The organism is Streptomyces sp. NBC_00885, assembly GCF_045207475.1.
Taxonomy (GTDB): Bacteria; Actinomycetota; Actinomycetes; order Streptomycetales; family Streptomycetaceae; genus Streptomyces.
In genome coordinates, this window is record NZ_CP108796.1 from 8,650,266 (window position 1) to 8,705,870 (window position 55,605).

Below are 55,605 nucleotides of genomic sequence, written 5' to 3' on the forward strand. Positions count from 1 at the left end.
GGCTCTTTCGGCCATAGGGCGTTTCCCGTTTGAAGGTCGCGTTGAACGACTCGGCCAGCGCGTTGTCCGCCGAACTACCCACCGCGCTCATGGACTGGCGGACGCTGGCCTTCACACAGGCTGCGGCGAACGCAGCGGAGGTGTGCTGGGCGCAGTGGTCGGGGTGGATGATCGCGCCGGTGAGGCTGCCCCGGGTCCGCTCGGCCGCCGCCAGGGCATCGACGACCAGCTCGGCCCGCAATTGGTCGGCGAGCGCCCAGCCGGCCAGACGCCGCGAGGTGATGTCGATGGCCGTAGCCAGGTAGAGGAACGTCCTGTTCGCGAGCGGAAGACACGTGATGTCGCCGACGTGCTTCGTGTTCACCGCCTCGGCAGTGAAGTCGCGTCCGATCAGGTCGAGAGCCTTCCCCGCGGCCGGGCCCAGGATAGTCTCACGCGTTCGCTGACCTCGCGGAGTCGGCCGTGGCCCTGGGGACTCCGGACGTCCTGTCGGATTCCTGGTGCACCTTGCGTATCTTCGCGGTGAGCTTGGCGTCGGCGGCCTGCCGGGTAGCCCGGGTCGGAGCGGTCTTGCCCCAGTAGCAAGAGCTGGAGCGGGCGATGCCCAGGACCTGGCACAACCGCTTGACACCGAAGCGGCGCTGGTGGTCAGCGACGAACTGGAAGCGGTTCACGAACGCGTCTCACCCGGCGGAATACTCGGTGGCGGAGGGGGAACGCCGACGCGTCCGGCCAATCGGCAGCCGCCGTGTCGGCCTCGGCAGCCTCCGTGGTGGCGGAGACAGCCTCCGTGGCGGCGGAGGTTGGACAGCCACTGCCCTACTGGCCGGTTCACCGCGAGGGCGGCCGTGCAGCGCATCGAGTGAGGCCGCCTCACACCGTTTCAGCCGAGGTGTCAGTCATCATGGTTCATGGTGAAGACGAAGCTTTCCGAGTTGTAGTAATCGGGCAGGTGCGCGAGGTAAGAGCCTTTGCGGGGCGGACTCTCGTTCGGCCAGTCCTCCGGGCCCAGCAGGTGCAAGGAGTAGTCACTCGATGCCACGGGAGGTACGAACTGCAGGCGGAACGCGCCTGAGTCTGCCACGGGGCTGGTCGTCCACAGCTGTACGGTGTAGTGGGGTGAAGAGTGATCACCGCAATCGCTCAGGACGACCCGCACAACGTTTCCGCCGCCGTCCGTACCGTCGAGGCACTTGCTGCTGCCCGAGTTGCGAAGTTGGTACGCGCCGGATGCGTCCTTGACCGTCTCCCAACGCTGCAGCTCCGTTGTCCGGCACTCCTCGAGGCGCAGCCAGGCCCCTGCGGCGCGGCTCTGCGCGCCGACGCACAGTCCGGTCCTTCTGTTGACGAGTTGGAAGCCGACGGGAAGGTCGTCCGGTGAGCGGGACGGGGCCGGGGAACGTTTCGCCGGGGCGGAGGTTATGACAACGGGAGCAGGGGGCTCCGTGGTGCCAGCGGGTGCGGATATGGGGGGCGTGAGGGTGACGCGGTCCTGGGGCGGACGGGTGGTGCTGGACGGGCCGTCCGTCACTGTGCTGGCGGCGACGACGGCCGCCAGCACGATGACGGACGCCGCGACGACGAAGGCGGCACGGGACTGCAGGACCCTCACGCCCCGGCTGCGGGGGTGCAGCCCAGGAGATGGGGAGCCTGGGCCAGCAGCAGCGGTCATATCGGGCGCCGCCGGCCTCGGTTCCTCCGGGCCGGTGTCGGCGGTGCCGGTGCGGGGAGTGACTTGGTTCTCTGCCGCGTTCAGGAGAAGGCCGGTGAGGACTGCGTGGCTTCCGCTGCGAAGGATGGCGAGGTCAGCCCGGATGCCTGAGCAGCTCCGGCAGGCTGCGGTGTGGCGGTCGAGGACGCTCGACTGGTCGGAGACACCGCCCTGGACCGTGTCATCCATGACGGCCATCAGATGCCGGCAGGTCCGGCTCGGAGCCTGTGCGGTATAGGCACGCAGGTAGGCCTCGCACAGCTGGGTTCGGGCCGACCGGACGAAGGCGGCGTCCCGGCCAGGTTGCTCCGCGTGGAGGGGCCCGGATGGTCCGGAGACTTCGGCCAGTTCGGGGCACAGGGCCTGTTGCGATGCTGGGGACAATGTACGGAAGGCGCTCAGGACCAGGGGGTCGTCGTTGGCAGCGGTCGGGATCACGATGCTCCTTGTCCAAGTACGCACGAAAGCCGCGTTGTTCGGAGAGGGAGGCAATGAACCGGCTTGCCGAGGCGGGCCCGGACGAAGCCATCCCCACGAGGGGGGACCGCAGTCCGGGAACACGGACGGTATCTCTCCTGGGCCTCTACAGTGCAGGCGAGTGAGGCATGTGGCGTCAAGTGCGGAATTTTGTACCGGGGTTGGCCCGCGCCCCCTCTTCGACTCTTTGATCCGGTTCGGTGCAAGGGCCCCCGGGAGGCTGTCCCTCCGCCCATGCGGTCGTGCGGTCGTGGGGATGCACTGGGCAGCCGGAATTCGCGGGCGAGTCTACGGCCGCCGCGCAGCGGCTGGGCCGGGCTGCACGCTTGCGCAGTGCAGCCCGGCCCAGCCTCAGCTCCCTGGCTTCCGCAGTGGGCCAGGCTCTAGCAGGCGCCGAGGTCCTGCCAGACGCCCCATTCGCCGGTGGTGCCGGGCTCTTGGCCCTGGGTCCACCACTTGGCCTTCCAAGTGTGGCCGTTGCGGGAGACCTGCTTGTCGGCGGTGTACGTGGCGGCCTGGTCCCAAGCGGCGGCCGAGCAGCCAGCCGGCGGCGGAGTCGCCCGCGGCGGGGCCTTAAGCACCTCGGACGCAATCAGCGAGGCCGTGTCGGCCAGCGAGGGCGTGGTGGCCTGTGAGGGTGTGGTGGCCTGTGAGGGTGTGTCGGCCAGCGAGGCCGTGGCGGCCTGCGTGTCGCCGCAGTGGGCCTTGGCCTCGTCAGGGGTCATCGGCCGGGTGCGCTGGGTCACGCTGCCCGCGTCCCCCTTGGGCTCGGTTGCCGTGAAGGGCAGGTACCAGTAGTAGTGGTCGTAGTACCGCTTCCCGAAGTGGAGCTCGTATCGGCCCGAGACCTCCAGCAGGGTCGGCTGGCGGTTGATCCAACCGACCCTGCCCGCAGGCACGTTGATGGCGGTGGTCTGCGACTCCGTGTGCGCCTTTGCCCAGCTGTGCGAATACGATACCTGGAGAGAAGCCTTGAAGACTTCGGCGAAACCGCCGTCGATGCCCATGGAGACACCGATCGTGTTGGTCTCGGTGTCGGTGTCCGACCAGCTGACATTCATCGTCTGCGGACCATCCGTGCAGTTGAAGACACTCGTTCCGACCTGGTGACTCTCGCCCTTGACCTCCTTCGGCGGGCCATCAGGGTGGAACCAGCACCAGTCGCTGCCGTCCTCGCACTCCTCCAGCAGCTCACGCGGGGACGGGACGTCTTCTGCCTGTGCGGCGGGCGCGAGCAGGATCCCGCATATGGGGACGAGAGCCGCCGCGAGGATCGCGGTGCGGATTGATGTATGCATGAAGCCTGTTCTCCTCTTGGGTCGATCAGGTTCGATCCGGGCGCTGAGGTGTGATGCGGACCGGATCACCGGTAGGCGATGGAGCTGGTGCGGTCGTTCATGTACGAGCCGATGTCGGGCGTGTTGGTCCGGTACGCGCCGTCGCGGTCACCGCCGAAGTTGTCGTCGGAGTAGAGCTCGATCCAGCAGTTCGCCCATGGCTGCAGCGAGGTGATGATGTCGTTCCAGTCCGGCGGCATGGTGGGCGTCCAGTGATCCTGGGCATTGTTGTTCCTGCACGGCCTGTCGGCCTCGATGGTCAGGGTGCGGCCGCCGTAGTCCTTGTGCTCGAAGAACGTGCCTATGATGACGTTGCCGTTCGCGCCGCCGCCGCCGGCGGCGGCGTCTTCCATGAGTCGTGACGTCTCCGCACGGAGCTCCTGCAGCGAGCCTCCGGAGGCTCCCTCCAGGTGGTCCGGCGCGTCGGTGATCCGGCCGCCCGATGCCGCGGCGAAAGCGGCCGTGAACCCGTCATAGCAAGTCTGGCGGCCCGTATCGAGGTCCAGTACGCAGTGTTCGAGTGTTGATTGATCCGCCGAGGCGGGCGGCGCGGATGCCAGGCCGCCCAGCGCTGCGGCCGCGGCTGCCGCGGCGGCCAGGGCACGCCGCGGGAGTTTACTGATCATGAGCAGACTCTCCTCTGTGGGGGGTGCGCTTGCTGTTGCATCAAGCGCTTCCTGAGCAGCCCACCGTGGTGGCGAGCGACCGGGAGAAGCCTGCAACGATCAGGGGGCTCCGGTCTTTGTCGTCCGCCCCCAGATGACCGCGCCAAATTCGTCGCCGATCCCTAGAAGCCGTTGCTCAACTGAACGTGGTCGTTTGATTGTTGCTGGTCAGGCATGGTTCCGATTGGGGTGAGGAAGGGTTTCGGCGTCCTGTTTCTGCTGGTCGTCGAGGAGTGCGTGGTGGCGTCGGTGCTGGGATTGCTGGAGGCGCGGGAGGCGGATGCCCGTGAGCGGGTCGAGGATCTGCGGGAGGCGGCGGCCCGGGAAGCGGTGCCTGTGCCCGCCCCGGTGCCGGGAGGAATCGTGCTGCCCTGGCGGGAAGGACCGCCCGCGACGACTCTCGCGCCGGACTACCAGCGGATCCTGAGCGTGCTTCAGGACCGGCCGGAGCCGGTGCGGGCCAAGGACATCGCGGTGGCGCTGGGGCTCGGGACGAGGGCGGCGAAGGTCGAAGGGGGTGCGGTCGAAGGCGAAGCGCTTGGCGGAGCGCGGGTGGATCGTCCAGGTGGCCTCGGGGATGTGCACCCAGTCGATGAGGCCGCCGGTGTAGCCGCCGTCGGCCCAGACCAGAGTGATGTCGCGGTGCACGGCCCGCAGACGCTCGAGCACAGGTGCGGCCGCATCGCGGTCGGGGACGTTCGCGGCGGTCACAGCCACCAGCAGGAGCAGGCCGAGCGTGTCGGTCACGAGGTGCCTTTGCGGCCCGGCACTTTCTTCCCGCCGTCGTAGCCGCGTGAGGCAGCCCGCACCGACTGCGCGTCGATAATTCCCGCTGTGGGCTGGGCCTCACGCCCCGCGCGCATCCGCACCCGGTCGCGCAGCCGGTCGTGGAACTTGGTGATCAGCCCGTGTTCGCGCCAGCGGCGGAAGTAGGCATAGACCCGGTCCCAGGCGGGGACGTCCGCAGGCATCGCCCGCCAGGAGATACCGCGCGCGACCAGCTAACGGATCGCGTCCAGCATCTGGCGGTGGCAGTAGCCCTCGGGCTGCCCGCCCCGCCCCTCCAGCCAGGCCCGCACCCGCAACAACGGCCGTACCACCGCCCACTCCGCGTCCGACATGTCCGAGGGATAGCGGCACACCCGATCGGGATGATCGGCCGCGTTGCCGTACACGTGCGCGAGACAATCGCACGACGTGGCCCAGGAGTTGAAATCAGCGGGGCGCGAGCGCGTACAACAACGACAACAGGGCCTCCGCGTACTCGGACGGGATCGCACCCCCGAGCTACACCGCGAGATCACCCGACCAGGAACCCTGTTTGAGGGGCCCTGCGCTTCTCGGACAGCGGTGTTGAGGGTTCTCTTTATGCCGCCGTCTGCAACTCCTCGTACTCGGCGTGGACTTCTGCGGGAGTCTTGTAGCCGAGGCCGGAGTGGAGGCGTTTTCGATTGTAGAACATCTCGATGTAGCGGACGATCGCCCGGTGGGCATGTGCGCGTGTTGGGAACGTAGTTCGGTGCACGAGTTCGTTCTTGAGGGCGCCGAAAAATGATTCAGCCATCGCATTGTCCCAACAAACACCGGTGCGGCCGACCGACGCTCGCAGGCCCAACGAGCGGAGCTTGCAACGAAGTTCCCGAGACGTGTATTGACTGCCGCGATCGGAATGAAATACGCAGCCTTCGGCGAGGTCGATGTTCCGGACTGCCATATCGAGTGCATCCGATATGAGAGAGGTCTTCATATGGTCGGCCATCGCCCAGCCGACCACAGCTTTGGTGTGGCAGTCGATGACGGTCGCGAGATACAGGAACCCGGCCCAGGTGTGAACATAGGTGATATCGCTGACCAGTTTGCGCCCGGGAGCGTCAGCGGTGAAGTCACGGGCCAGCAGGTCGGGCGTGGCCGGCGCCGCATCATCGGCGATCGTGGTCGCCCGCCAGGGCCGCGGCTGGCATGGCACCAGGCCGAGCTCGCGCATCAGCGCGCGGACCAGCTCCGCTCCGGCCTGCACGTTCATCCGCTGGAGCGCGGCGTGGACACGCCGGTAGCCGTAGGTCTCCTGAGAGTCAGAGAAGACCTTGAGGATGACGGCCCTCAGTTCCGCACGGCGCTTCGCGGTGGCCGACAATGGCCTGGACCTCCAGTGGTAGAAGCCCGACGTGGATACTCCCGCCCAGGTGCACATCTGCTGCACGGGAAAGTTGTCAGCCTCGCCGTCGATGAACTCGTACTTCTCCGTCACCGGTATTCCTGGGCGAAGAAGGCCGCCGCTTTTCCCAGGAACTCGGTCTTCATACGGAGTTCCCGGTTCTCGCGTTCCAGTTCGCGCAGGCGGGCGCGTTCGCTGATGTTCAGGGGAGGCTCCTCCCCGGCGTGCTCTTGCCGGTACCGGCTGACCCAGGTGCCCAGCGTTCCCTCGTTCACTTGTATCTCTCGGGCGACCTCGGCGATCGGGCGGGACTCCACGACCACCATCTTGACCGCCTCGTCCCGAAACTCAGGACTGAACTTCCTACGCTTCTGTGCCACGTGCTCTCTCCGCCGTTCTGGACTTCGATCCTATGGGGACCGCTGTCCGAGAACTTCGGGGCGCCTCAGTTCGACCTGCCCGTTCCAAGATTGGTTGAGCAACGGCTTCTCAGCCTGGCGGGCATAGCTGGGCCGGTTTTGTGGGTCGATGTCAATGCTCAACTGGTTCGGCCTCGTCAGTAGACTGGTATGCCCGCATGTTCTGTGTCGCGTATTCCGCAGTGGCGACGCCTGGCGCTCACATTGAGTGACGCGTTTGGGCGTCTTTGGCGGGCATCTGTGGACCACAGTCCCACGCCGGAGCTTTTCGCCGGGGACATGCTGCTGCACACGGATAGGTTTCCCACCAACGTCCTGATCGCCCAGGACCGGGCCGTACTGGTCGACTGGGCGTGGACGTCGTACGGCGCGGGATGGATCGACCCTGCCCTATGGGCGGTGTGGCTCATCAGGGAGGGTCACACGCCCCGTAAGGCGGAGCGATGGGCCTCCCAGGTGCCCGCGTGGGCCACGGCGACAAAGGAGGGCCTGGACGCATTCACGGCGGCCACCGTCAGCGTCCGGGAGGAGATCACCGCTGACGATCCGGAGCCGTGGATGACCGGGATGCTGACCGCCGCAAAGGCATGGAACGAGTACCGGCGCATGGTCTGACTGGCAGTCTGGTCTTCGGCACACCCCGACCGAGAGGAACCCATGAAACTGAAACAACTCGCCGCCACAGCAGGAGCAGCCCTGCTGACCGCGCTGGCACTGCCGGCAGACGCCCACGCCGCCGCCATTGCCTGCGGAGGCGCCGTCTCGACCCAGAACATCGGCGCACAGGGCTGTATCTCCGCCGAACGGTGGAAGGACGGCCACGTCTTCATGCGGAACATCACCGCCCACGCCGTCATCACCAACTCCCGCGCCCACGCCTCCTACGTCGACTACGAAGCGTATTTCCGGATCCGCGAAGGCGGCCACTGGGTCAAGCTCGGCAACGGCCGCACGATCGTCCAGCGCAGGTCCACGATCGGCCCGTTCGAGATCGGCAACACCGACCGCGTCTGCGGCCCCGTCAACGCCACCGCCGAAATCCGGGTGCATGTGAGGCCGGCCGGCGGGGCGTGGAGCAACTGGAGCGGAGCCGTGACGAAGCAGTGCCAGACGTGAGCTAGGTACGACGACGCCCCCGCCTCCCGGAGTTGGAGGACGGAGGCGTCCGTATTTTTCGAGTACTGGGCTGTACTCGTGAAAGCCCAGAGCATCTGGGTGCACGGCCTTGGGACTGGTGGGCTCGCAGGTTGAGGTGTCGCGTATGCTCCGGCAGTTTCCGTCTTGGTCACCGTGGGGTGTCGGCATTGCCTGCTGATCACTCTGCGCCGTCGTGACCGGGCTCGTAGGGCGGGATCGTCCAGCGCATCGTTGTCCGGCCTGTGGGGCCAGGCTGAAGAGTCACGGGATAGACCTGTCCGAAGCGGCGTTCGCCGCGATGTCTCATCGAGTGGTCGCCGCTGTCCCAGTTGATCCCCAGAACTGGGCAGCCAGCGACCTCGATGGCGCCGATCCGAAGCGGGTGGGTCCAACTGTCGGCGACGGCACCGGGGGTCTCGACGAGCTCGACGGAGATCCTGCGCATCTCGTGCACGGGAAGGTAGCGCACCCACGGGAAGGACGCCCACAGCACGTCCATGACGAGCGTGCGGCCTCCGGGCTGGCGCATCAGCTCGACGAACACCCGGCTCGTGGCCTTCGCCGCGGTGCTGTCCTGCTGCCCGCGCCGCGGTGGTCAGCGTCCCGGCGCAGCACCATCCGCCGCGCTCCAGCGAGGCGCGCAAGGGCGCGCTTAAGTTCAAGACTTAGGGGGTCACTTCCGGCGGGGCACGGTGAAGTAGTCGTAAGCGGAGGAGGCCGACGAGTTACCGAGGTTGAAGGCCAGGACGGTGCCGTACCGGGCCCGCGCGGCCGCCACGCTCATCGAGGTCTCCGGGACGGCCGAGCAGCGCTGGTAGATCTCGCTGGACCCAGCCGGGGGCACGGGGCGGGCTCCTCGACTCGGACGGAAGCACCAGGTTCGGCCGGTCCCAGTCGATCCGCAGCCTTGGGGCTTCGAGCGTCGGCGCCGACATCAGTCTGCCGTCCGGGGACCGGCCGCGGAGGCTCGAGGTGGACCGCTGCCGTCGCCCACGGCCTGCGGGTCGGCAAGCGCGCGGCCGCCTCTAGGGTGTGCATCGCGAAGGTCACCGATCGGCCCGGAGGTGCCATGCCCCTGCAGATGAAGCTGACCGCGATAACACTCGACTGCGCTGATCCACTGGCTCTGGCAGCGTTCTATCAACAGGCCACCGGCCTCGAACGCCACCCGAAATCAGACGCTGACTTCGCCGGTCTCAGCCGTGAGGACGGACTGTTCATCGGCTTTCAACGGGTCGACGACTACCGGGCTCCGCGCTGGCCTGACCAAAACTCTTCCCAGCAGTTCCACCTCGACTTCGCGGTCGAGGACCTGGACGAGGCCGAGGCCCGGCTGCTGGAACTGGGCGCGAGCAAGCCGGATCACCAGCCGGGTGAGGACAGGTGGCGGGTCTTAACCGATCCGGCTGGGCATCCCTTCTGCCTGGTCAGAGGCTGATTGTTCTGATGCCGCGAGGCATCGCCGATCACGTTGGCGGAGCCCCACATGCCACAGTTGGCAGGAGCGGCATTGGCCCCTCATTACCTCCGTGGTAATCGACCGCTCCCCCCTCCCACGGAAGGATCAAGCACATCGACGGGAACCCCCGCCGGGATCCGGCCGTAGCCGTGAGGAGAGCGCCATGTCCGTCAAGTCCTTTGCTACCACGGCGAGTTCATCCACCACCACAGGTTCCGGCGCCGATTCCACCCGTGCCGTCGTGCAGGAGTTCCTTGCCGCCCGGGTTGCCGGGGACATCGCGCGGCTCGTCGCGCTCTTCGCCGACGAGGTCGACTGGCTGCTCGCCGAGAACCCCGCCGTCCCGTGGATCCGCCCGCGGTCCACCGCCACCGAATGCGCCGCCCAGCTCACGGAGTTGATGGAGCACACTGTTCCCGAGGACGCGCGCGCCTCCGTCGCCAACTTCCTCGTCGACGGCACCGACGCCGTCCTGATGGGGCACGTGTCAGGGACCGTACGCGCGACGGGCAAGTCCTTCGAGGGCCCGTTCGCGCTGCACCTCACCGTCGAAGACGGCCGGATCACCCGGCACCACCTGTACGAGAACAGCCTGTCGATCGCCGAAGCCTGCGCCACGTGAAGGCGTGCGCCGCGGTCCCGCAGTTTCGCGACTGCAGGGAACACCTCGCCGCCGTGGGCGAAGATGAGCAGCCGGTAGGCCTCGACTTGGGCTCGAAGACGATGCCTCCGGTCAGCGCCCCGGGCGCGGTCTGCCGCTCGGGACTTGCGCCACCCATGGGCACGAGTGGTGGGCTGATCGTCACGTTCCCGCACTACACGCCCCGGCCGTCGCGGAAGCGAGGGTCAACCCTGCATGGCCGCCTCGTCACGCGCTGCAGGGCTCCTGCCGGCCTGCTTCTTGGCTGCGGCCTGTGTGGCTGCCCCGGCCGCCGTCGTCTTCTTCGAGGCCCGCCTCGTCGGGCCCGGGATGCCGTGGGCGGTGTCGTCCTGGTCGTTCTCACCGCGGGATACGCGGCCCCTGACCACACGCTTGTTCAGTCGGCCCATGAGGTCGACACCGGGGGCGTGCGGGGCCTCGTGTTCGGCGGCCGACGCGGCCTGCAGCACCCCCCATGACCGGTCAGGGCGCGACACTGGGTTCAGAGACAGCTGCCGGACTGAGGAGGTAGACCGATGGCCACAATGCACGAGGGTTCGGAGGCCGTGCCGGTCGTACGCCGTCGGCGCGATTCGATCGACTGCGTTGTCTGGGAGCCGAGCGAGCGCTGGGTGCGGGCGACCAAGGGCCAGGACACGGTCGTGGACAGCCGCCGCGCGGTTCTTGTGTGGGAGCCCGGGCGTCCCGTACCCCTTTACGCCTTCCCGGCAGCAGACGTCCGGATGGATCTGCTGCGAAGGACCGAGCGGCCCGCCAACCCGCGGCGTCATGCGGGAGCGACGGTCTTCTACGATCTCGTGCTCGCGGATCACACCGTTCGTGCGGCGGCCTGGACCTATCCCGGTGAGGAGCTGGCCGGCTACGTCAGCTTCGAATGGTTCGGCCACGAGGTACTCGACCACTGGTACGAAGAGGACGAGGAGATCTTCGTGCACCCGCGTGACCCGCACAGCCGGGTGGACACGCTGCCCAGTACCCGGCACATCCAGGTCGAGATCGAAGGCACCGTTGTCGCGGATACGCGTACGCCGGTTCTGTTGTTCGAGACGCATCTGCCGGTCCGCTATTACCTCCCGCGGGAGGACGTCCGCCTTGATCTGTTCACCCCGACCAGCACACGAACCCGTTGCCCGTACAAGGGCATGGCGACCGAGTACTGGTCATGGGCGAACGGCGCCGACGTAGTTCCCGACGTCGCCTGGAGCTATCCCGATCCGCTGCCCTCCGTGCGGATCATCAAGGACCTCGTGGCCTTCTACAACGAATCCGTAGACATCGTCGTCGACGGAGAGCGGCAGCAGCGTCCGGTCACCTACTTCAGCAAGCCTTAGCGGTAGAGGGCCGGGAACTGGGACAAGGCGCTGGCCTTCCTGGAAGCGCTGTGTGCGCGGGGTGAGGCGGCCGGGCACGCTGGACGCTGCACACTTCGCCCCTCCCCACTGTGCAGCCCGCTCTGGTCCCGTCCGCTGAAGGAGCAGGCAACTCACGGCCTCAGGCATTCTCTCTGCGGGTCAAAGAAGACGAGTCCGGGCTCGCGTGCTAATGCCCGGGCGTGAGATTCCAGGGGGGCCAGATCGTGTGCGGAGGTGCTGGTCGGCTGCGGTGCCGGCGGGATTCGAACCCGCGGACGGGGAGGGGCAGGCCCGCCCGGTCCTCGTCAGTCGGCGTGAGAGGGGCCTCGCTCACGCCGATCGCAATAGGCCGCTCTGCCACGGCTCCGCAACCTGCGGGAACTGCGCAGTCCCGCTCCGGTCAGGGTAGAGACAGCGCCCTGTACAGGGCGAGCGCTCTTACCTGGAGCGTGAATGAGTCCGCACGGGCGGCGGGGTGACGCGGCATCAAGCCCGCGAACCTGCCCGCGAAGGGCCTCGACCATTCCGCCGTCGCTCAGTCCCGGGCCAGCCACTTGTCTTGACCCTTCGCCGGGAACGGCAGGCTCTGAGCTTGTTCGGGGTGGTGATGCTTGCGGACACTTCAGAGTGGCTGACCGGGCCACTGACGGTGCCAAGCGCCAGTGGCCGCCATCGGCTCACTCAGTCACGGCTCAGGAACGGGCGGCCTTGACCTTGTCCACGTCGAAGATCTGGTCGGCTGGCGGGGCGGTGACTGCGACCGGCTTGTTGAAGTCGGAGAAGGTCAGCGTGCCGGGCTCATCGCCGCCCTCGGTGACGGCTTTGAGGAAGTACGGTTGCCCCACGGTGGCGACGTAGAACGTGTGTGTCTCCGCACCGTCCTTCCGGGTGAGAGTGAGGGCTTTCTGACCGTTGACTTCAGTGGTCGGGCCCTTGGTCACTCCAGAAAGGTCGTCTTCGCCCATCTTCTTGAAGAGTGCGTCGACGTCACACGCCTCGGCCATGCGCTTGGCTTTGCCGGCCGGGATCTTCATCCAACGGCCCTTGAACATTTCCGCCATGGCGGTGGACTGCTGGGCCGAGGTGCCTTTCTGTTTGGCTATCCCCTTCCAGAACGCCTCGTCACCCTTCATGTAGGTGACCTTGTCCAAGACGCGCAGCTCGCTCTGGCCGGAGCCGGTGTAGCTCATCTTGCCGGTGCAGTCGGCCGCCTTGCTGAGCGCGAACTCCAGAGACAGGTTCTTGCCGTCGTCCTTACCCTCTCCCGCGACCTTGAGCGAGTCGGCAGCCTTGGTGGCGGCGAACGCCTTGTCGGCGATCTGGTCGGCGGTGAGGCCCTCAAACGGGTCCACTGGGGCTTTCGGCGACGGCGACGAGCTCGCCGCCTTGTCTGCGATGCCCTCACTCTGTCCGCCGCCACAGGCGGTCAGGCCGACCGTGGCGGTCACACACAGCGCTGCTGCGGCCAGAAACTTGCGGTTGGTCACCGTTTGTCACTTCCTTGATCTCTAGTGTCAACCACTGGACTCACAAGCCGCCTTGCTCGATGTACCGCTGAAGGGTGTCTTGCGCCACATGACGATGGGGAGTCACTCGACGACGGGTCCTGCACCACCTCCACCAGGCGGACGTAGCCTCGCCCACGACACCCCGCTCTGGCGTGCCATCTCCACCGCCCCCCTTGACACAGCGGATGGCGGGGCCTTGCGGGGCGCCGGCCGCGTGCTGGTGGGCACGGAACCTAGGCGTGCATGTCGCCCCCGCGCTGCACGCGGCTACGTTCAAGAGGGTTCGCCGACGAGGTCCGCCAACTCGCCAGCGGACTCGGAGGTCAGACGGTAGAACCCCTGGAGACTGACGGAGCGCTCGAGACGGCCATCCACCACGTACTTCAGACCGCGGGTCTGGCCTCGGCGGTTGCGCCACGTAAGCCTCGCCAGAAGATCACCGGGTATCGGCATGTCGAAGCGTACGGGCGTCGCGTCCACGTGCACTGCCGTTGCGCCGCAGCCACCGGCGCCGAGCATCGACCAGTCGCCGTGCCCGGGAAACGCCGGGTCCTGCCACGTCTCGGGGGCAGTGCCGCAGCAGTCGCGCCGCTCCATATCGATCACCCGCATCCGGCTCACCACGAACACGACACACCGGTTGACGTGCAGCGCGTACACCTCATCCCCAACGCGGGCGCCCGACCAGGCGGGCAGGGAGGAATGGACGCCGCTGAAGGCGACCGGTGGCCGCTCGCCCACGCGGCCCGTCGTGAGCAGGGCGCGGCGGGTGTCATGGGTCCACAAGACGGTGAAGGCATCAGACATGCCGTGATCCTATGAACGAGGACTGACAACCTTCCGCGGGACAACGCTCGATGCCGCATGACGCCGGACTGTCGGCCGGCATCCACCTCGTCACCACGGAGGAAAAGGCTCCATGACTGGGGGAGCTGGCCTTATGGAGGCCCGGAAGCACGTTGGCTGTCACGAGTGAGGCACCGTACTTGTCAGCACCGGCCATTCGGATGAGAGAACACCATGATTTCGGAGTACCAGCAGCGACTGCGTGACAAGTTCCTGTCCGTCTCGGAGACTCCGCCGCCAGCCCCCTGGCGCACAGTCCTGGACCGGCGAACTCCCATAGGCGGCCTGCTCGGCATCGGTTTCGCCGTCGCTCCCGACAACGGTCGCGACCTCGTCATGGTGGTCTCCGTTGATGGGCATGGCCTCTTCGACGCGGACACCGGGGAGAAGATAGCCCGCGACCGCGACCCTGATCCCGAGGACAGCACCCCGGACGCCGTGCCCGATCTCACCTGCCCCGGACTCGGACCCGTCACTGGGACCCGAGTGCGCATCGCCGGGCTCTTCGGAGGCGGCCTCCACACCACCACCCTCGACGGCTGGAGTGTGGAGGACGTCAGCCCCGAGTGGCCCCACCATCGTGTTCTGCTCTCTACGGATGGAGGAATGCCTCACAGCGGACCGCACGGTGAAGGCTGGTGGCACATCTTCGACTCCAACTACTCCGAGCTGCGGGCCGCCGGCTTCTCACCGTCGGGGCGCACCCTCGCCGTCGCCACCAGCAGCGACCTCACACTCTGGACCCGCCCGGCTGCCGATGCAGGCCCGAGGGGCGAGGTCAGGCAGTATCGATGAGGCGTTGCTGGACTGGCTCTGTTCACCAGCTTCGGCCGACTCGAAGAGCGCTGGCTAAAGCCGCTCCCTCGCGCCCCTTCCCAGCGTCGGCGTTGGCGATGAGACCTGTCTTGCTCGGCAGGCGGCAGTTCTACTGCAGGTGGTGCGGACGATGCCTGTCAGCCGATCCGCCCCGGCCTTGTCGGCGCGCTATTTCAGCCTGCGCAGCTCCCGGCTGAGCCCCAGCGTAGGAAGTCTTTGCCTCCTTCACCACCGATGACGGCTACCGCGTACTGCGCGTAGCGCCACTCTTTGCGGGCGTGGGACTCGGTGAGGACTGCTTGGCAGGCTACGTCGGAGGCGGTCTTTGCCCACTTTTCCCGGGTTGGCTGGTCCCATTCGGGCTTTGTGGCCCACACGTACATCACGGCCGCGTCGGGGGCGAAACCGACGGACATGTTGTGGTGGTCAAGCCAGTTGGGGTCGTTGCGGATGCGGGAGTTGCCCTGCCACGCGGAGATGATGCCGCTGGCCGTTTCTCCGGCCACACGGATCTCGTCGTTGTCCGTGCTGGGGATCTGCGCTTGCTCAAGGCCGGACTCGGTCGGCTGCCACCAGGAGTCCTGTCCCACACCGGGTGAGCTGTGGTCCTGGATGGACGCGGTGCAGGCGGTGTTGGTGCGGAAGTTGTCCTCCCACACGATGCCGGGGCCGCCCTTGCGGGCCGTGTCCACCACTACGTACTTACTGTAGGGGGAGTGGGGGTAGGAACGGTCGAGGTCCTGCAAACCCAGGCAGACCGTCTCGGCGACTTCCTGCACCGCTACCGAGGGCAGTGCCTGGCCGCTTGTCGCGATGTACACCTCCCCTCTGGGTTCATGGAATGTGATGGTGCGGTCCATGTCTGGGTAGGCGACGGGGTCGAGCCAAGCCCCTGTTCCCATCGCTCCGGGGGCGTCGTTCTCGGCGGGGGTCCGGGCTGGCCGGGATTCTTTCCACGTGGCGAGGGACGCTTCTCCTGAATCGGCCTTCCGTGCACCGTCTTTGCCGTCGCTCCGGACGGCGCCGGGCGTGCCGCTCGCCATGTCCGCAGCCGGGCTGGGCCGGGAAACGGAAGCGGCTGGCGGGTTGCGCTTCTTGGGGGCGCTGTCTGTCTGGGAGAGGAGACCGCCGACGAGCGCCCCGCCCAGGGCAGCGGCGCCGATGAGCACGGCCACGGTGCGTCCCTTGCGTCGCCTGGCGGATACTTGCCAAGACGGGTCATCCAGGGTGGGCATGTCCCACGCGGCGGCGACGAGATCGCCAACCATGGTCGGCTCCAGCCCGGCACCCTCCTCGACAGGTATGACCTGTGTGGCCTGGGAGGCGAGGAGTAGCGAGCACTCCTCAGCGGCGGAGATGGCGCTGATCCGCTCCTCGGGATCCTTCGCCAGGGCCTTCTTCGCGATCTCCTGCAGGTCTGCCGGAACGCCGTCGAGGTCTGGGTCACCGGACATGACGCGGTAGGCGACCACGTCGGGGGCGCCGGTCCCGAACAGGAGCCGTCCGGTGGCCGCGTAGGCGAGGAGGGCACCCCAGACGAACATGTCCCCGGCTGGTCCTGCGGCGCCGGTGCGGTAGTGCTCGGGGCTGATCCAGCCCGGTGTGCCGGTCATGACGCCGGTGCGGGTCACGCTGGTGCCGTCGGCGGCGTGGGCGATACCGAAGTCCAGTACGCGGGGTCCAGCCGGGGTGAGGATGACGTTCTGCGGTTTCACGTCCCGGTGCACGACACCTGCCTGGTGGATCGCGGCCAAGGCATGCGCGGTACCGGCCGCGAAGGCATACAGCATGCCGCCGGTGAGTGGACCGTGTTCGGACAGGTGCTGGTTCAGGGTCGGGCCTGGGGCGTACTCGGTCGCCAGCCATGGGTCGGCGGCCTCGGGGTCGGCGGCCAGTAGCGGTATCAGGCAAGGGCCTTGTACCCGGGCGGAGAGCTGTACCTCGCGGCGGAACCGGGCCCTGAAGTCAGGATCTTCGGCCTGAGCGGCATGGATGACCTTGACCGCGACCCGCGCCCCCGCCGGATCGAGACCGGCATGGACAGTGCCCATACCGCCCGCACCGAGACGGCCGATAATCCGGTAGGGGCCGACCCTGGACGGGTCACCGGGACGGGCAGGCAAAACCCGACCGCCCGAGTCGACAGCGCTCACAGGGTCGCCTTTCGTCCAGTCACACTCCTCCGCGCCGGTGTCGTCGGCAGTCATCAGTCCGCCTCGGCGACAGCGTGGATCCGCGCGATCTCGGCCTGGTGCGCGGCTTCGGCGGCGGCGTCCACGTGGTTCATACGGTTCCAGCGGTTTGTGTCGTAGCCGTCGCGGTAGTCCCACCAGCTCGCGGTGCTCCGCAGCCGGTTCCACTCGCGCAAGATGGTCAGCCGCTGCTCCTGGCTGCACTCGTCTTGCTTGAGGAGCGCGAGCAGGATCCCGGCAGAGTCGCAGACCAGAATCTCAAGGGAACGCAGCGCGCAGAACGTGTCCCCGGTCTCGCCGGCCGCGTCCTGGACTGGCCGGAGCTGGGCATAGATGAATGCTTCCAGCGCGAGGACGTCGTCGCGGGTGATGTCGCCTGCGTAGTGCATGGCGCGCTCCGGCTCGGCGCTCATCGAGCAGGCTCCCTATCGGTTCGCCGGGGCAGTGCCGACGGTTCTTCATGTCCGGTTTATCGCCTCGGATATGGCATCTTATCCGAGGAGATCGGCGCCACAGGATGCTGTCCGAGTGTCGGGTCGCATGGCAGATTTCAGTAGCGCACGATTCACTTCAGTGTGTCTTCCAGCGCCACGCCGAGGATTTCAGTGATGCCCCTCCGAGGAGCGCGGTCCGCGCAACTAACGGGTCGCGCTCGATCGTCCTCCAGGCATGACGCACCCGAGCCTCACACCGTCCCCGGCTCCGCCTAGATGGCCGCACTGCGGCCACGGCTCCAGTCCTGAAGATCCGATTGGCTGCTGCGGCATCCGCATCGCGGGCCACACTGCATGCTTCGCCCACCTGACCGACACCGACCGCGACACCTACCTGGCCGGCCTGACCTTCGGCGCCGACATCGACCACCGCGGCACCCCGTTCACCGAATCGCGATGGTTGGCCGACCGCAGAGACCAGCTACCCGCGGAGGTCAGGCGTTCCACCACTCGTCAGTGCCGTAGCCGACCTCGAAATGCCACCAACCGTCCTCCTGCCCTGGAGTCAGGAGTGCCTTGATCCCGGCGAAATTCCTGCCGGGCGGCACGGTGAGGGCCACCATGGGGAAGTCATCGCTGAAGACCTCGCCCCCGAGTCCGAATACCGCGAGGCGCTGATGCACCGCCTGGGTGCTGGGTCCCAGGGGGCCAGTAGGGACGGGCACGACGCGAATCGTGCAGTTGCCAGAGGAACTGATCCGCTCGACAGCCCAGTGAAGGCCGTCGGAGTCAATCCGGAACCGCACGACGTCGCCCTTGGCTACTCCGCCCTGAAGGAAGGGGCATTCTGCACGCAGGCCGTGTCGACGCCGAGCCTCGTCGCCCACAGGCCCTCAGTGTCCTGCGGGAACCATCCTTCCCGAGGAACGAAACGGAACCAGATCTTGACCTTCTCGACCGCGCTCTCCACGCCGTCATCCCGCGCCAACCGCCCCCAGTGCTTTGCACCGGGCCTGAGCTGCTCGATCCGTCTTCGACAGCACGAGCTATGTAGTCGTCAAAAGCTGTCCACGGCCGCGCGGTGTTCGGAGGCTCACCCCAGGGGATTTGACGGCATAGCAACGTGAGGTGTCTGGCCAGGAACCCGCCACATGCGGTGGCTGCCGGAGGACGCCCCTTCGGGGCCGTCACGCGGCCCCGCGAGCGGGAGACTGACCTTGACTGTGCACATCGACCCCGTCGGCGGCGCCCTCATGGTGGTGGCGTGCGTCGTGGGGTACTTCGTCTACAAGCACACTCGCCAAGGGCCGCTCGGCAAGGGCGACATTGTCGGGGCAATCGTCTGCAGCACCGCGGTACTGGCGGCGCTGGTGCTCATCCTCGGGGGCGACCACTCCGAGGCCAGCTGCCCGAACCGGGGCGGAGCGGAGTCCCCTCAACGTCGTTGAGTCCCGCTTCCAGCGCTGGTCACCAGGGCGCCGGCCCCTCCGCGTCGCCCTAAGCGGCACACCTGTGCGTCGGTCTTCTCGCAGTCCGCTGAGCCACGTTGGCCCGGACCGCGTGCCGCTGCTGATCCTCGCCGCGAACCGTGTCACCGGCTCCCCCTTGCCGCTTACGGTCTGAGCCAACGGTAGAAGGGGCAGGTCCTGAACATCCACGAATTCCGTTAAGCGTTTCTGAACGGCTCGACTGTTCGGCAACGAGCCGCATCTGTACTGCTGCTGACGTGCGGCGTCGGGGGTTTTACGAGGTCGTACGGATCACTAGGCATTCAGGGAGCAATGCCGGTCTTCTTGAGCCATGGCTGACATCGACACCACCTCGCAGATTCCCGAGCCCGAACTGCCCCGCCCCGCTGACGAACCGGCGCCGGCCTCTGATGGCGACCGGCACCGGGTGCTCGACCTCGTTGTCCTGGTCGCCCTGCTGGGGCTGTGCGCGGGGGTGTACCTCGCGGTCGGGGATGCTGGCTTCCCCGTGTTCGTGCCGCGCGAGGGACTGCGGCCTCTGCGCGCTTCGGACTCGGCGGGCTGAACGACGACGGCGCGGGCCGTCCGATACGGGATGCGGCCGCGGGGGGGGGCTACTTGGATTCGACTCGTCCTACCGGGTCGGGGCCCGTTGTCATTGCCTCGCAGGCGGTCTGCCATGTGGGGGCGCCGGGGTGGAGCTGGGTGTGGAGGTAGGCCGCGGTGAGTCGGGCGAGGGCGGCGGCTCGCTCGGGGTTCTCGTCGGTGGTCTCGGCGGCGTCGTATCCGGCGATCCCGCCGAGTCCGTGCTCCGCGTCGAACAGGGTGAGCAGGGTCTTGGGGCCGGGGGCGAGGGTGTATGGGTCGGCGTGCCAGTCCGGCCCCATGTCCGTGAAGTGCCGGGAGTCGTCCTTGTCACCGGCGACGACCAGCGCGGGTGCGGTCATGGTGGAGAAGTCGACGGCCCCGATGATCGGCCACTGCTCAGCCATGGGCCCGTTGAGGACGTCGCCGCCCCTGCCGGGCGCGGCGAGCAGTACGCCCGTCTTGATCCGGGGCTCGACGAGGTGCACCACGTTCCCGGTGTCGGGGTCGGTGAGCCCGGCGCCGAGCAGCAGGGCTGCGGTGAAGCCGCCGAGCGAGTGTCCGGCGAGGGCGACCTTGGTGTGGTCGATCCGCCCGGCGAGCTGCGGCACGGCGTTCTCGATCACGTGGAGCCGGTCGAGGATGTGTGTCATGTCCTCGGCGCGGGAGCGCCAGAAGTCGGGTGCGCCTGGGGCGTCGGCGACCAGGTGGCTCAGTGTCCTGGAGGTGAGGTGGGTGGGCTGGACGACGACGAATCCGTGCGCCGCCCAGACGTTGGCGAGCGGCGCGTAGCCGTTGAGCGAGGAGAGGTTGTTCGAGGGGCCATGGCCGTGGGAGAGGAGGATGACGGGGAGGCTGGTTCCGGTCGCGGGTGCGGAGACGCGCACCTGGAGGTCCACGGGACGTCCCGGCACGGACAGGACTACGGGGCTGAAGGACAGGACCGGGACAGGTGCGCCCAAGGCGTCGGCGCTGGTGGCGGTGGATGTGCTCACGTTGTGGGTTCCCTTTCGGTGGCGCCTGCCGCCTGCCGGTCTCGTGCGACCGGCGGGCGGTCAAGGCGGTCAGGAGCGTCCCGTTTCGGCTACCCTGAAACGGAACACTGCTCCATTTACTATCCGGAGCAGCGTTCCGTTTTGTCAAGCGGTATCGAAGGAGAACGTGATGCCCACCGAGCGCCCCGCCGGGGAGCCGCCGTCCCGAAGCAAGCGGGCCGACGCCCAGCGCAACCGCCAGGCGGTGCTCACCGCCGCCGCGGAGGTCTTCGTCACCTCCGGCGTCGACGCACCCATCCGCCAGATCGCGGCCCAGGCAGGTGTCGGGATGGCCACGATCTACCGCCACTTCCCGACCCGGGCGGATCTCGTCACCGCCGTCTACCGCCACCAGATCGAGGCATGCGCCGAGGCCGGCCCGAATCTGCTGGCCAGTGCCGGCTCACCGCTCGACGCGCTGCGCCAGTGGATCGACCTCTTCGTCGACTTCCTGGTCACCAAGCACGGACTCGCCGACGCCCTGCAGTCCGACAGCGACCGCTTCGCCGCGCTGCACGCCTACTTCCTCGACCGCCTGCTGCCCGTCTGCGCCCAACTGCTCGACGCCGCGGTCGAGGCCGGTGACATCAGGCCCGGCACGCAGCCCTACGAGCTGATGCGTGGCATCGGCAACCTCTGCATCGGACGCGACAACGACCCCCGATACGACCCCCGACGCCTGATCGCTCTCCTCCTCCAGGGACTCCAGCGACCGTAGACGTCCTGATACCGACGAGCGACATCGCGACATGGCCCTTTTGCGACTTCCACGCAATCTGAGCGGCCGCCTCTCGACCCGCCGGAGACACCGGCAAGCAACAGTGCCCCTGAGCTGGTGCTGTCAACTTCTCATCAACATCGAACACGGCATCATCAGGACGCTGCTCAACGTCGTGAACATCCGCTGTCGTAACTCGGGTTCTGGCTCAACCTCCGTGCAGCGGCCATACTCCGTCACGCTCCTGTGTCACTGAGGATTGATCCTTGTCAGCGGAGTTTGATCACCGCAAGTTCGTGCCACAGGAGGTTGGTTGAGCGATACGGGTGCGGAGACGTGCACTCCTCAAACCGAGAGCGCCGGTTCCTGCCAGTCCGGGGCATGCGCGCACGCAGCGGCCAACTCGTCCATAGAGTCCAGAGACACGTGCATCCGTCGCGCACCAGCTCATGACTTGGTCGGCCAGGCCGTGTTCGACGGTGATGCGGTCGGACGAGTGCCAGTGGCCGCCGAGTGGGCGTGGACGTCGGGCAATGCGATAGCTCGTCCTCCATTTCCTCATCGCTGGCGCAGGTCCCGATTCTCCAGTACTCGAACTCGGCAACGAACCCAGGGCTGTTCAGCGTCCCAGGTTGCGTTCAGTCGGCGAGAAGTGCGGACAACTGCGGTGAGTACGTCGAGTGCAGTACGAGGGCGGCACCGCCCACCACGGCGGCGTCCGTGCCGAGGGGGGACGCCTTGACCTCGACGACCCGGATGCTGCGGGACAGTGGTCTGGTTGCCAGCGCTGAGGCGACGACGTTGACGTACCGCGACTCCACGTGCTGGATGCCGTGACCGCCGAGAACGATGAGATCCACGTCGAGGAAGTTGACGATGCTGACGGCGACCGAGGCGACGCGTTCCGCGGCCTCGTCGATGACAGCGGCGGCGACAGGGTCGCCGGCCGCGGCGGCGAGCCGGATCGCGGCATGGTCGACCGAAGCCGGATCTCGGTCGAACGCTTGCGACAGCTCACTCTCGTCTCGATGCCGGTCGGCAAGTCGGCGATGCACCTCGGCCACGATCGCCGGGGGATTGACGAGCCGCTCCAGGCAGCCGCGGTTGCCGCAGTAACATTCCGGCCCGTCGGGCAGCACGGACGAGTGGCCGAATTCTCCGGCGTTCAGCGAACCGCCCCTGAATACCTGGTGGTTGAGGATCAAGCCACCACCGATGCCGGTGCCGAAGAAGAAGTACGCGAAGTTCGCCACGCCCTTGCCTGCGCCGGACCAGCGTTCGCCGACTGCGGCGGCGGTGGCGTCGTTGTCCAGCGTCACCGGCAGTCCGGTGGCATCGCTCAGCATGCTTTGCATGGGCACCCGGGTCCAGTGCGCGAGCTGAGGCGGAGTGACGATCATGCCGAGCTCCTGGTCGATCGGTCCGGGGGTGGCGAGGCCCAGGCCGAGTACCTTGTCGCGCGGGACGTCCGCTTCGCCCAGCACTTCGGCGACCAGCTCCGCCATGGCCGTCACCACATGGGCCGGGTCGATGCCGGGCGGGGTGGGGCGCTTCTTGACGACCAGGGGGCGTCCGCGCAGGTCGACCACGGAGCAGGTCAGTTCGATCGGGTCGAAGTGCAGTCCGACCGCACTGCCCGCCTCTGCGTTGAGCCGCAGCGTGGTGCGGGGCTTTCCGCCGCTGGCGATCCGGCTGGCCCCGTCCTCCCGGACGATGCCCTCGTCCAGCAGGCGGCGCACGATGCCGGAGACCGTCTGGGGGGTGAGTCCGGTCTGCTGGGCGATCTCAACCCGGCTGATGCCGTCGGTCAGCTGGATCTGGTCCAGGACCACCGCTCGGTTGTACCGCCCCACTTTGGGGAGGTTCGTTCCTGCCTGCCGCACGTACTGGTCCTCTCTGGTTTTCCCCGGATACATACTGCCAGGCCGTTGACTTAGTAAAACAAATGGATTTAGTGTCCCGGCACGCAGTCGTAGCACCCCGGACACGGGGCACCGCGCAGTGCCATCGGAGGCAAGCTGATGTCCACGAAACCCCGCATCCCTGAACGCTCGGCCCCGAGTGCTCGGCGTGGCCTGAGCAGTGCGGAGGCCTGCCCATGACCGAGGCCCCGAACCTGCTGGAGATGCGGTCGATCACCAAGACCTTCCCCGGCGTCAAAGCGCTCGCCGATGTCAACCTGGTCGTCCGCGAGGGCGAGATCCACGCGATCTGCGGGGAGAACGGTGCCGGCAAGTCCACCCTCATGAAGGTGTTGAGCGGCGTTCACCCGCACGGCAGCTACTCGGGCGAGATCGTCTACCGCGGCGAGCAGATGCGGTTCCATGACATCCGGGCCAGTGAACGGGCCGGGATCGTCATCATCCACCAGGAGCTTGCCCTGGTGCCGGGCATGTCGATCGCCGAGAACATCTTCCTCGGCAACGAACCCCGCAGGCGGGGCGGGATCGACTGGAAGGCCTCCCAGAGCCGGGCGCTGGAGCTGATGGCCCAGGTCGGGCTCCGGGAGGATCCCGACAGGCTGGTCAAGGACATCGGCGTCGGCAAGCAGCAACTCGTGGAGATCGCCAAGGCGTTCGCGAAGGACGTGAAGCTGCTCATCCTCGACGAGCCGACCGCGGCTCTCAACGAGGACGACTCCCGGCACCTGCTCGATCTGCTGCGCGGCTTCCGGGAGCGGGGCATCACCTCGATCATCATCTCGCACAAGCTCAACGAGATCGAGGCGATCGCCGACAGCATCACGATCCTGCGCGACGGCCGCACCATCGAGACTCTCGACGTCAAGGCGGACGGCGTCAACGAGGACCGCATCGTGCGTGGCATGGTCGGCCGCGAGCTCAGCAGTCGGTTTCCCGACCACACGCCCGACATCGGCGAGGTCTTCTTCGAGGTCCGTGACTGGACGGTGCAGCACCCGAGTTCCGACCAACGGCTGGTGTGCAAGGGGTCGACCTTCCATGTCCGGCGCGGCGAGATCGTCGGTTTCGCCGGCCTCATGGGCGCTGGGCGCACGGAACTCGCGATGAGTCTGTTCGGGCGCTCCTACGGCACCTACCTGTCCGGCCGAGTCTTCAAGGACGGCGAGGAGATCCAACTGAAGTCGGTGGCGGACGCCATCCGCCACGGCCTCGCCTACGTCAGCGAGGACCGCAAGTCCATCGGCCTCAACTTGCTGGACGACATCAAGACCTCGATGGTGGCCGCCAAACTGTCGAAGATCGCCAGGCGCGGGGTCATCGATCCGGTGCGTCAGTACCGCATCGCCGAAGAATACCGCGCGAGCTTGAGGATCAAGACGCCCAGCGTCGACGAGGGCGTCGTCAAGCTCTCCGGCGGAAACCAGCAGAAGGTCGTCCTGGCGAAGTGGATGTTCACCGACCCGGACCTGCTGATCCTCGACGAGCCGACCCGCGGCATCGACGTGGGTGCCAAGTACGAGATCTACGGGATCATCCAGCGGCTCGTGGGCCAGGGGAAGGGCGTCATCGTCATCTCCTCGGAACTTCCCGAACTCATCGGGCTGTGCGACCGCATCTACACGGCGTTCGAAGGCACCATCACTGGCGAAGTCCCGCGCCGCGACGCCGACCCCGAAGTGCTGATGAAGCAGATGACCGCGATGAAGAAGAGCCCGACCTCATGAGCCGAATCAAAGACCTGCAGAAGAACCTCTTCGGAGGCACGACCTCCAACGCCCGCCAGTTCGGCATGATCTTCACCCTTGTGGCGATCGTCCTGCTGTTCCAGATCTGGACCGGCGGGCTGACCCTGACCTCCGGCAACCTCATCGCGGTCGTCAGCCAGTACTCCTACATCCTGATTCTCGCCATCGGCATGCTCATGGTGATCGTCGCCGGGCACATCGATCTCTCGGTCGGCTCGGTCGCGGCGTTCACCGGCATCGTGGTCGCCAAGGCGATGGAGGCGCACTCGCTCCCGTGGCCCCTCGGCATCGCACTCGGCCTCCTCGTCGGTGCGTTGATCGGCGCTTGGCAGGGCTTCTGGGTCGCCTACGTGGGCGTGCCGGCGTTCATCGTCACCCTGGCCGGGATGATGCTGTTCCGCGGCGGCAACCAGTACATCGGCAACGCCGACACGGTGCCGGTCCCCGAGAACTTCCGCGAGATCGGAGCGGGTTTCCTGCCCGAGGTCGGGCCGGACACCGGATACAACAACCTGACCCTGCTGCTCGGATTGGCGGCCTGCGCGGGCGTGGCGTGGCGCGAGTGGAAGGCGCAGCAGACCCGCCGCGAAATGCACGCCGACGTGGCTCCACTGTGGATCACGGGCATCCGCCTCACGGTGATGCTGGGAGTGATCGTCTTCGCGACGCTGCGCTTCGCGGGCGGCCGCATCGGCACCAGCCTGCCGATCTCCGGCATCATCCTGATCGTCCTGGTGCTCGTGTACTCGTACTACACCCGCAACACCATCGGCGGCCGGCACATCTACGCCGTCGGCGGCAACGCCCGCGCGGCGGAGCTTTCCGGCGTGAAACTGAGGCGGGTCAACTTCGTCGTCATGATGAACATGTCCGTACTGGCTGCCCTGGCCGGCATGATCTTCGTGGCGCGGTCCGCGGCATCCGGCCCGCAGGATGGCCTGAGCTGGGAACTCGACGCCATCGCGGCAGTCTTCATCGGTGGCGCGGCGGTTTCCGGCGGGCTCGGCACCATCAGCGGCTCGATCGTCGGGGGCCTGGTCATGGCGCTGCTCAACAACGGCCTGCAGTTGGAAGGCGTCGGCTCCGACATGGTCCAGATCATCAAGGGGTTGGTCCTCCTCTTCGCCGTCGCGTTCGACGTCTACAACAAGCGCCAGGGCCGCTTCTCGATCATCGGGTCGCTGATGCGCCCCTTCCAACGGGAGGAACCGGTCGGAACGGCGAACCCTGCTTCCGACTCCGACTCCGACTCCGACTCCGACAAAACGCTGGTCGCAGGCTGACCGCACCACCTACTCGCGGGCCGGCGCCCGCGGAACACCACTCCCGGCAACAGCAACCTGCACGAAGGGCTCAACTCACCATGCGCACATTCATCACCAGAGGCATCGCCGCGGTCGGCGCCGCCACATTGCTCATCATGGGCACGGCTTGCTCCAACGAACGCGAAGGCTCCACCGGTACCGGCAGCAGCGACGCCAAGGGCTTCGCACAGGACTCCCTCGTCGGTGTCGCGCTGCCGGCGAAGACCTCGGAGAACTGGGTGCTCGCCGGCGACCTGTTCACCAACGGCCTCAAGGAGGCGGGCTTCAAGGCCGACGTGCAGTACGCGGGTGCCTCGACCACCGTCGCGGACCAGCAGTCGCAGATCTCCGCCATGGTCACCAAGGGGGCCAAGGTGATCGTCGTCGGCGCGACCGACGCCTCGCAGCTCGCCACACAGGTGGCACAGGCCAAGCAGGCCGGCGCGACGGTCATCGCCTACGACCGTCTCATCACCAACACGCCCGACGTCGACTACTACATCGCGTTCGACAACTTCAAGGTCGGCCAGCTGCAGGGGCAGGCTCTCCTCGACGGTATGAAGGCCAAGAAGCCGAAGGGCCCGTGGACGATCGAGCTGTTCTCCGGCTCGCCGGACGACAACAACTCGAAGGTCTTCTTCGACGGCGCGATGGATGTCCTCAAGCCTTTGATCGACAAGGGTGACATCGTTGTCGGATCCGGTCAGAAGGACATCAAGCAGACCGCGATCCAGGGCTGGAAGGCCGAGAACGCCCAGCAGCGCATGGACTCCCTGCTGACCTCGACCTACAGCGGCGCCAAGAAGCTCGACGGCGTTCTGTCGCCGAACGACACCCTCGCCCGCGCGATCCTCACCTCGGTGAAAGGCGCCGGCAAGCCGGTCCCGGTCGTCACCGGTCAGGACTCCGAAGTCGAGTCGGTGAAGTCGATCATGGCTGGCGTGCAGTACTCCACCATCAACAAGGACACGCGAAAGCTCGTCGCCGAGACCATCAACATGGTCAAGTCCCTGCAGAAGGGCGACAAGCCGCAGATCAACGACACCAAGTCGTACAGCAACGGCTCCAAGGTCGTCCCTGCTTACCTCCTCCCGCCGGTCATCGTGACCAAGGAGAACGCGGCCGAGGCCTATGCCAACGACCCCAAGCTGTCCCCGCTCACCAAGTAACCCAGTGACCCGCTACGTCGCGCGCCCCGGGGCGCGCGACGTAGCGGGATGGCACGTGGTCAGGCCTGCAGGAAGTCCCGAGAGATGGAATGGATGGTCTCGTGTACGGAGCACTCGACATCGGTGGTACCAAGATCGCCGGTGGGCTCGTCGACACCGACGGCCACCTGGTGGCCCGGTCGCAGTGCGCCACGCCAGCCCACGGCACGGCCGAGGAGATGATGGCCGCGGTCGCGGCGGTCCTGGACGACCTGGCCGATCACCCAGGGTGGAAGTCGCTCTCCTGCCTGGGCATCGGCAGCGCGGGCCCGGTCGACACCGTGGCCGGGACGGTCAGCCCGGTCAATATTCCGGCCTGGCGCGCCTTCCCACTGGCCGACCGGGTACGCGCGCATCCCCGCGTCCCACGCGGCGTCGAGCCCGTTGTTGTGGGAGACGCGGTCGCGATGGCCGCAGGTGAGCACTGGACGGGCGCCGCCAAAGGAGTGGACAACGCCCTGGGCATCGTGGTCTCCACCGGCATCGGCGGCGGCTTGATCCTCAACGGGGCGTTGTATGCCGGGCTGTCGGGCAACGCCGGGCACATCGGCCACATCACTGTCGACCACACCGGAGGGCCCGAGTGCCCGTGCGGGGCGCGCGGCTGTGTGGAGCGGTTCGCCAGCGGCACCGCCATCGCCGCCCATGCTGTGGAATCCGGCTGGGTGCCGCCCGCCGGTGTCGAACCGACGGCCGCAGCGGTTGCGGACGCCGCCCGCACCGGGGATCCGCGAGCCGCTGCGGCGTATGACCGTGCCGGACGAGCCCTTGCCGCCGCGATCGCCGCCACAGCGGCCCTCGTTGAACTCGACCTCGTCGTCGTCGGCGGTGGCGTCGCCCAGGCCGGCACCACACTGCTCGCGCCCCTGCGGCGCCACCTCGCCGATTACGCCGCCCTCGACTTCAGCCGCAACCTGCCCGTCGTGCCCGCCAAGCTCGCGACGGACGCCGGACTCATCGGAGCGGCCGCCGTAGCCGGACGGTCGCACTCGGCGCGGAATGCCCCGGCTGCCCGTTGTCCACCCGTAACGTGCTGGAGTCGGCAGCGGCTGAGCGGGCCGGTCAGGACCTCGACCACCGTCTCGCGCGCGACGACATCCCTTACCTTCAGCCCGCTGCCGAAGGAACATTCTGGGTATCCGGGCCCCTCCGTACGGAGCGGTTGCCGGCGGCCCGATGTCGACGTATGTGCAGCTGCCCGATCACAGCGCCAGTTGGCGGTACGGGCGCACTGCCTGGGGCTGCGAGGCTGTCCGCCAGCTCGCCCGCGAGGGCGTCCGCAGAAGGTCGAGCGGGTGGATCAGCTGGTGCGCTGACCCCGGCCGCGTCCTCTAGCCGTGTCGCTATGCAAATGCCGGGGACGTGATCGACGGGCGGTTCGAGCTGATCGAGCGGCTCGGCAGCGGAGGCATGGGCGCGGTGTGGCGGGCTCGCGACCGTGCTCCACCGCGACTGCGTCAGAGATTTGCTGGTTGGTGTGGGCCGACGAGATCCTCCACAAGGTCGCCGCCTACTGCCAACGAATCTCTGACTCACGTCACCAGGAGCTGTCCCCCCGATCAGGCCCTGGCGGGCCGGGCGCGGACCTGTAGGCTCCGCGCCCGTGGACGACATACGACAGACAACCATCGCCTTCAGCGGAATCCTGACGCGGGAGGAGTTCGACGAGGCCGTCGCAGCGACCGAATGGTTCCGTCGCCTGCGGTGGCTCATCGTCGTGGCCGCGGTCCTGATGGCGGCGCTGAGCCTGAGGCCCTCCGCTCACGGCGGCCCGGTCAACGCCGGCCTGCTGATGCTCGCTCTGGTCTACGGTGTGCTCGGCCTGTTCCTGCCCCCGCTGCTCGCCGGCCGCATGTTCCGCGCCGATCAGGCCACGGGGGAGAAGCAGGCCGTCGTCGACGACGCCGGCTTCGTCGTCTCCCGCGGCTCCGAGGAGCTCATGCGGGTGCCGTGGCACACCATGTACCGCTCCTACGAGACGGAGCGGGTCTACGTCGTGACCGGCCGCCTCGGCTGGAAGACCATCCTGCTGATCGTGCCCAAGCGGCTGCTCACCGGGTCAGGCGAGACCGAGCTGATGGGCGTTCTGCTGGAGACCCGGGTCCGCCGCTCCAAGAGCCGCCGGACACAAGGCCGCTAGCTAGAGGCTTCCCCGAGCCCCGCTCTCCCCGTGTCGACGGGCGCTTGCGTGTCCTCCAGTCAAGCTGGACCCACGACTCTTCGTCACTCTGACTGCTATCTGCGTAACAGGACTGGCCCTAGAGGCCCTTCCCGGCCGGCGCGCAGAGGAGGTCGGGGGCGCAGTGCCGCCAGTGACAGTGGCTCGGAAAGGGCGAGAAGGCGAGAGCCTGCGAAGATTATGGGCCGCGATCACGCTCATGACTCGACGCCTCACCCGCCGACCGAGGCTGTCAGCCGCCCGGGACCAGCTCGCACAAGCCGCCTGGACAGGGAAGACTTCACCCCGGTCCCGGTCCCGGTCTCGACCCACTTGGCGCCCTGTATCCGGTCCTCGCCTGTCAGTGGCCCAGTTCAGATTCCCCGCCGGCGGTCACCTGACGGGGAGATATCTGGCTGTGCGCCCTGTCACCTTCCGTGACCACAAGGTCGGGATCATGCTGGCGCCTGTGTCCGACGAGGCGGTGGCCGCCAGCACACACGGAAGCGGCCTGACCGGGTCCGTGGCAACGCGTGCACCAGGCCGCGGAGCCTTTGTCACCGCAGTTGGCCGAATGCCTGGTCGGCGTCCGCCACGGCCTCGGGGTGGACGTCGCGGGCGGTTCGACCGTCGGCGATCTTCTGCCAGTTGGCCCGGGCGAGCACCCGTTGAACCGCGAGTACCTGGGCGGCTCGCAGGTGTCCCTTGATGCCTTCGCCGAGGGCGTCCGCCAGCGCCTCCTCGTCCTCGAGCTGGTACCGCGTGAGTCGTCCCGCCAGGCTCGGTGTGGTGAACACCAGCCGATGGAACGCCACTACCTCATGATGGTCGTTGAGGCCGGTGACGGGGTCGTACCGATCGAGGCCGGCCCGGAAGTGCCGGTGAAGCGCAGTCACAGGCTTGATGCCGGACCTGCGGTCACGCACGACGCGTGCAGCCTCGCCCTGGTGGTCCGTGAATCGGTGGAGCACCAGGTCTTCCTTGGTGGGGAAGTACCGGAAGAGGGTCGGCTTGGAGATCTCGGCCGCCGCGGCGATGTCATTGACCGAGACGCGGTCGAAGCCGCGCTCCAGGAACAGCGAGACGGCCGCGTCGGCGATGGCGTCGCGCGTCCGCTCCTTCTTGCGGGCCCGCAGTCCCGTCGGTTCATTCATCTGACCACCGTAACATTCATGACCGAGTTGCTTTTTTAACCGAGTAACGTTTTCATGGGCGGCATGAATCAGACAGACATTCCTCCCGTGCTCGTAACCGGGGCGACGGGCCGGGTCGGCCGCGTCGTCATAGACCAACTCCTCGACGCGGGGGTGCCGGTCCGCGCCCTCACCCATCGCTCCCAGGCGGCGGGGACGCTGCCGGCGAAGGTCGAGGTCTTCACCGGCGACCTCACCGTGCCCGAATCGCTTGACCCGGCATTGAATGGCGCCGGTGCGGTCTTCCTCGTCTGGACCGCACCGCCTCAGACCGCCGCGGCAGTCGTCGAGCGGCTGGCGGCCCATGTGCGGCGGGTCGTGTTCCTCTCCTCCCCGCACCAGACACCGCACCCCTTCTTCCAGCAGCCCAATCCCATGGCGGTAATGCACGCTGACATCGAGCGGCTCATCGCGGCCACCGGACTCGAGTCGACGATCATCCGGCCGGGGATGCTCGCGTCGAACTCGCTGGCCTGGTGGGCGCCCGCGATCCGCGCCGGCGAGGTCGTCCGGTGGCCTTACGGCGCTGCCGAGACGGCACCGGTCGACGACCGCGACGTCGCAGCTGTCGCGGCGCGGACGCTCTATCAGGACGGATATGTCGGAGGCGACTACGTCCTTACGGGCCCCGAGTCGCTGACGCAGGCCGCGCAGGTGGGCGCCATCGGTGACGCCCTGGGGCGCCGGATGGCATTCGAGGAGATGACGCCGGACGAGTTCCGGAGCCTGTCAGAGGGCACGGCTCCCAGCTCGGTCGTCGACATGCTGCTCGCCGCGTGGAGCACGGCAATCGGACAGCCTGCGTACGTCACCACCGCGGTGGCCGACATCCTCGGGACGGCGCCGCGAACGTTTCGCCAGTGGGCCGCCGACCACACCACCTCGTTCACGGAGGGTTCGTAACCTCGTCGACCGCGACCTGCGCCCCCGGGTGCAACCCTCAGTCCGCCGTCGTCAAAGCAGCAGTGTCACGCCGTGACCTCTTGATTCAGCAAGCACGTCACATCCGCTGTGATTCCGGCCAGATGGGACGTTCCCTGGCGTCCGCAGCGCGATCGAGTACCGCCACCACGCCAGCGGCGTCGAGAACGACAATCAAGTCAAGGTCGCAGCGCGGATCCTCGAGGAGATCGAGCAGGCGCAGCGCGCTCGGCTCAACCGCCCCCGTATGCGTCAAGATCGACCAGAACGGACTGAGACACGGCGCCGTCGGCATGCTCAAGGCCTGGGCCGAGAAAGGCCGCCACCAGGCGCAGATCGTCGGCGTCATGGTGAATCACCCGGCCACGACGACCCGGGCGCCGTCATGCGGCCCTTCAAGAAGCGCGACGAGATGTGGCTTGCCACCCGCGCACTCGACCTCGTGGCGTGCAGCCGCCAGCTACGCGGGAGGCGCGAAAGGGGTCCCGCCGGACGTAGAGTGACCGTCCCGCAGCGCCCACGGTGGCGGGACAGGAGCCCAATCCGCTCCGCGGTGAGCCAGCCACCATCGTCCGATGGCGTGGAATTTCTCCTCGAACCCACGATCCCAGCAGAGGACCCCGGTAATGGGCGCCCGCAGGCGGGTGCGGCGACCAGTGGCCTCGTAGATCACGACGGCCCGCACCCCCATGGAAGACTCGGTGTGGACGCCTTGCACATCGGACCATGGGATGGTCCGCCGGCGCAGATTGTGCACGACGGCTGCCGACGGCGTGAGGGTTACCCCATGGCGCGGAAACACGATCATCGCCAACAGCGGCATGGCGATCCACACCCAAAACGGGTTGGCAGGCCCAGCACTGAACGGCTCGCCTCGCATCCAGTCGTTGACCTCGATGACCTCGATAACGAAACCGAGGACAGCAAAGGGCAGAAAGGGCAGCGCGCGCTGGAAGCGGCTCAGCCCGTACCGGACGCGCTCCGGCGGCGAGGCCTCGGCACGTGCTCGCATCACCAATCCCCACCCCCACCGCACCGTGCAGCCGCGGCTGCACGTGATCGCCGATGCAGCATGTCGGAGCAGAGCCGTGCTGTCCAGATCCCCCGCGCACCGTGCCCGCTGCGTGCCAGAGAAGGGTCAGGTTGTGCGCGTTGGTCTCCATGCGCACCTCGTGGAAGTCGATCCCGAGGGCCTCCGACCAGCGTCGGGTGGCCTCCGACTCGGGGAGGAGCCTGGCTCCCGGGTAAAGGCGGTGCCACTTCACACCCCAGACGTATCCGTCGAGGTCGACACCGGTTTCGTGGTCGATGAGCCGGTCGTCCAAAGAGACCCGCCAGGTATGCGCCCGCGGGATCGATCGCCATGCAGTCGCGCCGGGCCGCGCTCGGAGCCGATCAGCGTCAGAGCTGACTTCCCACATGAGGAGCTGCTCGACGGCTGGAGGCCCACGCCACTGCATTTCCGCACGGTCGGCTCACACGGACGATCTACACGACATGGTTCCGGCCTTGGGATTGGTAGGCGTCGTTGATCGTGTCGTCGGTGTTCGGCTGCCCGCTGTCGTGGAAGGGGGCGAGTGTCAGGGGCTGTGGTCGCGTCCGTCCTGTGGGGCGAAGGCTGTGAGGGCGTCGGCGTCGGTCGCGCGAGCGCGCAGGAAGTAGTCGGCCCATTCGGTGATTTCGGGGTAGGACGAGTTCTGGCTGAGCTGGGTGGCTGCGGCCTGGGGCCGTTCAGCGTGTGTGGTCGCCGGGTGCGTAGTTCTTCCAGGGGGCTCCGGCTTCGGTGGCGATGCGGGTGGTGCTCTTGTCGTGGTAGCCCAGTGCCTGGGCGATGACGGGCGCCGAGGCCTGGAGAACGAGCTCTAGACGCGGCGCTGAAGGTCAATCGGTGCCTCTGGCGCATCACCTGCGGAGACGCGAACGCGCGCGAACGCTTCGAGGAGGCACAGGGGACATACCTGCGGTGCCTGGGGCGGTTCGTCGAAGCGGCACGCGCGGCGATGGAGGCCTCCTGAAGCTAGGGCGCGGCTGTGCACCCGCGAGGCACGGTGATCGCACTGAGGACATCTGCCAGGCGGGTCCATTGCGCCCGACGCACGACCACCTCACGGCTCGGGAAGCGGTCTCCACCGCGGCGTGCTCCTCAGCGACTTGGCCCGTTTCCTCTCCGCTAGGAACAGCGGCCCTTGAGCCTGTCCTTCGTACCGGCAGGCAGGGAGGGGTGATGGGCGTGGTGCTGGCGGTCATGCGGGACATCATGCCGGGCCCCCTTCCGCACCGGCGAACCAGTCGGAGCCCCTCCACTTGGGCGCCCGCAAAACGAGGCTTCGGCTGACCCACTGTGCACAGCCGTCTCAGGAACTCCCCGATCTGTGCACTCGCTCCTGTCCGGTGCACGTCAATGGTGCACACCCGAAGGGCCATGAGCCGAGGATGGTGCACCCCTGCAGTAGCCCGGCCTCTGCATCACACATACCGTGATGCCCGTTCCGCAAAAGCCCAGGGCGTGCGACCGGCTGCAGCCGACGTGACGAAAGCGGGACGTCCGGCCAGCCTTTTGGCCCGTGACCGTCGATCCTTCTTGCAGGGCGTCTTCGCAGCCGTGGCGGCGGGCACGATCACGGTAGGTGCCGCACAGGCGGTCTGGAACAGGCTCTCAGGAGACCTCGCCCAGGCTGCGGTGAAGGGGGCCGATCAGTGGAGCAATAGTGGGGCTTGTGGTGGCCATCATTTACGTTGCCGCAGGCATGCCGTATCGATCTGCATGGCTACCCTTCACGGCGACGCGCTGGTATCTGACGCTCAAATGCGGATTGCCCCGTGACCTGATGGGCTTCCTCTCCGACGTTCATGAGCGGCGGGGGGTGCTGCGGCAAGTCGCTGGCCTGTACCAGTTCCGCCACGTCGACCTCCAGCGGCGCTTGGCCGGTGAACCGGCCCACGATACCCGCCAGAACTCCCCGGACATGGGCAACGAGGACCCCCAGCCAGGCGTGTAACCGAGATACGCCAGAGGGGCAACGCGTTGATCTTGAAGCCCTGAGAGGCACACGAGCGGGCGATCGCCGCGACGTTCGCGTGGCTGGAGGACGCGGTCGCGGAAATCCGGTGGGGGAGCGGCGGCCGCCACCGCGCGAAGGCCCCAGCCCTGGTGGTGGCTCGCTTCCGGCAATTAGAGAACCGCGACGGCTTCCCCCTCCTGCATGATCACTGCGTATCCTCCGACCGGACAACTCGATGACGTCCCACGGGCGGACCCCGAAGCCGTCATGAACCTCGTCATCGAGCGCATGGCCCCGCAGGACCTGAAGCGACTCGTCTTCCTAATCCTCAACCGGAATGAGTCCAAGAAGAAGACTCACTCCACTCCCTGACCCTGTCCTGCCGAGCGGCCCGGCCCACACCGGGCCGTCGACATATCGGGCGTCAAGCGTGTTGCCGCCGCGGACCGGCCGCTCACCGTTCCGTCGGCGCGGCGAGACGTTCGCTGGCTCGCGACCGGCGGAGGCGATGTCATCACCTCACCGAAGCACCCGCGGGGGACGAGCAGATGAAGGGCATCGGGACTTCCTTTGAGAAGTGGTCCGGGTCCTTCCTGATCAGCGCTTCAACATCGGCGATGCGCCGTTGGACGTCGCGGTCCCTGAAGAGCACTTGGGGGAGCAGCGTCTTGGAGTTGATGACAGCACTGAGTACTTGCGCCTTCGCCACCTGGGCAGTCATCAAGTTCGCCCCCGTCAGGTTCGCTGACTCGAGATTGGCTCCCCTGAGGTTCGACAGATGGAAACTTGTCCCGCGCAGATCCGCCCCGCGGAGCTGTGCGTGGGCCAGATCTACAGCCTCGAGACGGGCGGATCTCAGAGCAGCGAGGCCGAGATCTGCATTCGCCAACGTCGCTCCGGAGATGAAGACACCGGTCAGGTCGGCATCGAATAGGCGGGCGTCCTTGAGTTTCGTACCGATCAGAGTCGCTTCGGTCAGGTCTGCGCCCCGCATGTTTGCCTTGCTCAGGTTTGTGCCCTGGAGTGTCGCCTCATGCATCAACACGCCGGTGAGGTCGGCGCCGGTCAGGTCTGCTCCACGGAAGTTCACGAGCTCAAGGTTGGCGCACCGGCCTGGCTTGCCCAGCAGACTCGTGTTCAGATCTACACCAGCAAGATGGGTCTGGCGCAGATCAAGCGTGAAGTCGCCGTCCAGGCGCGGGTTACGGTTCACCAGCACCTTGAGCGCGGCAAGCGCATCAGCCGGCACTTCCCTGCTGCTCCCGTTCGACGGCCTGATCGTATGAGCCCGCACATAGGAGGCCAGGACATTGGCGATGGTGGGCTGGTCACGGCGGGAGTCCTGCATGATGCGCTGCAGGGCGTATACGCCGCCCAAGCGCACGTCCACTGCCTCGTTGCCAAGGTTCTCCACGGCCGCGGTGTACCGGTCCGTGATCTGGCCCTCCTCACTCACCCGCAACTCGTCGCGGCTGACTTTCAACATGTCACGGTTGACCTTCAGCTCATCGCGCACCTGGGCGTTGGAGTACAGCAGGGTGGCGACTGTCACGACGGAGGCGGTCAGAACCGAGGCGAGCTCGATCCAACGTGTCCAACCGCGTCCTTCGACCCGCTCTGTCGCGTCCTCGGCCTGAGGCGATGACGCGCCGCGCGGCTCGCGAGTCATCGCTGCCGCTACGGACTCCGCATCCCGCTGCCTGGGTATTGGCGAGCTGACAGTGCCACGGCCGGTAGGGGGCGTCGGCACAGCCCCGGCTCGTGCTGTCCGACTAGCCCTCCGGTGTAACTGCTGCCTGCGTCTGTAGGACATGCAGCATTTGACCCCGCTTGCACCTCCAGGCGCAGCCATTCCGGAATGGACAGAGGTTCCCCCTGCTCGTCACTCACTCCCGGGGGCTGAGAAGCAACCGGACCGGGCACGCCTGGCTGTGTCACTTTCCGCGGATGTCGTTTCGCGGTGACTTCGGGAGTCGTTTCGCGGCGGCAGGCAAGATCAATGTCAGTGACTCTTGATGTCACTCCCGCCCGGATAGAGGCGAGGCTGGCAAGGCGCCTTGAGCGTTGCGAGGCAAAGCCCCTGCAGCACCGCCCCGCTGCCCGAGGCTCGGCTGTCAGTGCTGGGTGGAAGACTGCCCGGCATGATCGAACCAAACCCAAAGGCGGACCTTCTCCGCTATCTGCAAGACGCTCGTGAGGCTCTGTTGTGGAAGCTGGATGGGCTCTCGGAATACGATGTCCGCCGTCCTCTGACGCCCACCGGCACCAACCTGTTGGGGCTGGTCAAGCACATCGCTGGCGTGGAGCTGGGGTACTTCGGCGACACGTTCGGGCGGCCGTTCTTCGATGAGGAGCCACCGCCCTGGTGGTATACGAAGGACGCCGAACCCAACGCTGACATGTGGGCCACTGCGGACGAGTCACGCGAAGAGATCGTCGGGCTGTACCGTCAGGCGTGGGAACATTCGAGCAACACATTCGCGATTCTGTCGCTTGAAACGATCGGTCACGTCCCCTGGTGGCCGGAGGACCGACGAGAGACGACACTGCACCACGTCCTGGTGCGCGTGATCGCCGATACCAATCGGCATGCTGGCCACGCCGATATCGTGCGAGAACTCATCGACGGGATGGTCGGAATGTTGAAGGGCAACGACAACATGCCACCGGGTGATGGGGCATGGTGGGAGACCCACCGGCGCCGAGTGGAGCGCGTGGCGCGAGAAGCGGGTAACGACTGATCCCGCCCTGCTGCGGCTGGCCACTCCAGCTTTGGGGTGGGCTGGTTGCAGGGCGGCCCGATCCCGTGTGGCGCCTTCACCTGGCTTCGGCCCGTCGGCCTGGGCTTTGGTGCGGGCGAGGCGATAGGACTCGGTGCCGGTCTGGATGATGGCGCCGCCGACAAGATCCTCGCGTTCCTCGACAGCCTGTAATGCCGCTGCCCGCAGCCGCCGTCGTAGGAAATGCGACACTCAAGGCGTGGTGACACCCAGAGAGTTGCGTGAGGCATGCCCGGCGGGCGAGGGTCCATACGCCTGCCCCTGCTGCAAGCTCCCGACCCTGGAAGCCCGCGTCGAGTGGGAGATCTGCCACGAATGCGGCTGGGAAGACGATGGTCAGGACGACTTGAACGCCGACGAAGTATGGCGCGGTCCCAACGGATCGGACAGCCTCACCGATGCACGCCTCCGCTACGCGCAGTATGTCGCCGCCGCCAGAGCAGGAGACTCAAGATCGGTGGCAAACGGCGGTCAAGGCCGCTGGTTCGAAGCCTGCCTCAGCTACCGCTCCTCCCGACGTCTGCGAGAGAGCTTCGTTGCCTCTCCCGCCCCCGTGGCTATGCCGAACACCGCCGAGCAGACCGACTGTTCAACCAGCGGTGATCTCGCACGCTGATATAGCCCGTCGGCATAGTCCGGTCTCGGCATAGATCCATGCCCCGGCCGTAGCGGGCGATCGTCAGCGGGTGGCAATTCGCCAACAGCATCCTTACGGGAACCGGCCCGGCGGTAAGTGGTGCCGGCCTTTTGGGTCGGCCGACCTGGTCTCACCTCAGGGGAGAGCCGTGACGCGGCGAGGTTCATCCCCATGGGTGAGGTGCAGGGAGGATGGTGGATTTCGCCGCCGCGGGAGGAAATGATCAAGTGCCGGAGTCTGCTCGATCGGGCTGCGGCCGGGGCGTCAGGATCGCGCCGTGGCACCGAAGGAAGGACTGGGACTGATGGCAACAGGCACTGTGAAGTCGTGGGACGCCAACAAGGGGTATGGCTTCATCAGTCAGGACGATGGCGGCGCAGACGTGTTCGTTCACTTCTCAGCCATCCAGACCAACGGATACAGAAGCTTGGAAGAGAATCAGCGGGTTGAGTTCGAGGCCACCCAGGGGGAGAAGGGGCCGCAGGCGGAAATGGTCCGCCCCTTGTAGCCCCTTCCTCGTTCCGCCCGCGCTCTCCACTGGAACAGAGCGCAGTCCCGGATTCGCCAACAGCATCCCATAAGGGGCCAGCCCTTCGTCGTCCTCCGCTGCTTCGCCCGCCCTACTGCCAGGTGGTGCGCCCGCACACGTGAGTTCGTAGACGCCGGGCGCCACCTGTAGCAGAGAACGAACGCGCCGACGACTACCCGGTGGAAGCGGCGGCGCTGGCGGCAGGGTCTCGTAGGTCGGCACGAATCTCCTCCAGCCGACGCCAGGGGGCGATTGGCGGAGCGGGTACTTGGTGGTGCCGGGTGCTCGGTGTCCCGTCCGAAGTGGTCGGGGACGACGGGTGCGTGTTGGTGCGCCTCGTGTGTGTGGGATTCCGTCATGGGGCGTGTGGTGTCGTGCGGTTCGTGCGCGGTGGAGTCTTTTCACGGTCTCCGGGGGGTCGTCGCGCGGCCCGCCTGGCGGGAGCGGCGTAAAAATCTGTCGATGTTCTCCCGCCCGGCGGGAAGCACTCCAGGTTTTGCTTTTTCGCAGGTCAGAAACGGTGTCCTCTGGGTGGGTGCTGAGTCTCAAGAAGATCGGTCCGGGCAACGCCTGGCGCTACTACGTCCGTGGCGTGATGGTCGGCGACGGCCGTCGCCCGGCGAGGAAGCCACTGAAAGCCGCGCAGGAGGAAGCCGGTGTCCCGCCCGGCGTGTGGATGGGTCGCGGCCTTCCGGCACTCGGCCTCACTCCCGGGGCGGTGGTCACGGAGCTGCTGTTTGGCGAGGGCCGGCACCCGGACGCGGACCGGATCGAGGGCGAGCTCCTGGCGGCGGGCGCCACCCCGGACGATGCGCGGCGGGCGACCGTGCTCGGCCGCTCGATCGCGGACATCGCCAACCCGCTGCTCGCCCTTGATCTCGTGTTCCGTCCCCAAGCCTCGATCACCCTGCTGTGGGCACTGGGCGACGACTGGATACGCCAGGCCATCGAGGAAGCGCACGAGTGGGCGATCGGCGAGACCATGTCGCCCTACGACGCCACGCCCGGCCTCTCACCCGGCCCGCCGCCCGCCCCCGCCGGACCTGATCACCTACACCGCCAACTGGCACCGGCCCCGCCGCTGGCGGGTCACCACCCCCGGCGGGCGGGTACGGGAGTCGACTGCCTACGAGCGCGCCCAGGTCGCCAGCCGGGCGCTGAGCGCGCAGGTCCGGACAGCGCGCACACCGCCCGCCGGCCCCGCCGTGAAGACCGGCCGCACGACGGACCCGGCGACGTGGATGCGCTCGCCGGAGAACCTCGCTCGCTTCGCCGCGTTCACCCAGGAGTCAGACGCACGCAAGCGGCAGGGTGCGGCACGCATGGAGAACCAGGCCGCCGGTGACGCCGCCGCACCGCGCCCCGGACACGACCAGCGAGCACACCAACAGCCGGACTCCGGCCCGGCGTCGGGGCAACGGCAGAGGTGAATGCGCATCGCCGATGCGCACCGGAGGGGTGCACCGTACCGGGATGGCTCACGGGCAGGCCACGCACACGGTGATGCCGCTGGCCATGGGCGGTCCGGATGGTGCGCACGTCGTTCACCATCGTCACCGAGCTGTCCGCCCTGGCGGCTCCGGGAGGAGTTGGAGGCCTGTATGCGTCGTGAACTCACCGAAGTTCTCCTTGAGTTCAGCCGTCGGCCCTCATCGTCATCGGTCTCGCGAACCCACAGACGCTCCGCCGTCACGCACTGGCGAAACGTTGTCATGTAGGCGTCAGGCGCGCTTCTGAAGCCGTTTCTGCCGGTGAGCAACGGGCGTTGTGGCCGATGGCGGGATCACGGGCAGGTGATCAACGGGATCCTGCACCAAGCAAGAGGGGTACGTTGACATTAGAGGCGCGTCCTCTATCGCCGCCTATGTCCCTATTTCACTCCTTTGGTGGGGTGTTTCTCCCCCGTCTCGTTTGTCCTGCCGTCGATGATCAACCTGCGGCATCCGGCGCCAGCACGCATCACGCTGCCCTGTTGAGTCTTCGCCGCCCAGATCAAGCGATGAGTAGAAAGGGGGACTGTATGCACCTGACTCCGCATGAGCAGGAACGTCTGCTGGTCCATGTCGCGGCGGACGTTGCCCAGCGGCGCCGTGAGCGGGGGCTGCTGCTGAACTATCCCGAGGTCATGGCGCTGTTGACGGCGCACGTGTACGAGGAGGCCCGGGCCGGTGCGACGGTGGACTCGGTCATGGAGTCCGGCCGCCGTGTGCTGAAGCGCAGCGAAGTTATGGAAGGCGTCGCGGAGATGATCGCCAACGTGCAGGTCGAGGCGACGTTCCCGGACGGGACGAAGCTGGTGACCATTCACGATCCGCTCGACGAGGCGGCCGAGGACGTGGATGTCCATCCGGGCAAGCTGGAGCTTCGTCCGGACGGCGATGAATCCGCGGTGGAGTTCAACGAGGGCCAACAGCCCGTGGAACTGCTCGTGAGCAACCCGTCGGACCGCCCGATCCAGATCGGCTCGCACTATCACTTCGCCGAGGTCAACGAAGGTCTCCTCAAGGTCAACGAAGGTCTCTGCTTCGACCGGAAGGCGGCACACGGCATGCGGCTGCACATCCCCTCCGGGACCTCGGAGCGATTCGAGCCGGGTGACGAGCGCACCGTGCAGCTGGTGCCTATCGCGGGGGACCGCATCGTCAGGGGACTTCAGGCCGGGAAGAGCGAAAAGGATGTGCACCTCGATGCGCGGCGCGACTGAATATGCGAGCCCTCTGAAGCGGTCCACGTACGCCGAGCTTTACGGCCCGACAACCGGCGACCGGGTCCGGCTCGCCGACACCAACCTCGTCATCAGGATCGACGCGGACTGGAGTGGCGGGCCCGGCCGCAGCGGCGACGAGATGATCTTCGGCGGCGGCAAGGTGATCCGCGAGTCTATGGGCCAGTCGCACATTCCGCGCGACGATACCCGGACGCCGGTGGACACGGTTATCACAGGCGCACTGATCCTGGACCACTGGGGCGTGGTGAAGGCCGACATCGGTCTGCGCGACGGCCGGATCCAGGCGATCGGCAAGGCGTACAACCCCGAGACGATGTCACCAAAGCCCAACAGCCGCGAACGTGCATCGGACTTCGTCGTCGGGCCCGAGACGGAGGTGATCTCCGGCAACGGACGGATCCTGACCGCCGGCGGCGTCGACACCCACGTGCATTTCTTGTGCCCTGAGCAGATCCACGAAGCACTCGCGTCGGGTGTGACCACACTGATCGGCGGCGGCACCGGGCCCGCCGAGGGCAGTACGGCCACCACCGTGACACCCGGCAAGTGGCACATCCAGCGGATGTTCGAGGCGCTGGACTCCTACCCGGTCAACATCGGTCTGCTCGCCAAGGGCAGCACGGTGTCACAGAAGGCGTTGCGCGACCAGGTCACCGCCGGCGCCCTCGGCTTCAAGATCCACGAGGACTGGGGTGCCACGCCTGCGGTGATCGACGCGGCTCTGAGGGTGTGCGACGAGACGGGCGTTCAGGTCGCGCTGCACGCCGACTCGCTGAACGAGTCCGGGTTCGTGCAGCACACGCTCGCCGCGACCAAGGACGGCAAGGGGAAGTACCGCAGCCTGCACGTCTTCCACGTCGAAGGTGCCGGCGGCGGTCACGCACCCGACATGATCAGCCTGGTGGGCGAGGCGAGCGTGCTGCCCGCGTCGACGAATCCGACTCGGCCTCTGACGGTCAACACCGTCAAGGAGCACGTCGACATGATGATCGTGTGCCACCACCTCAACCCCGAGATCGAGGCGGACATGGCCTTCGCCGATTCGCGGATCCGGCCCTCCACCATGGCTGCCGAGGACCTGCTGCACGACATGGGCGCCATCTCGATGATGTCCTCCGACGCGCAGGCCATGGGCCGCATCGGCGAGATGATCATGCGGACCTGGCAGACCGCGCACGTTATGAAGTCCCGCTACGGACACCTCAGCGAGGACACCTCCGAGGCGGACAACTTCCGGGCCCGGCGCTACATCGCCAAGTACACGATCAACCCGGCCATTACCCACGGAATCGACGACGAGGTCGGCTCCGTGGAGACGCGCAAGCTCGCGGACCTGGTGCTGTGGGAACCCAAGTTCTTCGGTGTGAAGCCGCACATGGTCATCAAGGGCGGCCAGATCGCGTACGCGCAGGTCGGTGACGCCAACGCGTCCATTCCGACGCCGCAGCCGTTCCTGCCGCGCCCGGTGTGGGGGTTCAGCGGCCGATCTCCAAAGAGCAACTCCTTCAACTTCGTGCCGGAGTTGGCCGTCGACGGTGAGCTGTCCCAGATCGGCCTGCTCAAGCCGCTGCGCTCGATCAAGTCCACGCGCCAGGTGACCAAGGCCGACATGGTGCACAACGACGGCCGGCCGGAGATCGTCATCGACCCGGACACCTTCGACGTCACCATCGGCGGCGCCACCACCTCCGACGTACGCACCACGGTGAACGGGCAACAGATCGGACGGCACTACGCCACCGAACTGCCCATGGCCCAGAGGTACTTCCTGTTCTGATCCCGCTTTCCCCGTTCGGCCCGGCCACGCCTTCTCGCCGGGCCGCCTGTCCCCGTGAAAGGCGGGCCGCTGCCCCCCATGAGCCGTGCTGCCCTGCTCGTCCTGGCTGATGGCCGCTTTCCCGCCGGTGGGCATGCCCACTCCGGCGGTGTGGAGGCCGCTGTTGCCTCTCAAGGCGTGTACGACACCGCAAGTCTGGAGGCCTTTTGTCGGGGGCGCCTGCACACCGCCGGGCTGACCGCGGCCGGGCTCGCCGCCGCAGCGGCCACTGGATACCCCCTTCTGATGCTGGACGAGGCTGCCGATGCCCGCACGCCCGTGCCGGCGCTGCGACAGGTCGCCCGCAGGCTCGGCCGGCAGATGTTGCGGGCGGCGCGCATCACCTGGCCCTCGCCCGACCTCGACCGGCTCGCCCGCGTCCTGCCGCAAGGAGCGCACCAGCCGGTCGTCCTCGGTGTTGCGGCCCGCGCCGCCGGCCTGACGCCGTTCGATGCCGCTCAGTGCGCCGCGCACGAGAGCGTCAGCGGGCCGGCGACCGCGGCGGTGAGGCTGCTGAGCCTCGACCCGTTCGAAGCGACCGCCCTCCTGGCGCGGCTCGCCGGTGAACTCGACGAGGTCGCCCGAACCGCGGCCGACGCGGCGGATCGCGTAGCCGCCGAGGGTGTCGGCGTGCTGCCCGCCGCGTCCTCTCCGCTGCTGGACATCACCGGTGAGCAACACGCCACCTGGAGCGTCCGTCTCTTCGCTTCCTGACTTCCCTCTACCGACCTGGAGTCGTCGTGCACCTCGACCATCCCACGACCATGCCCCACCGCCACGCTTTCAGCGCCGATGCGCTGCGCCCCGACGGCACCCGTCGCGCGCTGCGGGTCGGGCTCGGCGGGCCCGTGGGCTCGGGCAAGACCGCGACCGTGGCCGGGCTGTGCCGTGCGCTGCGGGACCAGTTGTCCATCGCCGTGGTCACCAATGACATCTACACGCGCGAGGACGCCGAGTTCCTGCGCCGCGAGGCCGTGCTGCCGCCAGAGCGGATCACCGCCGTAGAGACCGGTGCATGCCCGCACACCGCGATCCGCGACGACATCTCCGCCAACCTCGAAGCGGTGGAGCAGTTGGAGCAGACACTCGGGCCGCTGGACCTGATTCTCATCGAGTCCGGAGGGGACAACCTCACCGCCACCTTCTCGCGCGGACTCGTCGACACTCAAGTATTCGTGATCGACGTGGCCGGCGGCGACGACATCCCGCGCAAGGGCGGGCCCGGCATCACCACCGCCGACCTCCTCGTGGTCAACAAAACTGACCTCGCGCCGTATGTCGGTGCCGACCTGGACACCATGGCAGCCGACGCGAAGAAGCAGCGCGGCGCTCTGCCGGTCGCATTCACCAGCCTCGCCTCGGCCGACGGGATCCGTCCGGTCGCCCACTGGGTCACCGGGCGTCTCTCCGCTTGGCGTGCCGAGGTCGCCGCGTGACCGCCGCGCAACTGCCGACCTCGACACGGGCGCCGGCCGGCTACCAGCAGGGAGCTGAAGAAGGCGAGGCAGGAAAAGGGCGGGCAGCCGAGGTCCCTTCTGCAATTCAGGCGCACACGCCCGGCACCCACCCCAGTGCCCAGAGCCGCGCACCCGAGGACCACACCTCCGTCCTCCACCCCACCGGCGTCCGCGCCACCGCCCGTATCCGTGCCGCCCACAACGGCCGCACAACGACGCTCCCGCTCCTCCACAACGACGGTCCGTTCCATCTGCGCCGACTGCGAGCCCGCGACGGGCGGGCACGGGTCTGCGTGATCGGGGCAATGAGCGCACCGCTCGGCGGGGACCGACTCGAACTCGACATCGCGGCCGAGGCGCGATCCGAGCTGGAGGTGACCACTGCCGCCGCCACCATCGCCCTGCCCGGCTCCACCACCGCCCCTGCCACCTACGACGTCCGACTCACCGTCGGCGAGAACGCATCCCTGAACTGGCTGCCACAGCCGTTGATCAGCGCCCGAGGCAGCACCCTGCACCAGTCCTACGCCGTGGAACTCGCCTCCACCTCCCGCCTGCTGCTACGGGAAGAACAGCTCCTCGGCCGCACAGCGGAACCCCCCGGTCATCTCTCCACCCGCCTGACCGTGCGGCGCGAAGGCCAACTGCTCCTCGACCAGCACACCGCCTACGGGTACCCGGCACCAGCCTGGGACGGCCCCGCAGTCCTGGGCGGCCACCGCGCAACCGGACAACTCCTCGCCGTTCACCCCGAGCTAACCGCAGATCAAAACCCATATGTCATCGGTGACGACCCGGCGGAGGGATGCGCCGTCCTCACCCCTCTCGCCAACGGGCCAGCACTGCTCGCCACCGCCGTCGCACCCACACCGGCCCACCTGCGCCGCCTCCTCGACACGGCCCTCGCACACGCCCTGATCGCGCAAGCATGAAGGCCGATCCTGGACGGTGCTCCCCGGCGCGCGCCCGACCTCGAAGTCGGCCCGCCAGGCAGCACCAGCTTTCTGATCCGGCTGAATCTGCAGGGGGAGTCAGGGGAGGCATTGGCCGTCGGCGAGGTTTATAACGACGTAATCATCCAGCCCGGGAGGCGGCGCCTTCAGCCCGAGCCCCCATGGTGATGTCCGGTCTCACTCAACCGAGTCGTTCGGGTTTCTGCCTCAGGTCACTAGGTCCCTTGGATCATGCTGGCACTGCTTGACCGTGGTGGTCGCGCGCGAGCGCCGGTGGGCGAGGTCGGTACGGGCGGCGCAAGCGTCCCTGGACGCCATGGACTCTCATACGCACCTCGCACTCCTCGCCGGGAAACCCGTTGCGGCTTTGGTGGTCGTGAATGACCCTGCACGGATGGAGATTCGTCGTCTTGATCTGCACCGTCCCGACGAGACCGACGCTTGGTACTGCGCGTTGCGGGAGGCTGCGTCCGCCGACCGCGTGGCACCCGTCGTGGTCGAGCGCGAGGCCGTGCTGACCTCGCTGCGGAGCAACGATGGCAACCTGAACTATGATCGCCGCGCGTATGGCGCATGGCGGGGCACCGAGTGTGTCGGCACCGCGCTGCTTGAGTTGCCGCGCCGCGACAACACGCGCCTCGCCGAAATCGGGATAGGCATCCCACCGCGCGCCCGTCACCGCGGCGTCGGGCGCGCCATGTTCGACCACCTTCGCAACGTAGCCCGCCAGGAGGGCAGAACCGTGCTGGCCGCCGAGGTCGACGCGGCCGGCGTCGGCGCGCACACTCTCACCGCCAGCCCGGGCGGCCGCTTCGCCCTCGCCTGTGGCTTCTCGCCTAAGCACACCGAACTTCGGCTGATGCACGACGTGCCTGTATCCGAGGAGAGGCTGAGGGTACTCGAGGAGACCGCCACGAAGCGCGCCGCGGAGTACCGAGTCGTCGGGTGGACCGGCGTACCGCCACACGACGTACTCGAACACTTCGCGCACCTGCACACCCTGATGGACGCCGACGTGCCGACAGGCGAACTTAGCCGCAAGCCGGTCGTCTACGACGCGGAGCGTGTCCTGCGCAGCCAGGAGCGGCTGATCGAGCAGGGGTACGGCCTCGTCACCACGCTGATCAGCGATCAGGGTGAAAGACCCGTCGGGTACACGACGATGTTCGTGATGGGCGGCGAGAACCGGGAGGTGCTGCAGGACAACACCTTCGTACTGCGCTCCCAGCGCGGACGCAGTCTCGGCACGCTCGCGAAGCTCTCCAACCTGCGCCTGCTCAGCGAGCATTACCCGCATGCCCGCCATGTGCACACGTGGACGGCCGAGGTCAACGACGCGATGCACGCCGTGAACAAGCGTCTCGGCTTGCGCCCTGTGGAGACCATGTACCAGCTCGAGCGCGAATTGGACTGGATCACGTAACGGGGTCGCGGAGCCAGATCCGGATGGCTGCGACCTCGGTCGGCCACTCGGCGAGGCGCTGGAGCGCATTCTCGAGGCCCGGACGCACAGTGAGACTCGAGCGGTCATCAGCCCAGTGTCGACCCCGCGGCTGACGTGGCGTTAGGGCAGGCCGCGTGAAGGCCGCTGCCGCCCCCCCCAACGATCCCTGAGCGCCGCGACCAGGCGGCCAACCGCCGACGACGCGGGGCCCTCGGCGGCAGACCACCCGCCTTCGACAAGGTCGTCTACCGCGACCGCAACGCAGTCGAACGATGCTTTGCCCGTCTCAAGCAGTTCCGCGCGATCGCGACCCGGTTCGACAAGCTCGCCGACCGCTACCGTGCCGGAGTTGTCCTGGCTTCCTTGATTCTCTGGCTCCGCGAGCCCGCCAGGTGATCATTTGTCAGACAGGCCCTAGGCGCGACGCCCAGAACGGGCGCATCCTGGCTGGACATCCACCAGGGCACCTGGTCGTCCAAGGCGAAGACATCGGCCGCTGGATCACCACGCAACAGGCCACCTGGGGCACGCTCAGCGTCGCCCAGCAATGGATGCTGCGCAGCGTCCTGGGCATCGGCCCGGCCGCTCCAGCCAGCCGGCCGGAGGCCAAACCCCGGCTGAGCCACGCCGAGAAATGGGCGCTCAACCTCGCCGCCGCCCGCCAGTACCACCAGCGCGAGGGCCACTTGGACGTACCCCCAAGCATCGCGAAACCGTGGACGGCCAGGCCATCACACTGGGCGTCTTCGTCGCCAACGCCCGCGCCCGCCACGACAGCCTCGCGCCCGACCGCGTCACCGCACTCGACGAGCTCGGCATCCGCTGGTCGTAGCCAACTGGTCAGCTTGTTCTTTATGGTCTGGCCTGGTCGCGTTCGCTGATGGTCTCGGGTCGTCTGACGGTTTGCCCACGTCGTAGCGGGTGGCGGGCCGCTTGTTCTTCGAGCCGAGGGGCCTGCCGGGGCCGGGACGGTTCGGTTTTGGTGCACGGGCCGGGCATGGCAAGTGAACGCGGGGACGTTCCGAAACCCCCGCCGGACGCGGGCCGGGTTAAGCCGGCCAGGCTCCGCCGGTCGCTCCCAGGGCCGGCGTAGGTCCTGGGCCAGCGGACGGGCCAGACGGAGCTGGGTATGGGCGGTGATGACCAGCCGCGTCCAGCGGTCCGCGGACCCGGGGGTGCGGATTTTCGGCCGGGTCCAGCGCGCTGCCGCCGGATCGGCGGCCTGCGGGTCGCCATGGGCTGGGAAGCCGTCCTTGTGCGGGTCAGTGGGCCGGGTTGACGAAGTCCAGGGCCTCACGGGCCAGTCCGTCCCAGCTGAGCTCCGAGCCGGGGGCCAGGCTGAGCCACTCGCGCATGAGCCGCCCGTGCCCCGGGTCGAAGCGCTCACCCTCACCGGCATCCACCAGCTCGTCGACCCGGGCCCGCGGGAGCTTCACCACCAGACGGCCCTGCGCGAGCATCGCGAAAATCTTCCCGCCGACCTTGAGCGCAGCAGCGCCGAACTTTCCCTCCCGTCCCGGCTCGTCGCCAGGGATGGTCACCCCGTCCAGCTCCGCGAACTGCGCGACCAGCTGCTCGTACCGCTTCTCGGGGGAGACTGCCCGCCGTTGCTGCATCGGCTCCTCGACTCATTCCGGCCGGTGCGGGTCTCCTGCAGACCTCCGCCATCTCGGCGTCCGGCAGCCTACTGTTGTGACCAGGTCAGACCATAAAGAACAAGGTCAGAGCCTGTGTCTGATGCCGACATGCCAATAGCCGGTGGATCCAGGACCACCCGATGGCCGAGGCCCTACCTTGAGCAACAGATTGGCGTCTGACATTTGAGAAGTCTGCGGCCTTCATTACATTGACGCGCAAAAGCACCAGCGGGGAGCGTTCCCCGACCGCAGCGTCCGGGGGAGAAACGTGTCCGCACCGCCGCCGCTGACAGAAGTGCCGATACCGCGCTACGCACGTCGCTGTGTCGGCCGGGTGCTTGTGCCGCTGGTGTCACTAGGGATTTTCTCCTGGGCGCCGTTCGCCTGGACGGCGGTACGCCAGCGTTCATTCGCTGATGCCGTCCTCGCGGCGGTCTCCTTCGTGACCGTGATCTGCACGATGGCCTACGGCTACAACGGAGGGAACGGCGTTGCCATCTGGGTGGTGCTGCTGACCTTGATGCTGGGCGGCAGTGTGCTGGCTGGTGTCCGCACTCCGCGCATGGAGAATGTCCGCACCAGTGGCAAGCTGGCCGCGGTCTGGCTGGTCACCGCTCTGACCGTGGTCTACTTCGTCGCGGCCGGGGCTTTCGCGCCGAGCGAGCCACCAAACCAGGATGAGACCACGCCGCCGACTGCATCGCCTGCACCTTCGCTGTCGTCTGCGTCAGGGCCCACCGCAGCGGTGTCCGAGTCCACTACTCCACCCGGCGTCCCAGAGACAGAGAAAGCAGAAGAACCCGACGCCCCAGAGACAGAGGAAGAATCGGGAGCAGATGACAACGGTGGGACCGGCGGTCAGCAATTCGACGGCCAGGTAGGCATCCAGTTCGGATACGCCTGTTCCCCCGTCGGCGCTCTCGGCATTGCCGAGGACGGGCGTCCCGCCAAATGCTTCATGGGCAAAGACGGCCGGGCTCGGTGGGGCTATGACTCCAACCGTGGCTAGCGTCGCGGTGGAGGACTCCCGACGGCGATTTTCGCTTCGTACGGTGGCGGCATGGGCGGGGACGGGGTACCCCAGCTGCGGCTGGTCGTGGTCTCGGACAGCGACACCGGGCTACGGCTGTGCCGCGGGTGCGGCACTCCAGTGATGCCGTCGGCAAAGGTGACGGCGGTGTTCTGCTTGTCCGCGGGCCGTTCACGGCACTGGCGCCAGCTGCGGCGCACGAGGGCGAGGACCGAGGCGGTCCAGGCCGCCCGGACGGCGAACTGCCCTAACTGATCGTTTCAGAATGAATGAGGGGCCCTGCGCTTCTCGGACAGCGGTGTTGAGGGTTCTCTTTATGCCGCCGTCTGCAACTCCTCGTACTCGGCGTGGACTTCTGCGGGAGTCTTGTAGCCGAGGCCGGAGTGGAGGCGTTTTCGATTGTAGAACATCTCGATGTAGCGGACGATCGCCCGGTGGGCATGTGCGCGTGTTGGGAACGTAGTTCGGTGCACGAGTTCGTTCTTGAGGGCGCCGAAAAATGATTCAGCCATCGCATTGTCCCAACAAACACCGGTGCGGCCGACCGACGCTCGCAGGCCCAACGAGCGGAGCTTGCAACGAAGTTCCCGAGACGTGTATTGACTGCCGCGATCGGAATGAAATACGCAGCCTTCGGCGAGGTCGATGTTCCGGACTGCCATATCGAGTGCATCCGATATGAGAGAGGTCTTCATATGGTCGGCCATCGCCCAGCCGACCACAGCTTTGGTGTGGCAGTCGATGACGGTCGCGAGATACAGGAACCCGGCCCAGGTGTGAACATAGGTGATATCGCTGACCAGTTTGCGCCCGGGAGCGTCAGCGGTGAAGTCACGGGCCAGCAGGTCGGGCGTGGCCGGCGCCGCATCATCGGCGATCGTGGTCGCCCGCCAGGGCCGCGGCTGGCATGGCACCAGGCCGAGCTCGCGCATCAGCGCGCGGACCAGCTCCGCTCCGGCCTGCACGTTCATCCGCTGGAGCGCGGCGTGGACACGCCGGTAGCCGTAGGTCTCCTGAGAGTCAGAGAAGACCTTGAGGATGACGGCCCTCAGTTCCGCACGGCGCTTCGCGGTGGCCGACAATGGCCTGGACCTCCAGTGGTAGAAGCCCGACGTGGATACTCCCGCCCAGGTGCACATCTGCTGCACGGGAAAGTTGTCAGCCTCGCCGTCGATGAACTCGTACTTCTCCGTCACCGGTATTCCTGGGCGAAGAAGGCCGCCGCTTTTCCCAGGAACTCGGTCTTCATACGGAGTTCCCGGTTCTCGCGTTCCAGTTCGCGCAGGCGGGCGCGTTCGCTGATGTTCAGGGGAGGCTCCTCCCCGGCGTGCTCTTGCCGGTACCGGCTGACCCAGGTGCCCAGCGTTCCCTCGTTCACTTGTATCTCTCGGGCGACCTCGGCGATCGGGCGGGACTCCACGACCACCATCTTGACCGCCTCGTCCCGAAACTCAGGACTGAACTTCCTACGCTTCTGTGCCACGTGCTCTCTCCGCCGTTCTGGACTTCGATCCTATGGGGACCGCTGTCCGAGAACTTCGGGGCGCCTCAGGTCTTCCAGGAGGGCCTTCAAGGAGATCGTGACTTGGGCGCTGCGCGTCTCAGACATGATCACCTCACCGGTGATCCGCTGGCCGACCTCAGCTGCTTCCGAGGGGTGAGTGATCCATTCCCACGTCAGGTCGGGCACGCGAATGAACCCAGTGCAGAGCCCTTGGGGCTCGCCGTCGAGATGAACGAAGACCCCGAAGTTGTGAACCCCCGACACGGTCCCGGAAACGATCTGTCCAGGCTGAATGGCCACTAGGAAAGCGCGTAGCTCCGGATTCTCGCAGGCACGGGCCGAGAGGTTCAGCTGCCCTCGCCAGCGTCCAATCTCCTCGGCTTCGATCTGCTGGCCGACCGTGAAGATCTCGGACGGATGGTTGGTGCGACGGATCGACACCTCATGCCGGGGAATTCGGCCGACTTCGCTACCTTCCTCGCCCGACTCCCCAAGGAGAACAAGGACGTCCGCTCCGTCGAACCCTGCGACCGTCACACTCCTCACGGAACCCGGCCGGAGCTTGTTGATCAGAGACTTCAGACGAGGATCGGGTACGGGCTCGGACATGGTTGGAGCCTAACTTCCGCACGGACCTTCCAAGGCGGGTTTCCAACGACCGTCCAGCGACCCGGTATCACGGAGTGCCACGGCCATACGACTCGCAGGTTGGCGTGCTCCACTCGCAATCTGGCGTGCTGTGACTGTGCACTTCAGTTGGCACCGCTCGCCAAGTGAAGCGCTCAGGCGGCGAGGGCGTTGGTGATCCGTTCAAAGTCTTGCGGAGTGAACATGCCACGGCTGATCGCTGCGTTCCTGCGTATTCATGGCGCCGGTACGGCACCGATCTGCTGCATCACCCCGAGGAGGTCGGGCTGACCCCGTTCGCCGACGATCCGGCCGTCGGCCAGATAGTAGAAGTTCATGGCCTGCACCGAGATCTTGTTGCCGCTCGCCGGGATCCCGAAGAATTAACCGTCGTGGGTTCCCCGCATGGTGAACCGCGCGGCCACCGTGTCGCCTTCGGTGACCGTCTCCTCCAGCGTCCACTCGACGTCCGGGAAGCCGCTGCGCATCATCCCGAGGACTTCCATGTACCCCTCGGGTCCCCGCAGGGTTCCGGGTGACTGGGTGCGTGGAATACGGCATCCGGAGAAATGACCTCGCAGGCGAGCTCCTCGTTGCCCGTGTTAATGAACTCGACGAAGCAGTTCATCACTGACTCGGTGGACTGTGATGGCATCGGGCTGTGCCTCTCCAGAGACGGTGGGTGGATACCTGGGAGCGTAACATCGAAACGATGTTCACATCGTTTCGATGTAAACATGCGAAGATGGACTCATGCTGGAACTCGTGATAGTCGGTCTCCTCGCCGAAGGCCCCTTGCCCGGACACGAGCTGCGCCGCCGCGTCGCACAGCTGACCGGCTACACCCGGCCGGTCAGCGACGGCAGCCTGTATCCGGCGATCAACCGTCTGACCAAGGCGGGCTTGATCGAGCGGCGCGCCGACCCGGCCGCGGGGGCGGCCCGGTACGTGCTCAGCGTGACCGCGGCCGGACGAGCCGACATGCTTCAGCGCCTGCGCAAGCCCGCCGACCACGAGATCACCGACTTCACCCGGTTCTACGTCGTCCTGGCATTCCTCTCCCACCTGCCCGACGTGACCGAACAGCACGCGGTGCTGCGCAGACGACTCGAGTTCCTGGAAGAACCGGCGAGCTTCTTCTGCGACCACGACCGGCCCCTGCGTGCCGAGGAGATCGCCGACCCCTACCGTCGCGGCATGCTGCTCACCGCCCGCGCCACCAGCCGCGCCGAACGCACCTGGCTGCGCGAGACCCTCGGCGAGAAACCGCCCGCACTCGACACGACGGGCACCGACAGCGATCCACATGCGCCCGCCGCTCCCGCGAGCTGACCGCCCACGGAGGTACCCCCATGCTTGCTTCCTGGTACGACGACCAGGGCCCCGCCACCGATGTCCTGCACGTCGGCGAACTCTCTGACCCCTTCCCCGGCCCCGGGGAGGTCCGCGTCCGCGTCACCGTCTCGGGCGTCAACCCCGGCGACACCAAGAAGCGGCGCGGCTGGCTCGGCTCGTCCATGCCCTACCCACGAGTGATCCCGCACAGCGACGCCGCCGGAGTCATCGACGCCGCAGGCACCGGCGTCGACGCCCGCCGCGTCGGACAACGGGTCTGGGTGCACGGCGCCCAGTCCTACCGCCCCTTCGGCACCGCCGCCCAGTACACGGTCGTACCGGACCACCAGGCCGTACCCCTGCCCGACCACCTCAGTGACGAGTTGGGCGCGAGCCTCGGCATCCCCGGCATCACCGCCCACCGCACGGTCTTCGCCGACGGCCCGGTCGTCGGCCAACTGGTCCTGGTCCACGGAGTCCTCGGCGGCGTCGGCTCCCTGGCCGCCCAGCTCGCCCACTGGGCCGGCGCCACCGTGCTCGCCACCGTCCGCCGAACCGCGGACCTCGACCACATCGACCCAGCCATCGTCTCCCACGCCGTCGCCCTGGATGTCGGCGACCCCGCCGCGGCCATCCGCTCGTACGCACCGCGGGGCGTCGACCGGATCATCGAGGTCGCGCTGTCCGACAACGCCGACCTCGACAACGCCGTCGTCACCGACGAGGCCGTCATCGCCGCCTACGCCACCCGCGCGGACCGCACCGAAATCCCCTTCTGGCCCCTGCTGTTCAACAACGTCACCCTCCGACTCCTCGGCAGCGACGACTTCCCCGCCGCGGCCAAGCGCCAGGCCGCCCGCGACCTCACCTCCGCAGCCGCCGTCGGCGCCCTCACCGTCTACGTCGGCGCCCGCTACCCGCTGGAAGAGATCGCCAAGGCCCACGACCACGTCGACGCCGGCAGTGGACACGGCCGCACCCTGGTCACCATTCCCCAGTAGCGCCCGCAGGTATGCCTCCACGCAGGGCAGCGCACCGGTTGCGCATCACCGTGCACGGCAGAAGCAGGGAAGCGCGTCTGACCAGAGGCTCTCGCCAGTCCCCTGCGCTGCCATCTCAAGCCTCGTGGTGCCAGCTGAAGTGCTCAAGTGCCAACTGAAGCGCTAAGTCACACGTGCTCCGTCGCACAAGGGCAGTACTCACTCACCTCGCGATGTTCGATTTATGTTCGATATATTGATCTCAGAGGTGCATCGGCAGCCCTCGAAGTACTGGGAGGCGGATAGTCATGCTGCTGCGAACGGCGTGCGTCTTTTGGCCCATGGTGACGAACCCGTCCGCAGCAGGAAACCGAGACACTCTGAGGCATCTGGAGAATCCAGGAAGCGCGGGGTGAGCGTCATGAACGAACGCCACATCCTCCACATCCACTTCCATATCAGCGACGGCTCCGACCCTGAGCTGTACGGGCGTTGAACGAGCAGCTGCAGCGCATCACCCCGCGCACCGAAGCGATGCCACCGGACGCCGCCGACTGCGATGTCACCGGTTAGGTCCAGGAGTTGTACCTGTCTCATTCCATCCGAACAGCGCCGAACTGGTCCTTCAGCGCTGGTAGCTTCCCTCTCTCGTCGTCGCAGAGAGGCGCTCGTGCACTACTTCTTCGTCTCGCCCAGCAAGGTCCGGCAGCTCCCGCCTCAGGTTCCCGGTGTGGATCTGGATGCTGTAGCCCTGGTGACGCGGCCGGGCGCGCTTGCAGGGGTGGACCAGGGCCTCGCGTCAGTAGTGCTCGACGACGGGCGCCCCGCCGTACCTCGAGCCGGAAAGGCCCAGCGTCGCCGCGTACGCCCTCTTGTGGTCGCCGTTCTCGTCGTGCGCCTCGAGCGCGTCCGTCACTGCTTCCCGCAGCGCCTTGTCGTCCTTGTTCATGCCGATGCCGTAGGGCTCCTCGGTGAACGGGTTGCCGACGACCCTCAGCTTGTCCGGGCGCTGGGCGGCGTAGCCCATGAGGATGGCGTCGTCCGTGGTGACGGCGTCGACCTTCTTGTCGAGCAGTAGCTGGACGCACTCCGTATCCTTGGTCGTCTCCACCGTCGTGGTGTTGTAGTCGGGCTTCTTGATCTCCCGGAGGGTGGTCGATCCCTTGACCGAGCAGACCGTCTTGCCCTCAAGGGAGTACGGGCCCCCGATCGTGCCGTCGTTCTTGCGGACCAGGAGGTCGGCGCCGGCCATGTAGTAAGGGCCGGCGAAGCCCACCTTCTTCTTGCGTTCGTCGTTGATCGTGTACGTGCCGACGTACAGGTCGACCTGGCCGCTGGAGATGGCGGCCTCGCGGTTCTTCGTGTCGACCGTCTTGAACTCGATCTTCTCGGGCGAGAACCCGAGATCCGCCGCGACCATCTTGGCGATCTCGATGTCGAAGCCGGACCGCCTGCCGTCCTTCTCCTCGAACCCGAGGAACGGCTGGTCGCTATGGGCGCCGATGACGAGCTTGCCGGCCTTCTGCGCCTTCTTCAGGGTCGGAGAGTCGATCTTGACGTTCTTGGCGACCGTGTACGTGGGCAGCCTCGGGTGGTTCCCGTTCGAGCTGCTGGTGGGCTCGTCACCGGAGGCACTACCGGACTCTCCGCCGCTGCAGGCGGTGGCGGTGAGGGCGACCGACAGCACAGTGATCGTTACGAAGGCGGCGAACTTGGAAAG

Annotated in this window: 55 protein-coding genes and 6 pseudogenes (2 of these 61 running past the window's edge); 32 read left to right on the top strand and 29 right to left on the bottom strand. The window is 67.2% G+C overall.

Annotated features, from left to right (window positions below; genetic code table 11):
- From OHA61_RS39360 to OHA61_RS39395, 8 genes are all read right to left on the bottom strand, one after another.
- Positions 1-364, bottom strand: the 5' portion of a protein-coding gene (locus tag OHA61_RS39360; RefSeq protein ID WP_406307174.1) for a transposase. It extends 311 nt beyond the left edge of the window; 364 of the gene's 675 nt are visible here — the first part of the coding sequence; its start codon is at positions 362-364; its stop codon lies off the left edge, out of view.
- Between the two features lie 67 nt (positions 365-431).
- Entirely contained in the window at positions 432-674 is a 243-nt protein-coding gene (locus tag OHA61_RS39365) for a hypothetical protein (protein ID WP_406307175.1), read from the bottom strand.
- Positions 675-895: 221 nt separating this feature from the next.
- Entirely contained in the window at positions 896-2,149 is a 1,254-nt protein-coding gene (locus OHA61_RS39370) for an RICIN domain-containing protein (protein ID WP_406307176.1), read from the bottom strand.
- Between the two features lie 422 nt (positions 2,150-2,571).
- Positions 2,572-3,486 (bottom strand): carbohydrate-binding protein, encoded by a 915-nt coding sequence (locus tag OHA61_RS39375; protein WP_406307177.1) that lies wholly within the window; start codon positions 3,484-3,486, stop codon positions 2,572-2,574.
- Positions 3,487-3,551: 65 nt separating this feature from the next.
- Positions 3,552-4,151, bottom strand: coding sequence for a hypothetical protein (locus OHA61_RS39380; RefSeq protein WP_406307178.1), 600 nt, complete (start codon positions 4,149-4,151; stop codon positions 3,552-3,554).
- Between the two features lie 207 nt (positions 4,152-4,358).
- Positions 4,359-4,937 (bottom strand): transposase, encoded by a 579-nt coding sequence (locus tag OHA61_RS39385; protein ID WP_406307179.1) that lies wholly within the window; start codon positions 4,935-4,937, stop codon positions 4,359-4,361.
- Positions 4,934-5,161 carry a hypothetical protein gene (locus OHA61_RS39390; protein ID WP_406307180.1) on the bottom strand — a complete coding sequence of 76 codons (228 nt, stop codon included), beginning with the start codon at positions 5,159-5,161 and terminating at the stop codon, positions 4,934-4,936. The genes OHA61_RS39385 and OHA61_RS39390 overlap by 4 nt, the downstream gene beginning before the upstream one ends.
- Before the next feature lie 395 nt (positions 5,162-5,556).
- A protein-coding gene (locus OHA61_RS39395; protein WP_406301159.1) for an IS3 family transposase occupies positions 5,557-6,725 on the bottom strand; the annotation gives its coding sequence in 2 pieces (ribosomal slippage) (positions 5,557-6,473 and positions 6,473-6,725; 1,170 coding nt in all).
- A 279-nt stretch (positions 6,726-7,004) separates the two neighbouring features.
- On the opposite strand from OHA61_RS39395, the gene OHA61_RS39400 reads away from it, so the two are divergent.
- A complete protein-coding gene (locus tag OHA61_RS39400; RefSeq protein WP_406307181.1) occupies positions 7,005-7,379 on the top strand; it encodes a hypothetical protein in 375 nt (124 codons plus the stop codon).
- Positions 7,380-7,421: 42 nt separating this feature from the next.
- Positions 7,422-7,880, top strand: coding sequence for a hypothetical protein (locus tag OHA61_RS39405; RefSeq protein ID WP_406307182.1), 459 nt, complete (start codon positions 7,422-7,424; stop codon positions 7,878-7,880).
- 199 nt (positions 7,881-8,079) lie between these two features.
- On the opposite strand, the gene OHA61_RS39410 is transcribed toward OHA61_RS39405, so the two are convergent.
- Together OHA61_RS39410 and OHA61_RS39415 are read right to left on the bottom strand one after the other, a co-directional pair.
- Positions 8,080-8,430, bottom strand: a complete 351-nt coding sequence (locus OHA61_RS39410) for a hypothetical protein (RefSeq protein ID WP_406307183.1) — start codon at positions 8,428-8,430, stop codon at positions 8,080-8,082.
- A 144-nt stretch (positions 8,431-8,574) separates the two neighbouring features.
- Positions 8,575-8,745, bottom strand: a complete 171-nt coding sequence (locus OHA61_RS39415) for a hypothetical protein (RefSeq protein WP_406307184.1) — start codon at positions 8,743-8,745, stop codon at positions 8,575-8,577.
- A 225-nt stretch (positions 8,746-8,970) separates the two neighbouring features.
- Here OHA61_RS39415 and OHA61_RS39420 point away from each other — a divergent pair, with 225 nt between their 5' ends.
- Positions 8,971-9,339, top strand: coding sequence for a VOC family protein (locus tag OHA61_RS39420; protein ID WP_406307185.1), 369 nt, complete (start codon positions 8,971-8,973; stop codon positions 9,337-9,339).
- A gap of 184 nt (positions 9,340-9,523) precedes the next feature.
- On the top strand, positions 9,524-9,982 hold the full coding sequence (locus OHA61_RS39425; RefSeq protein WP_406307186.1) for a nuclear transport factor 2 family protein: 459 nt from the start codon (positions 9,524-9,526) through the stop codon (positions 9,980-9,982).
- A 224-nt stretch (positions 9,983-10,206) separates the two neighbouring features.
- On the opposite strand, the gene OHA61_RS39430 is transcribed toward OHA61_RS39425, so the two are convergent.
- The gene (locus OHA61_RS39430) at positions 10,207-10,497 is read right to left on the bottom strand and encodes a hypothetical protein (RefSeq protein ID WP_406307187.1); all 291 of its coding nucleotides are present in this window, start codon (positions 10,495-10,497) and stop codon (positions 10,207-10,209) included.
- A 39-nt stretch (positions 10,498-10,536) separates the two neighbouring features.
- On the opposite strand from OHA61_RS39430, the gene OHA61_RS39435 reads away from it, so the two are divergent.
- Positions 10,537-11,352, top strand: a complete 816-nt coding sequence (locus OHA61_RS39435) for a DUF427 domain-containing protein (RefSeq protein WP_406307188.1) — start codon at positions 10,537-10,539, stop codon at positions 11,350-11,352.
- A gap of 713 nt (positions 11,353-12,065) precedes the next feature.
- On the opposite strand, the gene OHA61_RS39440 is transcribed toward OHA61_RS39435, so the two are convergent.
- The gene (locus OHA61_RS39440; RefSeq protein ID WP_406307189.1) at positions 12,066-12,860 is read right to left on the bottom strand and encodes a hypothetical protein; all 795 of its coding nucleotides are present in this window, start codon (positions 12,858-12,860) and stop codon (positions 12,066-12,068) included.
- Between the two features lie 294 nt (positions 12,861-13,154).
- Positions 13,155-13,688: a hypothetical protein gene (locus OHA61_RS39445; protein ID WP_406307190.1), complete on the bottom strand. Its 534-nt coding sequence runs from the start codon at positions 13,686-13,688 to the stop codon at positions 13,155-13,157.
- Between the two features lie 213 nt (positions 13,689-13,901).
- On the opposite strand from OHA61_RS39445, the gene OHA61_RS39450 reads away from it, so the two are divergent.
- Positions 13,902-14,522: a hypothetical protein gene (locus OHA61_RS39450; protein ID WP_406307191.1), complete on the top strand. Its 621-nt coding sequence runs from the start codon at positions 13,902-13,904 to the stop codon at positions 14,520-14,522.
- A 194-nt stretch (positions 14,523-14,716) separates the two neighbouring features.
- Here OHA61_RS39450 and OHA61_RS39455 read toward each other — a convergent pair whose 3' ends face one another.
- The 3 genes and pseudogenes from OHA61_RS39455 to OHA61_RS39465 form a co-directional block, all read right to left on the bottom strand.
- The gene (locus OHA61_RS39455) at positions 14,717-16,750 is read right to left on the bottom strand and encodes a serine/threonine-protein kinase (protein WP_406307192.1); all 2,034 of its coding nucleotides are present in this window, start codon (positions 16,748-16,750) and stop codon (positions 14,717-14,719) included.
- Positions 16,750-17,148: a hypothetical protein gene (locus OHA61_RS39460; protein WP_406307193.1), complete on the bottom strand. Its 399-nt coding sequence runs from the start codon at positions 17,146-17,148 to the stop codon at positions 16,750-16,752. The genes OHA61_RS39455 and OHA61_RS39460 overlap by 1 nt, the downstream gene beginning before the upstream one ends.
- A 515-nt stretch (positions 17,149-17,663) precedes the next feature.
- A pseudogene (locus OHA61_RS39465) lies at positions 17,664-18,157 on the bottom strand (DUF4265 domain-containing protein).
- A 229-nt stretch (positions 18,158-18,386) separates the two neighbouring features.
- Between OHA61_RS39465 and OHA61_RS39470 the strand changes: the two are divergent.
- Positions 18,387-18,617, top strand: coding sequence for a hypothetical protein (locus OHA61_RS39470; RefSeq protein ID WP_406307194.1), 231 nt, complete (start codon positions 18,387-18,389; stop codon positions 18,615-18,617).
- Between the two features lie 352 nt (positions 18,618-18,969).
- Positions 18,970-19,203, top strand: a complete 234-nt coding sequence (locus tag OHA61_RS39475) for a hypothetical protein (RefSeq protein WP_406307195.1) — start codon at positions 18,970-18,972, stop codon at positions 19,201-19,203.
- A gap of 49 nt (positions 19,204-19,252) precedes the next feature.
- Here OHA61_RS39475 and OHA61_RS39480 read toward each other — a convergent pair whose 3' ends face one another.
- Positions 19,253-20,218 (bottom strand): alpha/beta hydrolase family protein, encoded by a 966-nt coding sequence (locus OHA61_RS39480; RefSeq protein WP_406307196.1) that lies wholly within the window; start codon positions 20,216-20,218, stop codon positions 19,253-19,255.
- 169 nt (positions 20,219-20,387) lie between these two features.
- On the opposite strand from OHA61_RS39480, the gene OHA61_RS39485 reads away from it, so the two are divergent.
- Positions 20,388-20,975, top strand: coding sequence for a TetR/AcrR family transcriptional regulator (locus OHA61_RS39485; protein ID WP_406307197.1), 588 nt, complete (start codon positions 20,388-20,390; stop codon positions 20,973-20,975).
- Between the two features lie 638 nt (positions 20,976-21,613).
- On the opposite strand, the gene OHA61_RS39490 is transcribed toward OHA61_RS39485, so the two are convergent.
- Positions 21,614-22,858 (bottom strand): ROK family transcriptional regulator, encoded by a 1,245-nt coding sequence (locus OHA61_RS39490; protein WP_406307198.1) that lies wholly within the window; start codon positions 22,856-22,858, stop codon positions 21,614-21,616.
- A gap of 215 nt (positions 22,859-23,073) precedes the next feature.
- Between OHA61_RS39490 and mmsA the strand changes: the two genes are divergently transcribed.
- The 5 genes and pseudogenes from mmsA to OHA61_RS39515 all read left to right on the top strand — a co-directional run bounded on the left by mmsA (position 23,074) and on the right by OHA61_RS39515 (position 29,294).
- On the top strand, positions 23,074-24,621 hold the full coding sequence (gene mmsA / locus OHA61_RS39495) for a multiple monosaccharide ABC transporter ATP-binding protein (RefSeq protein ID WP_406307200.1): 1,548 nt from the start codon (positions 23,074-23,076) through the stop codon (positions 24,619-24,621).
- On the top strand, positions 24,618-25,925 hold the full coding sequence (gene mmsB, locus OHA61_RS39500; protein WP_406307201.1) for a multiple monosaccharide ABC transporter permease: 1,308 nt from the start codon (positions 24,618-24,620) through the stop codon (positions 25,923-25,925). Before mmsA ends, mmsB begins: the two co-directional genes overlap by 4 nt.
- Before the next feature lie 80 nt (positions 25,926-26,005).
- The gene (locus OHA61_RS39505) at positions 26,006-27,115 is read left to right on the top strand and encodes a substrate-binding domain-containing protein (RefSeq protein ID WP_406307202.1); all 1,110 of its coding nucleotides are present in this window, start codon (positions 26,006-26,008) and stop codon (positions 27,113-27,115) included.
- A gap of 89 nt (positions 27,116-27,204) precedes the next feature.
- Positions 27,205-28,140: pseudogene (locus OHA61_RS39510) on the top strand (ROK family protein); the annotation flags it as partial.
- 617 nt (positions 28,141-28,757) lie between these two features.
- On the top strand, positions 28,758-29,294 hold the full coding sequence (locus OHA61_RS39515; protein ID WP_406307203.1) for a YcxB family protein: 537 nt from the start codon (positions 28,758-28,760) through the stop codon (positions 29,292-29,294).
- Between the two features lie 575 nt (positions 29,295-29,869).
- Here the strand turns inward: OHA61_RS39515 and OHA61_RS39520 are convergent.
- Entirely contained in the window at positions 29,870-30,466 is a 597-nt protein-coding gene (locus tag OHA61_RS39520) for a TetR/AcrR family transcriptional regulator (RefSeq protein WP_406307204.1), read from the bottom strand.
- A 63-nt stretch (positions 30,467-30,529) separates the two neighbouring features.
- On the opposite strand from OHA61_RS39520, the gene OHA61_RS39525 reads away from it, so the two are divergent.
- Positions 30,530-31,408, top strand: a complete 879-nt coding sequence (locus OHA61_RS39525; protein WP_406307205.1) for an SDR family oxidoreductase — start codon at positions 30,530-30,532, stop codon at positions 31,406-31,408.
- A gap of 97 nt (positions 31,409-31,505) precedes the next feature.
- Here OHA61_RS39525 and OHA61_RS39530 read toward each other — a convergent pair whose 3' ends face one another.
- The 3 genes and pseudogenes from OHA61_RS39530 to OHA61_RS39540 all read right to left on the bottom strand — a co-directional run.
- Positions 31,506-31,775: a hypothetical protein gene (locus OHA61_RS39530; RefSeq protein ID WP_406307206.1), complete on the bottom strand. Its 270-nt coding sequence runs from the start codon at positions 31,773-31,775 to the stop codon at positions 31,506-31,508.
- A gap of 111 nt (positions 31,776-31,886) precedes the next feature.
- Positions 31,887-32,438 (bottom strand): hypothetical protein, encoded by a 552-nt coding sequence (locus OHA61_RS39535; protein ID WP_406307207.1) that lies wholly within the window; start codon positions 32,436-32,438, stop codon positions 31,887-31,889.
- A gap of 115 nt (positions 32,439-32,553) precedes the next feature.
- Positions 32,554-32,784, bottom strand: a pseudogene (locus OHA61_RS39540) (hypothetical protein); the annotation flags it as partial.
- Positions 32,785-34,143: 1,359 nt separating this feature from the next.
- On the opposite strand from OHA61_RS39540, the gene OHA61_RS39545 reads away from it, so the two are divergent.
- The 3 genes from OHA61_RS39545 to OHA61_RS39555 all read left to right on the top strand — a co-directional run bounded on the left by OHA61_RS39545 (position 34,144) and on the right by OHA61_RS39555 (position 34,800).
- On the top strand, positions 34,144-34,425 hold the full coding sequence (locus tag OHA61_RS39545) for a hypothetical protein (RefSeq protein WP_406307208.1): 282 nt from the start codon (positions 34,144-34,146) through the stop codon (positions 34,423-34,425).
- Between the two features lie 104 nt (positions 34,426-34,529).
- A complete protein-coding gene (locus tag OHA61_RS39550; protein ID WP_406307621.1) occupies positions 34,530-34,667 on the top strand; it encodes a hypothetical protein in 138 nt (45 codons plus the stop codon).
- On the top strand, positions 34,630-34,800 hold the full coding sequence (locus tag OHA61_RS39555) for a hypothetical protein (RefSeq protein WP_406307209.1): 171 nt from the start codon (positions 34,630-34,632) through the stop codon (positions 34,798-34,800). Before OHA61_RS39550 ends, OHA61_RS39555 begins: the two co-directional genes overlap by 38 nt.
- A 142-nt stretch (positions 34,801-34,942) precedes the next feature.
- Here the strand turns inward: OHA61_RS39555 and OHA61_RS39560 are convergent, their stop codons facing one another.
- On the bottom strand, positions 34,943-36,097 hold the full coding sequence (locus tag OHA61_RS39560; RefSeq protein ID WP_406307210.1) for a pentapeptide repeat-containing protein: 1,155 nt from the start codon (positions 36,095-36,097) through the stop codon (positions 34,943-34,945).
- 472 nt (positions 36,098-36,569) lie between these two features.
- On the opposite strand from OHA61_RS39560, the gene OHA61_RS39565 reads away from it, so the two are divergent.
- From OHA61_RS39565 to OHA61_RS39615, 11 genes and pseudogenes are all read left to right on the top strand, one after another.
- A complete protein-coding gene (locus tag OHA61_RS39565) occupies positions 36,570-37,169 on the top strand; it encodes a DinB family protein (RefSeq protein ID WP_406307211.1) in 600 nt (199 codons plus the stop codon).
- Positions 37,170-37,317: 148 nt separating this feature from the next.
- Positions 37,318-37,824 carry a CPCC family cysteine-rich protein gene (locus tag OHA61_RS39570; RefSeq protein ID WP_406307622.1) on the top strand — a complete coding sequence of 169 codons (507 nt, stop codon included), beginning with the start codon at positions 37,318-37,320 and terminating at the stop codon, positions 37,822-37,824.
- 325 nt (positions 37,825-38,149) lie between these two features.
- On the top strand, positions 38,150-38,353 hold the full coding sequence (locus tag OHA61_RS39575; protein WP_406307623.1) for a cold-shock protein: 204 nt from the start codon (positions 38,150-38,152) through the stop codon (positions 38,351-38,353).
- Between the two features lie 556 nt (positions 38,354-38,909).
- A complete protein-coding gene (locus tag OHA61_RS39580; protein ID WP_406307212.1) occupies positions 38,910-39,719 on the top strand; it encodes a relaxase domain-containing protein in 810 nt (269 codons plus the stop codon).
- 675 nt (positions 39,720-40,394) lie between these two features.
- Positions 40,395-41,078 (top strand): urease subunit gamma, encoded by a 684-nt coding sequence (locus tag OHA61_RS39585; protein WP_406307213.1) that lies wholly within the window; start codon positions 40,395-40,397, stop codon positions 41,076-41,078.
- Positions 41,062-42,879 carry an urease subunit alpha gene (locus OHA61_RS39590; RefSeq protein ID WP_406307214.1) on the top strand — a complete coding sequence of 606 codons (1,818 nt, stop codon included), beginning with the start codon at positions 41,062-41,064 and terminating at the stop codon, positions 42,877-42,879. The genes OHA61_RS39585 and OHA61_RS39590 overlap by 17 nt, the downstream gene beginning before the upstream one ends.
- 78 nt (positions 42,880-42,957) lie before the next feature.
- A complete protein-coding gene (locus tag OHA61_RS39595; protein WP_406307215.1) occupies positions 42,958-43,632 on the top strand; it encodes an urease accessory protein UreF in 675 nt (224 codons plus the stop codon).
- A gap of 26 nt (positions 43,633-43,658) precedes the next feature.
- On the top strand, positions 43,659-44,354 hold the full coding sequence (gene ureG / locus OHA61_RS39600; protein ID WP_406307216.1) for an urease accessory protein UreG: 696 nt from the start codon (positions 43,659-43,661) through the stop codon (positions 44,352-44,354).
- Positions 44,351-45,307, top strand: coding sequence for an urease accessory protein UreD (locus OHA61_RS39605; RefSeq protein WP_406307217.1), 957 nt, complete (start codon positions 44,351-44,353; stop codon positions 45,305-45,307). The genes ureG and OHA61_RS39605 overlap by 4 nt, the downstream gene beginning before the upstream one ends.
- 271 nt (positions 45,308-45,578) lie before the next feature.
- Positions 45,579-46,751: a GNAT family N-acetyltransferase gene (locus tag OHA61_RS39610; RefSeq protein WP_406307624.1), complete on the top strand. Its 1,173-nt coding sequence runs from the start codon at positions 45,579-45,581 to the stop codon at positions 46,749-46,751.
- A 183-nt stretch (positions 46,752-46,934) separates the two neighbouring features.
- Positions 46,935-47,190 (top strand): annotated as a pseudogene (locus OHA61_RS39615) (IS5/IS1182 family transposase); the annotation flags it as partial.
- A gap of 434 nt (positions 47,191-47,624) precedes the next feature.
- On the opposite strand, the pseudogene OHA61_RS39620 reads toward OHA61_RS39615, so the two are convergent.
- Positions 47,625-47,970: pseudogene (locus OHA61_RS39620) on the bottom strand (transposase); the annotation flags it as partial.
- 64 nt (positions 47,971-48,034) lie between these two features.
- Positions 48,035-48,388: a hypothetical protein gene (locus OHA61_RS39625; protein ID WP_406307218.1), complete on the bottom strand. Its 354-nt coding sequence runs from the start codon at positions 48,386-48,388 to the stop codon at positions 48,035-48,037.
- A gap of 289 nt (positions 48,389-48,677) precedes the next feature.
- Between OHA61_RS39625 and OHA61_RS39630 the strand changes: the two genes are divergently transcribed.
- Positions 48,678-49,418, top strand: coding sequence for a hypothetical protein (locus OHA61_RS39630; protein ID WP_406307219.1), 741 nt, complete (start codon positions 48,678-48,680; stop codon positions 49,416-49,418).
- A gap of 335 nt (positions 49,419-49,753) precedes the next feature.
- Here the strand turns inward: OHA61_RS39630 and OHA61_RS39635 are convergent.
- From OHA61_RS39635 to OHA61_RS39645, 3 genes and pseudogenes are all read right to left on the bottom strand, one after another.
- A protein-coding gene (locus OHA61_RS39635; RefSeq protein ID WP_406301159.1) for an IS3 family transposase occupies positions 49,754-50,922 on the bottom strand; the annotation gives its coding sequence in 2 pieces (ribosomal slippage) (positions 49,754-50,670 and positions 50,670-50,922; 1,170 coding nt in all).
- Positions 50,923-50,952: 30 nt separating this feature from the next.
- Positions 50,953-51,552 carry a S1 RNA-binding domain-containing protein gene (locus OHA61_RS39640; RefSeq protein WP_406307220.1) on the bottom strand — a complete coding sequence of 200 codons (600 nt, stop codon included), beginning with the start codon at positions 51,550-51,552 and terminating at the stop codon, positions 50,953-50,955.
- Positions 51,553-51,806: 254 nt separating this feature from the next.
- Positions 51,807-52,076, bottom strand: a pseudogene (locus OHA61_RS39645) (ester cyclase).
- Positions 52,077-52,323: 247 nt separating this feature from the next.
- Between OHA61_RS39645 and OHA61_RS39650 the strand changes: the two are divergent.
- Both OHA61_RS39650 and OHA61_RS39655 read left to right on the top strand, forming a co-directional pair.
- The gene (locus OHA61_RS39650) at positions 52,324-52,902 is read left to right on the top strand and encodes a PadR family transcriptional regulator (protein ID WP_406307221.1); all 579 of its coding nucleotides are present in this window, start codon (positions 52,324-52,326) and stop codon (positions 52,900-52,902) included.
- Positions 52,903-52,922: 20 nt separating this feature from the next.
- Complete coding sequence (locus OHA61_RS39655; protein ID WP_406307222.1) at positions 52,923-53,906, top strand: NADPH:quinone reductase; 984 nt, start codon at positions 52,923-52,925, stop codon at positions 53,904-53,906.
- Positions 53,907-54,684: 778 nt separating this feature from the next.
- On the opposite strand, the gene OHA61_RS39660 is transcribed toward OHA61_RS39655, so the two are convergent.
- A protein-coding gene (locus OHA61_RS39660) for a glutamate ABC transporter substrate-binding protein (RefSeq protein ID WP_406307223.1) crosses the window boundary here: on the bottom strand, positions 54,685-55,605 show its 3' portion. 6 nt of this gene lie beyond the right edge of the window; the window shows 921 of its 927 coding nt (coding positions 7-927); its start codon lies beyond the right edge, outside the window; the stop codon is at positions 54,685-54,687.

Excerpts from the sequence above, each read along its gene's own strand:
- OHA61_RS39375 (WP_406307177.1), bottom strand. The coding sequence starts at position 3,486 with ATGCATACATCAATCCGCACCGCGATCCTCGCGGCGGCTCTCGTCCCC.
- OHA61_RS39380 (WP_406307178.1), bottom strand. The coding sequence starts at position 4,151 with ATGATCAGTAAACTCCCGCGGCGTGCCCTGGCCGCCGCGGCAGCCGCG.
- OHA61_RS39390 (WP_406307180.1), bottom strand. The coding sequence starts at position 5,161 with ATGCCTGCGGACGTCCCCGCCTGGGACCGGGTCTATGCCTACTTCCGC.
- OHA61_RS39405 (WP_406307182.1), top strand. The coding sequence starts at position 7,422 with ATGAAACTGAAACAACTCGCCGCCACAGCAGGAGCAGCCCTGCTGACC.
- OHA61_RS39410 (WP_406307183.1), bottom strand. The coding sequence starts at position 8,430 with ATGCGCCAGCCCGGAGGCCGCACGCTCGTCATGGACGTGCTGTGGGCG.
- OHA61_RS39420 (WP_406307185.1), top strand. The coding sequence starts at position 8,971 with ATGCCCCTGCAGATGAAGCTGACCGCGATAACACTCGACTGCGCTGAT.
- OHA61_RS39425 (WP_406307186.1), top strand. The coding sequence starts at position 9,524 with ATGTCCGTCAAGTCCTTTGCTACCACGGCGAGTTCATCCACCACCACA.
- OHA61_RS39435 (WP_406307188.1), top strand. The coding sequence starts at position 10,537 with ATGGCCACAATGCACGAGGGTTCGGAGGCCGTGCCGGTCGTACGCCGT.
- OHA61_RS39445 (WP_406307190.1), bottom strand. The coding sequence starts at position 13,688 with ATGTCTGATGCCTTCACCGTCTTGTGGACCCATGACACCCGCCGCGCC.
- OHA61_RS39450 (WP_406307191.1), top strand. The coding sequence starts at position 13,902 with ATGATTTCGGAGTACCAGCAGCGACTGCGTGACAAGTTCCTGTCCGTC.
- OHA61_RS39455 (WP_406307192.1), bottom strand. The coding sequence starts at position 16,750 with ATGACTGCCGACGACACCGGCGCGGAGGAGTGTGACTGGACGAAAGGC.
- OHA61_RS39460 (WP_406307193.1), bottom strand. The coding sequence starts at position 17,148 with ATGAGCGCCGAGCCGGAGCGCGCCATGCACTACGCAGGCGACATCACC.
- OHA61_RS39475 (WP_406307195.1), top strand. The coding sequence starts at position 18,970 with ATGGCTGACATCGACACCACCTCGCAGATTCCCGAGCCCGAACTGCCC.
- OHA61_RS39485 (WP_406307197.1), top strand. The coding sequence starts at position 20,388 with ATGCCCACCGAGCGCCCCGCCGGGGAGCCGCCGTCCCGAAGCAAGCGG.
- mmsA (WP_406307200.1), top strand. The coding sequence starts at position 23,074 with ATGACCGAGGCCCCGAACCTGCTGGAGATGCGGTCGATCACCAAGACC.
- mmsB (WP_406307201.1), top strand. The coding sequence starts at position 24,618 with ATGAGCCGAATCAAAGACCTGCAGAAGAACCTCTTCGGAGGCACGACC.
- OHA61_RS39505 (WP_406307202.1), top strand. The coding sequence starts at position 26,006 with ATGCGCACATTCATCACCAGAGGCATCGCCGCGGTCGGCGCCGCCACA.
- OHA61_RS39520 (WP_406307204.1), bottom strand. The coding sequence starts at position 30,466 with ATGAATGAACCGACGGGACTGCGGGCCCGCAAGAAGGAGCGGACGCGC.
- OHA61_RS39525 (WP_406307205.1), top strand. The coding sequence starts at position 30,530 with ATGAATCAGACAGACATTCCTCCCGTGCTCGTAACCGGGGCGACGGGC.
- OHA61_RS39530 (WP_406307206.1), bottom strand. The coding sequence starts at position 31,775 with ATGACGCCGACGATCTGCGCCTGGTGGCGGCCTTTCTCGGCCCAGGCC.
- OHA61_RS39535 (WP_406307207.1), bottom strand. The coding sequence starts at position 32,438 with ATGCGAGCACGTGCCGAGGCCTCGCCGCCGGAGCGCGTCCGGTACGGG.
- OHA61_RS39555 (WP_406307209.1), top strand. The coding sequence starts at position 34,630 with ATGATCACTGCGTATCCTCCGACCGGACAACTCGATGACGTCCCACGG.
- OHA61_RS39560 (WP_406307210.1), bottom strand. The coding sequence starts at position 36,097 with ATGACTCGCGAGCCGCGCGGCGCGTCATCGCCTCAGGCCGAGGACGCG.
- OHA61_RS39565 (WP_406307211.1), top strand. The coding sequence starts at position 36,570 with ATGATCGAACCAAACCCAAAGGCGGACCTTCTCCGCTATCTGCAAGAC.
- OHA61_RS39570 (WP_406307622.1), top strand. The coding sequence starts at position 37,318 with ATGGCGCCGCCGACAAGATCCTCGCGTTCCTCGACAGCCTGTAATGCC.
- OHA61_RS39575 (WP_406307623.1), top strand. The coding sequence starts at position 38,150 with ATGGCAACAGGCACTGTGAAGTCGTGGGACGCCAACAAGGGGTATGGC.
- OHA61_RS39585 (WP_406307213.1), top strand. The coding sequence starts at position 40,395 with ATGCACCTGACTCCGCATGAGCAGGAACGTCTGCTGGTCCATGTCGCG.
- OHA61_RS39590 (WP_406307214.1), top strand. The coding sequence starts at position 41,062 with ATGCGCGGCGCGACTGAATATGCGAGCCCTCTGAAGCGGTCCACGTAC.
- OHA61_RS39595 (WP_406307215.1), top strand. The coding sequence starts at position 42,958 with ATGAGCCGTGCTGCCCTGCTCGTCCTGGCTGATGGCCGCTTTCCCGCC.
- OHA61_RS39625 (WP_406307218.1), bottom strand. The coding sequence starts at position 48,388 with ATGCAGCAACGGCGGGCAGTCTCCCCCGAGAAGCGGTACGAGCAGCTG.
- OHA61_RS39640 (WP_406307220.1), bottom strand. The coding sequence starts at position 51,552 with ATGTCCGAGCCCGTACCCGATCCTCGTCTGAAGTCTCTGATCAACAAG.
- OHA61_RS39650 (WP_406307221.1), top strand. The coding sequence starts at position 52,324 with ATGCTGGAACTCGTGATAGTCGGTCTCCTCGCCGAAGGCCCCTTGCCC.
- OHA61_RS39655 (WP_406307222.1), top strand. The coding sequence starts at position 52,923 with ATGCTTGCTTCCTGGTACGACGACCAGGGCCCCGCCACCGATGTCCTG.